This window comes from Sphingobium lignivorans, assembly GCF_014203955.1.
In the GTDB taxonomy this organism is placed as follows: domain Bacteria; phylum Pseudomonadota; class Alphaproteobacteria; order Sphingomonadales; family Sphingomonadaceae; genus Sphingobium; species Sphingobium lignivorans.
Genome location: NZ_JACHKA010000001.1, coordinates 3,825,031 through 3,872,500 on the forward strand (window position 1 = coordinate 3,825,031; position 47,470 = coordinate 3,872,500).

At 66.4% G+C, this 47,470-nt stretch carries 49 protein-coding genes (1 of these 49 cut by a window edge); 27 read left to right on the forward strand and 22 right to left on the reverse strand.

All coding sequences use genetic code 11. The features are described from left to right. Positions 1 to 116: 116 nt before the first annotated feature. A complete protein-coding gene (locus tag HNP60_RS17810) occupies positions 117 to 1,628 on the reverse strand; it encodes a YifB family Mg chelatase-like AAA ATPase (protein ID WP_184156241.1) in 1,512 nt (503 codons plus the stop codon). Between the two features lie 84 nt (positions 1,629 to 1,712). Then, positions 1,713 to 2,405, reverse strand: a complete 693-nt coding sequence (locus HNP60_RS17815) for a winged helix-turn-helix transcriptional regulator (protein WP_184157174.1) — start codon at positions 2,403 to 2,405, stop codon at positions 1,713 to 1,715. A 249-nt stretch (positions 2,406 to 2,654) separates the two neighbouring features. Here HNP60_RS17815 and HNP60_RS17820 point away from each other — a divergent pair, with 249 nt between their 5' ends. The 5 genes from HNP60_RS17820 to HNP60_RS17840 all read left to right on the forward strand — a co-directional run bounded on the left by HNP60_RS17820 (position 2,655) and on the right by HNP60_RS17840 (position 5,481). Beyond that, positions 2,655 to 3,035, forward strand: a complete 381-nt coding sequence (locus tag HNP60_RS17820) for a DUF1428 domain-containing protein (RefSeq protein WP_184156243.1) — start codon at positions 2,655 to 2,657, stop codon at positions 3,033 to 3,035. Then, entirely contained in the window at positions 3,032 to 3,811 is a 780-nt protein-coding gene (locus HNP60_RS17825) for a VOC family protein (protein WP_184156246.1), read from the forward strand. The genes HNP60_RS17820 and HNP60_RS17825 overlap by 4 nt, the downstream gene beginning before the upstream one ends. Further along, positions 3,808 to 4,305 carry a VOC family protein gene (locus HNP60_RS17830; protein WP_184156248.1) on the forward strand — a complete coding sequence of 166 codons (498 nt, stop codon included), beginning with the start codon at positions 3,808 to 3,810 and terminating at the stop codon, positions 4,303 to 4,305. Before HNP60_RS17825 ends, HNP60_RS17830 begins: the two co-directional genes overlap by 4 nt. Beyond that, positions 4,302 to 4,952 carry a glutathione S-transferase family protein gene (locus HNP60_RS17835; RefSeq protein ID WP_184156250.1) on the forward strand — a complete coding sequence of 217 codons (651 nt, stop codon included), beginning with the start codon at positions 4,302 to 4,304 and terminating at the stop codon, positions 4,950 to 4,952. The genes HNP60_RS17830 and HNP60_RS17835 overlap by 4 nt, the downstream gene beginning before the upstream one ends. Positions 4,953 to 5,025: 73 nt before the next feature. Next, positions 5,026 to 5,481, forward strand: a complete 456-nt coding sequence (locus HNP60_RS17840) for an SRPBCC family protein (protein WP_184156252.1) — start codon at positions 5,026 to 5,028, stop codon at positions 5,479 to 5,481. 185 nt (positions 5,482 to 5,666) lie between these two features. Here the strand turns inward: HNP60_RS17840 and HNP60_RS17845 are convergent, their stop codons facing one another. The 9 genes from HNP60_RS17845 to HNP60_RS17885 form a co-directional block, all read right to left on the reverse strand. Then, on the reverse strand, positions 5,667 to 5,927 hold the full coding sequence (locus HNP60_RS17845; protein ID WP_014077924.1) for a hypothetical protein: 261 nt from the start codon (positions 5,925 to 5,927) through the stop codon (positions 5,667 to 5,669). 36 nt (positions 5,928 to 5,963) lie between these two features. After that, positions 5,964 to 6,227, reverse strand: coding sequence for a hypothetical protein (locus HNP60_RS17850; protein WP_184156254.1), 264 nt, complete (start codon positions 6,225 to 6,227; stop codon positions 5,964 to 5,966). Between the two features lie 26 nt (positions 6,228 to 6,253). Beyond that, positions 6,254 to 6,547: a hypothetical protein gene (locus tag HNP60_RS17855; RefSeq protein ID WP_014077926.1), complete on the reverse strand. Its 294-nt coding sequence runs from the start codon at positions 6,545 to 6,547 to the stop codon at positions 6,254 to 6,256. Positions 6,548 to 6,557: 10 nt separating this feature from the next. Then, a complete protein-coding gene (locus tag HNP60_RS17860) occupies positions 6,558 to 6,890 on the reverse strand; it encodes a hypothetical protein (RefSeq protein ID WP_014077927.1) in 333 nt (110 codons plus the stop codon). Positions 6,891 to 6,903: 13 nt separating this feature from the next. Beyond that, positions 6,904 to 7,194, reverse strand: a complete 291-nt coding sequence (locus tag HNP60_RS17865; RefSeq protein WP_014077928.1) for a hypothetical protein — start codon at positions 7,192 to 7,194, stop codon at positions 6,904 to 6,906. 196 nt (positions 7,195 to 7,390) lie between these two features. Next, positions 7,391 to 7,771: an envelope stress response membrane protein PspC gene (gene pspC, locus HNP60_RS17870; protein ID WP_014077929.1), complete on the reverse strand. Its 381-nt coding sequence runs from the start codon at positions 7,769 to 7,771 to the stop codon at positions 7,391 to 7,393. A 1-nt stretch (position 7,772) separates the two neighbouring features. Beyond that, positions 7,773 to 8,039, reverse strand: coding sequence for an envelope stress response membrane protein PspB (gene pspB / locus HNP60_RS17875; RefSeq protein ID WP_014077930.1), 267 nt, complete (start codon positions 8,037 to 8,039; stop codon positions 7,773 to 7,775). Between the two features lie 3 nt (positions 8,040 to 8,042). Next, entirely contained in the window at positions 8,043 to 8,714 is a 672-nt protein-coding gene (gene pspA, locus HNP60_RS17880; RefSeq protein ID WP_014077931.1) for a phage shock protein PspA, read from the reverse strand. 89 nt (positions 8,715 to 8,803) lie between these two features. Continuing rightward, on the reverse strand, positions 8,804 to 8,974 hold the full coding sequence (locus HNP60_RS17885; RefSeq protein WP_014077932.1) for a hypothetical protein: 171 nt from the start codon (positions 8,972 to 8,974) through the stop codon (positions 8,804 to 8,806). A 183-nt stretch (positions 8,975 to 9,157) separates the two neighbouring features. On the opposite strand from HNP60_RS17885, the gene pspF reads away from it, so the two are divergent. Both pspF and HNP60_RS17895 read left to right on the forward strand, forming a co-directional pair. After that, a complete protein-coding gene (gene pspF / locus HNP60_RS17890; protein WP_184156256.1) occupies positions 9,158 to 10,210 on the forward strand; it encodes a phage shock protein operon transcriptional activator in 1,053 nt (350 codons plus the stop codon). 202 nt (positions 10,211 to 10,412) lie between these two features. After that, positions 10,413 to 11,024 carry a superoxide dismutase gene (locus tag HNP60_RS17895; protein ID WP_014077935.1) on the forward strand — a complete coding sequence of 204 codons (612 nt, stop codon included), beginning with the start codon at positions 10,413 to 10,415 and terminating at the stop codon, positions 11,022 to 11,024. 523 nt (positions 11,025 to 11,547) lie between these two features. Here the strand turns inward: HNP60_RS17895 and HNP60_RS17900 are convergent. Beyond that, the gene (locus HNP60_RS17900; RefSeq protein WP_041393676.1) at positions 11,548 to 12,003 is read right to left on the reverse strand and encodes a universal stress protein; all 456 of its coding nucleotides are present in this window, start codon (positions 12,001 to 12,003) and stop codon (positions 11,548 to 11,550) included. A gap of 143 nt (positions 12,004 to 12,146) precedes the next feature. Here HNP60_RS17900 and HNP60_RS17905 point away from each other — a divergent pair, with 143 nt between their 5' ends. From HNP60_RS17905 to HNP60_RS17930, 6 genes are all read left to right on the forward strand, one after another. Continuing rightward, positions 12,147 to 13,451, forward strand: coding sequence for a pyruvate dehydrogenase complex dihydrolipoamide acetyltransferase (locus HNP60_RS17905; RefSeq protein WP_184156258.1), 1,305 nt, complete (start codon positions 12,147 to 12,149; stop codon positions 13,449 to 13,451). Between the two features lie 68 nt (positions 13,452 to 13,519). Next, positions 13,520 to 13,915 carry an acyl-CoA thioesterase gene (locus tag HNP60_RS17910; protein WP_184156260.1) on the forward strand — a complete coding sequence of 132 codons (396 nt, stop codon included), beginning with the start codon at positions 13,520 to 13,522 and terminating at the stop codon, positions 13,913 to 13,915. Positions 13,916 to 13,975: 60 nt separating this feature from the next. After that, positions 13,976 to 15,391 (forward strand): dihydrolipoyl dehydrogenase, encoded by a 1,416-nt coding sequence (gene lpdA, locus HNP60_RS17915; RefSeq protein ID WP_184156262.1) that lies wholly within the window; start codon positions 13,976 to 13,978, stop codon positions 15,389 to 15,391. A gap of 85 nt (positions 15,392 to 15,476) precedes the next feature. After that, the gene (locus tag HNP60_RS17920) at positions 15,477 to 16,094 is read left to right on the forward strand and encodes a phosphatase PAP2 family protein (RefSeq protein WP_184156264.1); all 618 of its coding nucleotides are present in this window, start codon (positions 15,477 to 15,479) and stop codon (positions 16,092 to 16,094) included. Between the two features lie 76 nt (positions 16,095 to 16,170). Next, positions 16,171 to 17,481, forward strand: a complete 1,311-nt coding sequence (locus HNP60_RS17925; RefSeq protein ID WP_184156266.1) for a Xaa-Pro dipeptidase — start codon at positions 16,171 to 16,173, stop codon at positions 17,479 to 17,481. Between the two features lie 395 nt (positions 17,482 to 17,876). Then, positions 17,877 to 20,432, forward strand: coding sequence for a TonB-dependent receptor (locus HNP60_RS17930; RefSeq protein WP_184156267.1), 2,556 nt, complete (start codon positions 17,877 to 17,879; stop codon positions 20,430 to 20,432). Between the two features lie 553 nt (positions 20,433 to 20,985). Here the strand turns inward: HNP60_RS17930 and mtgA are convergent. Both mtgA and HNP60_RS17940 read right to left on the reverse strand, forming a co-directional pair. Next, positions 20,986 to 21,708 carry a monofunctional biosynthetic peptidoglycan transglycosylase gene (gene mtgA / locus HNP60_RS17935; RefSeq protein ID WP_184156268.1) on the reverse strand — a complete coding sequence of 241 codons (723 nt, stop codon included), beginning with the start codon at positions 21,706 to 21,708 and terminating at the stop codon, positions 20,986 to 20,988. Positions 21,709 to 21,720: 12 nt separating this feature from the next. After that, positions 21,721 to 23,058, reverse strand: a complete 1,338-nt coding sequence (locus HNP60_RS17940) for a dihydroorotase (RefSeq protein WP_184157176.1) — start codon at positions 23,056 to 23,058, stop codon at positions 21,721 to 21,723. A gap of 102 nt (positions 23,059 to 23,160) precedes the next feature. On the opposite strand from HNP60_RS17940, the gene ygfZ reads away from it, so the two are divergent. Then, positions 23,161 to 23,907 carry a CAF17-like 4Fe-4S cluster assembly/insertion protein YgfZ gene (gene ygfZ / locus HNP60_RS17945; protein WP_184156269.1) on the forward strand — a complete coding sequence of 249 codons (747 nt, stop codon included), beginning with the start codon at positions 23,161 to 23,163 and terminating at the stop codon, positions 23,905 to 23,907. A 23-nt stretch (positions 23,908 to 23,930) separates the two neighbouring features. After that, complete coding sequence (locus HNP60_RS17950; RefSeq protein WP_260394966.1) at positions 23,931 to 24,650, forward strand: glutaminyl-peptide cyclotransferase; 720 nt, start codon at positions 23,931 to 23,933, stop codon at positions 24,648 to 24,650. Between the two features lie 292 nt (positions 24,651 to 24,942). On the opposite strand, the gene HNP60_RS17955 is transcribed toward HNP60_RS17950, so the two are convergent. The 3 genes from HNP60_RS17955 to HNP60_RS17965 form a co-directional block, all read right to left on the reverse strand. After that, positions 24,943 to 25,731, reverse strand: coding sequence for a DsbA family protein (locus tag HNP60_RS17955; RefSeq protein WP_184157178.1), 789 nt, complete (start codon positions 25,729 to 25,731; stop codon positions 24,943 to 24,945). A 23-nt stretch (positions 25,732 to 25,754) separates the two neighbouring features. After that, positions 25,755 to 27,077 carry a M48 family metalloprotease gene (locus HNP60_RS17960; RefSeq protein WP_184156271.1) on the reverse strand — a complete coding sequence of 441 codons (1,323 nt, stop codon included), beginning with the start codon at positions 27,075 to 27,077 and terminating at the stop codon, positions 25,755 to 25,757. Positions 27,078 to 27,255: 178 nt separating this feature from the next. Further along, positions 27,256 to 30,021 carry an Rne/Rng family ribonuclease gene (locus tag HNP60_RS17965; RefSeq protein ID WP_184156272.1) on the reverse strand — a complete coding sequence of 922 codons (2,766 nt, stop codon included), beginning with the start codon at positions 30,019 to 30,021 and terminating at the stop codon, positions 27,256 to 27,258. A 507-nt stretch (positions 30,022 to 30,528) separates the two neighbouring features. Here HNP60_RS17965 and HNP60_RS17970 point away from each other — a divergent pair. Together HNP60_RS17970 and HNP60_RS17975 are read left to right on the forward strand one after the other, a co-directional pair. Then, the gene (locus HNP60_RS17970) at positions 30,529 to 31,419 is read left to right on the forward strand and encodes an N-acetylmuramoyl-L-alanine amidase family protein (RefSeq protein WP_014077950.1); all 891 of its coding nucleotides are present in this window, start codon (positions 30,529 to 30,531) and stop codon (positions 31,417 to 31,419) included. Between the two features lie 136 nt (positions 31,420 to 31,555). After that, positions 31,556 to 34,075 (forward strand): penicillin-binding protein 1A, encoded by a 2,520-nt coding sequence (locus HNP60_RS17975; RefSeq protein ID WP_260394967.1) that lies wholly within the window; start codon positions 31,556 to 31,558, stop codon positions 34,073 to 34,075. Between the two features lie 164 nt (positions 34,076 to 34,239). Here the strand turns inward: HNP60_RS17975 and HNP60_RS17980 are convergent, their stop codons facing one another. Next, positions 34,240 to 35,229 carry a GGDEF domain-containing protein gene (locus HNP60_RS17980; RefSeq protein ID WP_184156276.1) on the reverse strand — a complete coding sequence of 330 codons (990 nt, stop codon included), beginning with the start codon at positions 35,227 to 35,229 and terminating at the stop codon, positions 34,240 to 34,242. A 305-nt stretch (positions 35,230 to 35,534) separates the two neighbouring features. On the opposite strand from HNP60_RS17980, the gene HNP60_RS17985 reads away from it, so the two are divergent. The 5 genes from HNP60_RS17985 (at position 35,535) to HNP60_RS18005 (ending at position 40,221) form a co-directional block, all read left to right on the forward strand. Further along, positions 35,535 to 36,077, forward strand: coding sequence for a DUF2062 domain-containing protein (locus tag HNP60_RS17985; RefSeq protein WP_260394968.1), 543 nt, complete (start codon positions 35,535 to 35,537; stop codon positions 36,075 to 36,077). Between the two features lie 190 nt (positions 36,078 to 36,267). Beyond that, positions 36,268 to 37,395, forward strand: coding sequence for a peptide chain release factor 2 (gene prfB, locus HNP60_RS17990; protein WP_184156278.1), 1,128 nt, complete (start codon positions 36,268 to 36,270; stop codon positions 37,393 to 37,395). Beyond that, the gene (locus tag HNP60_RS17995; protein WP_184156280.1) at positions 37,395 to 38,144 is read left to right on the forward strand and encodes a class I SAM-dependent methyltransferase; all 750 of its coding nucleotides are present in this window, start codon (positions 37,395 to 37,397) and stop codon (positions 38,142 to 38,144) included. Before prfB ends, HNP60_RS17995 begins: the two co-directional genes overlap by 1 nt. 80 nt (positions 38,145 to 38,224) lie before the next feature. Further along, positions 38,225 to 39,376, forward strand: coding sequence for a GNAT family N-acetyltransferase (locus tag HNP60_RS18000; RefSeq protein ID WP_260394969.1), 1,152 nt, complete (start codon positions 38,225 to 38,227; stop codon positions 39,374 to 39,376). Then, positions 39,373 to 40,221 carry a cupin-like domain-containing protein gene (locus HNP60_RS18005; RefSeq protein ID WP_184156284.1) on the forward strand — a complete coding sequence of 283 codons (849 nt, stop codon included), beginning with the start codon at positions 39,373 to 39,375 and terminating at the stop codon, positions 40,219 to 40,221. The genes HNP60_RS18000 and HNP60_RS18005 overlap by 4 nt, the downstream gene beginning before the upstream one ends. Positions 40,222 to 40,269: 48 nt before the next feature. Here HNP60_RS18005 and HNP60_RS18010 read toward each other — a convergent pair whose 3' ends face one another. After that, positions 40,270 to 41,331: a GNAT family N-acetyltransferase gene (locus HNP60_RS18010; RefSeq protein ID WP_184156286.1), complete on the reverse strand. Its 1,062-nt coding sequence runs from the start codon at positions 41,329 to 41,331 to the stop codon at positions 40,270 to 40,272. Positions 41,332 to 41,368: 37 nt separating this feature from the next. Continuing rightward, positions 41,369 to 42,058 carry a S24 family peptidase gene (locus tag HNP60_RS18015; RefSeq protein ID WP_184156288.1) on the reverse strand — a complete coding sequence of 230 codons (690 nt, stop codon included), beginning with the start codon at positions 42,056 to 42,058 and terminating at the stop codon, positions 41,369 to 41,371. Between the two features lie 98 nt (positions 42,059 to 42,156). On the opposite strand from HNP60_RS18015, the gene HNP60_RS18020 reads away from it, so the two are divergent. Together HNP60_RS18020 and HNP60_RS18025 are read left to right on the forward strand one after the other, a co-directional pair. Next, positions 42,157 to 42,342, forward strand: coding sequence for a hypothetical protein (locus tag HNP60_RS18020; RefSeq protein WP_221413725.1), 186 nt, complete (start codon positions 42,157 to 42,159; stop codon positions 42,340 to 42,342). Then, on the forward strand, positions 42,339 to 42,743 hold the full coding sequence (locus tag HNP60_RS18025; RefSeq protein WP_184156289.1) for a hypothetical protein: 405 nt from the start codon (positions 42,339 to 42,341) through the stop codon (positions 42,741 to 42,743). The genes HNP60_RS18020 and HNP60_RS18025 overlap by 4 nt, the downstream gene beginning before the upstream one ends. Positions 42,744 to 42,764: 21 nt before the next feature. On the opposite strand, the gene HNP60_RS18030 is transcribed toward HNP60_RS18025, so the two are convergent. Next, positions 42,765 to 43,835, reverse strand: a complete 1,071-nt coding sequence (locus HNP60_RS18030) for a hypothetical protein (RefSeq protein ID WP_184156291.1) — start codon at positions 43,833 to 43,835, stop codon at positions 42,765 to 42,767. A gap of 41 nt (positions 43,836 to 43,876) precedes the next feature. Continuing rightward, positions 43,877 to 45,106 (reverse strand): TIGR04063 family PEP-CTERM/XrtA system glycosyltransferase, encoded by a 1,230-nt coding sequence (locus HNP60_RS18035; protein ID WP_184156293.1) that lies wholly within the window; start codon positions 45,104 to 45,106, stop codon positions 43,877 to 43,879. A 122-nt stretch (positions 45,107 to 45,228) separates the two neighbouring features. On the opposite strand from HNP60_RS18035, the gene HNP60_RS18040 reads away from it, so the two are divergent. The 3 genes from HNP60_RS18040 to HNP60_RS18050 all read left to right on the forward strand — a co-directional run. Beyond that, positions 45,229 to 45,384 (forward strand): hypothetical protein, encoded by a 156-nt coding sequence (locus tag HNP60_RS18040; RefSeq protein WP_184156295.1) that lies wholly within the window; start codon positions 45,229 to 45,231, stop codon positions 45,382 to 45,384. Further along, positions 45,377 to 46,729 carry a putative O-glycosylation ligase, exosortase A system-associated gene (locus HNP60_RS18045; protein WP_184156297.1) on the forward strand — a complete coding sequence of 451 codons (1,353 nt, stop codon included), beginning with the start codon at positions 45,377 to 45,379 and terminating at the stop codon, positions 46,727 to 46,729. Before HNP60_RS18040 ends, HNP60_RS18045 begins: the two co-directional genes overlap by 8 nt. A gap of 76 nt (positions 46,730 to 46,805) precedes the next feature. Then, positions 46,806 to 47,470, forward strand: the 5' portion of a protein-coding gene (locus HNP60_RS18050; protein WP_184156299.1) for an NAD(P)H-dependent flavin oxidoreductase. The gene runs 292 nt beyond the window's last position; 665 of the gene's 957 nt are visible here — the first part of the coding sequence; the start codon lies at positions 46,806 to 46,808; its stop codon lies beyond the right edge, outside the window.

Below are 47,470 nucleotides of genomic sequence, written 5' to 3' on the forward strand. Positions count from 1 at the left end.
TTTATGAGGCTCCGGACTTGGCTGTTTATCTTATCGGCTCGCCTCGCCTGCCTCAGGCAGCGCTGCATGGGCCTCGCCGAGCGTCACCAGCCAGTCCCTCATCGACTCTCCTTCCCTCAATTCACCGGCGCGCGCCGGCGATAGCTCAAGGCCTCGGCCACGTGCAGTCGCCCGACCCGGTCCGCACCGGCAAGATCGGCAATGGTGCGCGCCACGCGGAGCACGCGCGTATAGCCCCGCGCCGAGAGCTTCATCGCTGCGGCGGCCTGCGCGAGCAAGGCGCGGCCCGTCTCGTCGGGCATGGCGATCGTCTCGAGCGCATCGCCCTCCAACTCGGCATTGGTGCGCGCTCCGCCGGTGGCCGCCGAACGGGCGGTCTGGAGCCCCCGGGCTGCCGCGACCCGCGCCGCCACTTCCGCCGTTCCTTCCGCTGCCGGCGGCAGGACCAGATCGGCGGCCGTCACCGCGGCCACCTCGACATGCAGGTCGATGCGATCGAGCAGGGGGCCGGAGAGCTTCGCCTGATAGTCCGCAGCGCAGCGCGGCGCGCGCGAGCAGGCCAGCGCGGGATCGGCGATATGGCCGCAGCGACAGGGATTCATCGCCGCGACGAGCTGGACCCGCGCCGGAAAGGTCACATGCGCATTGGCCCGCGCGACGCTGACTTCCCCGGTCTCCAGGGGCTGGCGCAAACTGTCCAGCACGGCCCGCTGAAACTCGGGCAGCTCATCCAGGAACAGCACGCCCAGATGCGCAAGGCTGACCTCGCCCGGTTTCACGCGCAGGCCGCCCCCCACCAGTGCCGCCATGGACGCGCTGTGATGCGGCGCGCGATAGGGCCGCGACTGGCTGATCCGCCCGGCCGAGAGCGTGCCTGCGACCGAAGCGACCATGGAGACTTCGAGGGCCTCGGCGGGCGTGAGCGGCGGCAGGATGCCGGGAAGGCAGCTTGCCATCAGTGATTTGCCGGAGCCCGGCGGGCCGGACATCAGCAGATTGTGCCCGCCCGCCGCGGCGATCTCCAGCGCGCGCTTGGCGGTTTCCTGCCCCTTCACTTGCCGCAGGTCCGGCCCGTGACGCGGCGGCTCCGCTTCGCCCGGCGCCGGACGGGGCAGGATGGTGCCGCCCTTCAGGTGATTGATCAGGCCGAGCAGATCAGGCGCGGCAAGCACGCCGTCCGAGCCTGCCCAGGCCGCTTCCGTGCCCTGCGAAGCGGGGCATATGAGCGTAAGATCGCGTGCGGCGGCGTAGAGCGCGGCCAGCAGCACACCCGGCACCGGCGCGATGCGGCCATCCAGGCCCAGTTCGCCGACGACGAGATGTTCGCTCACATGCTCGGCATCGATCACCCCCATCGCGGCCAGCAGGGCCAGCGCGATCGGCAGATCATAATGCGACCCCTCCTTGGGAAGGTCGGCCGGCGACAGATTGACGGTGATCCGCTTGGGCGGCAACGACAGGCCGATGGCGGCAATGGCGTTGCGCACGCGCTCGCGGCTTTCCGCCACGGCCTTGTCAGCAAGCCCCACCACGATGAAATTCGGCAGGCCGGAAACGAGCTGGCATTGCACCTCGACCGGACGCGCTTCCAGCCCGAGAAAGGCGACCGTCGCCACCGTTGCGATCAACTTCGCCCCCCTTTTGTTCCCCCGCGCAGCTATGGAGCGGCGCGATGCGGAAGTCGAGGCTTTTCCGGTGGTCCCCGGCCGGCGCTATGACGCCTGCGACGGCACATAGCGCGGCGGCAGCGCGAAGAGATCGGCAAAACGCGTCTCCAGCCCCGGGTCGCCGCGCATGGTGAGCACGCCAGTGACGGCAAGCTGCTCCGGGGGGACCTTGCCATAGAAGCGGGCGGCAAGCCCCCGCGCCGTGCTGCGATAGGCAATATCCGGCACCAGAGCTTCCCCCGCCGCGACGCTGAGCACGCCATGCTCCAGCTGGCCGCGATAAGGCGTCCCTTCGATGTCGAAACCCAGCGTCAGGGCAAGAGCGCCCGCCCTGGCGACGTCCAGATTGATCCTGAGCGAAAGCAGCATGGCGACGCCGCTCAGCGGCAGCATGCGGTCATGCGCCGGCGAGCGATAGGCCCATTTCGCCATGGCCAGCACCATGGGCTCGGCCTCCCGCCCCCATTCGGTGAGGCCGTAGACCTGCACGCTCGCGGGCGGGGGCAGGCGCAGGCGCTCGATGACATGGCGCTGCTCCAGCTCGCCGAGGCGCTGGGTGAGCACGTTCGCGCTCAGCCCCGGCAGCGCGGAGCGCAGGTCCGAGAAGCGCCGGGGCCCCAGCAGCAGTTCCCGGATGATGATCAGCGCCCAGCGCTCCCCGACGAGATCGAGCCCGTGAGCAAGGCCGCAAGCGTCCTCGAAATGGCGCTTCTGCCGGGATGTGGACTTGCTAGTTATTTTTTCTAACTCCGTAGTTGCCTTACCTAATTACATGAGCGACACTCGTCAAGGTCGGACGATTCGGCGAATGGATGCGAGAAACAGGAAGCTGCCGCCATGGAGAGGATGTTGATTGTCGGTCTGCCATGCGTGGACAGCTCGCGATTCCCCCCGATCCAGCACGGTTGCCGCGGCCGATCCGCCTGACCACGCGGCGACACCCGTCCCGCCGCGTCCCCTTATGCCTGATGAGGAAGGAATGCCCGCATGACCTATGTCGATGGATTTCTCTGCCCCGTGAAGCCCGGCCGCAAGGCAGACTACGAGGAGATGGCGCGCATGGCCGCGCCGCTGTTCCTCGAATATGGCGCGCTCCGGGTGGTCGAGACATGGAACGACGACCTGATGGTCGGCAAGACCAACGATTTCCGCACCGCCGTCATCGCGGAAGAGGGCGAGGATATCGTCTTCTCGTGGATCGAATGGCCGGACAAGGCGACGCGCGATACAGGCTGGGAAAAGCTCATGAAGGACGAGCGGATGAAAGGGCCGGATGATAGTCCCATGGCTGGCGCCCGCATCATCTACGGCGGCTTTTCCACCATCCTCGATGCATCGGCCGAGGCGCCGGCGGGGGCCGGCGCGTGAGCAACCGGCAGGGCGAGTTCATCTGGTATGAGCTCATGACGACGGACATCGCCGCCGCGCGCGCCTTCTATGCCGCCGTGGTAGGCTGGACGATCAGCGAGAGCAGCGACATGCCCGGCATGGACTACCGCATGGTCGCCGCGCCGGATGGCACCGTTGCCGGCATGATGCCGCTCGATGCCGAAATGATTGCAGGTGGCGCACGGTCCATGTGGGTCGGCTACATCGCCGTCGACGATGTCGACGCAGCGGCGGCGCGCATCACGGCGACCGGCGGCCATGTCTTCGTGCCGCCGCGCGATATCCCGGAGGTCGGCCGTTTCGCGATGGCCGGCGATCCGCAGGGCGCGACATTCTACGTCATGCGCGGCTTCCCGGACCAACGCAGCGATGCGTTCCGGGCCGACGCGCCCGGCCATTGCGCTTGGAACGAGCTGACCACGCCCGACCAGCCCGGCGCCCACGCCTTCTATGAGGGCCTGTTCGGCTGGACGAGCCCGGACAGCATGCCGATGGGCGAACTGGGCGATTACCGGTTCCTGTGGGCCGGGGATCTCCGCCTCGGCGCCACCATGCCCGGCGAAGGCCCCGCGCACTGGCTGTTCTATTTCGCCGTCCCGTCGATCACCCGGGCGATGGACGCGATCACGGCGCATGGCGGCACCGTCACCAATGGCCCGCACGAGGTCCCGGGAGGCGGACACATCGTCACGGGCACCGATCCGCAGGGCGCGCGCTTCGCTCTCTTCGGCAGTCTTGAGGAGGCGGACACATGACGCAGCCGATCACGCCCTGCATGTGGATGGACGGCACCGCCGAGGAAGCCGCCACCTTCTACGTGTCGATCTTCGAGGATTCGCGGATCGACTCGATTTCGCGCTACGCTGCGGATTCGCCCTTCCCGCCGCACTTCAAGGCTGGCACGGCCATGCTGGTGACCTTCACTTTGAAAGGGCGCCCCTTCGCCGCGCTGAACGGAGGACCGCAGTTCCCGCAGACGGAAGCGGTTTCCTTCGTCATTCCGGTGGAGGATCAGGCCGAGCTGGATCGCCTCTGGGACGCACTCATCGCCGATGGCGGGGCGGAAAGCATGTGCGGCTGGTGCAAGGACCGCTTCGGCGTCTCCTGGCAGGTTGTCCCGCACAGGCTGCTGGAGATGCAGACACAAGGCGCCGCCGAACAGAACGCGCGGATGGGGAATGCGCTCATGACCATGCGCAAGCTCGATATCGCCGCCCTTGAAGCGGCCTTTGCCGGGGAGGCGGCATGACGTACCAGCTCTACGCTCACCCCTTCTCGTCCTATTGCTGGAAAGCGATGATCGCCTTCCACGAGAAGAATCTGCATTATGAGCTGGAGATGGTGGAGAATCCCGGCGTCATGGCGGCGCTGAAACGCCACTGGCCGCTCGGCAAATTTCCCGTCCTGGTGGACGACGGCGCGCCGGTGATCGAGGCGACCACCATTATCGAATATCTCGACCTGCGGCACTATGAGCGCGCGCCGCTGATCCCTGCCAACGCCATCGATGCGCTCGATGTGCGCTTCATGGACCGGCTGTTCGACAATCATGTGATGACGCCGATGCAGGCCATCGTGAACGAGGCGCTGCCCGGCATCACGCCCGATCCCGCCCGGGCGGCGCGCGGAGCCGAAGCGCTCGACACGATCTACGCCTGGCTGGACGTGCGGCTTGCCGGCCGGGAATGGGCATGCAGCCATGGTTTTTCGATGGCCGACTGCGCCGCCGCGCCCGCGCTTTTCTATGCGGATTGGGCGCGCCCTATTCCGGACACCTTTCCCGAACTGCGCGCCTATCGCGCGCGGCTCAACGCACGACCGTCCGTGGCGCGCTGCATCGAGGGAGCGCGGCCCTATCGCCATTATTTCCCGCTGGGCGCACCCGAGCGGGACTGAAGGCGCCTGCGGATCCAGTGAACCCGCAGGCGCCTGACGCCGTAGAGCCATCACTTGCCAGGAAGAGAAACCCATGACCGACCAGCCGGATCTTACGCTCAGCGTCTCCACTTATATCGACGCCCCGCCCGAACGGGTCTGGCAAGTGCTCACGCAGCGGCAGGAGGAATGGTGGTGCCCTGCCCCCTGGACGATCGAGATCATCGAGCAGGACTGGCGGCCGGGCGGTCGCTGCGCCATGCTCATGCGCGGCCCCGACGGCGAGGAAGTGCCGCAGGATGGCGTCTTCCTTGAGGTCGTGCCCGGCAAGCGCTTCATCTCGACAGACGCGTTTACCGCTGGCTGGCAGCCCGCCGGTCCCTTCATGGTGGGCGTCTGGGAAATCGAACCGGAAGGGGAAGGCACGCGTTACACTGGCTCGGCCCGGCACTGGAGCCAGGAAGCTCGCGACCAGCACAGCGACATGGGCTTCGAGGCCGGCTGGGGCGCCGTCGCCGCCCAGCTCAAGGCGTTGTGCGAAACAACCTGACAGGCGTGCGCGGCATGTAACGAACCATGGTCCGCGCTACCGGCAGAGAGAGCGGAAGGCGGCCCGGCATTGGAAACGGACTGTCGGGCCCCGCCTTCCTTGCCGGTCAGCCCGAAGCGCCATCCGCTGCGCTCCACTGGAGGGAATCGCGGACCTGATGGCAGGCCCGTACTGGCCTTCCCTTCTCAAAGATCGATGCCGGCCGCGATGGCTTCCAGCTTGCGGATACGTTCCTTGAGATCGGCGACGTCGATGCGCGTCGCCGCTGTCGCGCTGCCCATGGCATCCATGCCTGCGCCGCGCTGCCCGAGGGCCATTTCCAGTTCGGCGCGCTTGAAAGCCAGCCAGCCGTTCCAGCCCTTGAGCCCGGCATAAGCGAGGATGCCGATCCAGCCGGTGACGATCAGCGCCATGGCGCCATATTGAATGATGCTGAGGTCGGTCATGTTCCTGCCTCCTTCCCTGAACGGGGCCTCACGGCCTCACATTCTGTCGATCTGCTTCAGTTTCTCGAATTCCCGATCAAGGGCGGTCGAGCTGTCGGTCGCCAGACGCTCCAGCACCGCAACCCGCTCCTTGAGCTGTTTCACTTCCTCGCGCAGCCGCTCGGCCTCCGCGTCGGCCCGATGGTCACGTCGGACGATGTCCTCGCCCTTGCCGCGGCGCACGACGCCGTATTTCGCGCGGATGACGCTTGCGATGGCGGTGATCGCGACGATGGCGACGACCATTTCAAACCCATTCATATTTTACCCTCCTCCGGGAAATATTGTCAGTGCTCGATCGGGCGGGCGGGCACAGGCTCTTCGCGCAGCCCGTCGATCTCGGCGGCAAGGTCCAGGCCCTTGTCGGTGACGATCCGCTCGAGCACGCGCACCCGCTGTTCCAGGCGCTCCGTCCGGGCCGCATATTGAGCGGCTTTCTCCGCGGTTTGCGAACCCATGATCTCCAGCTCGCGCTCGCGCAGGGCGGTGTTGCGCTTGTGGATCTTGTTCAGCACGTCCGCGATCACCGGGATGCCCACCACGATCAGGAAAAAGCCGAGAACCAGTGACGTCTTGTCCATGACAGGCTCCTCAGTTGCTCGAGCCGCGGAGGCTCTCGATCTCGTGGTTGAGATGCAGCGCGCCGTCGGTCACGATGCGCTCGACATTGGCGAGGCGATCCTTCACCGCGCCCAGCTCGGCGCGAAGTTGCGCATTTTCCTGGCTGAGCAGCTTGATGCGCTCGACCATTTCCTCGTTCTTCTGCGGATAGATCGCCTTGCCCCAGCTGTTTTCCAGCGGATAGCCGTTGCGGATGCGCAGCCAGGTGGTGAAGATCCATCCCGCCACGGCGAGGGCGCCGATGCCAAGGCCGCCCATGGCAATGAAGGGCAGATAAGGGGCCAGTGCTTCGCTCGGTTCCATTGTGTCGTCTCCCTTATTTCAGCCGCTCGATCTCGGCGGACAAGCGCGCGGGCGCGTCGGTCGCGATGCGCTCCAGAACCGCGATCCGCTCCTCGAGCCGGCCGATCTTGTCCGTGAGCTTCGCATTCTCGTTCGTCAGAAGCTCGATCTTGCGCTCGGCCATGAGATCGCTCTTGCTGACCATGCCGCCCCATTCATTCTCGATGGGATAGCCATGCCGGCTTCTGATCCAGGTCGTCGCGATCCAGGCGCCGTATGACAAGGCGATGATCGCGATCACGAATGCCGGTCCACCCCAGCTCATCTCATTTCTCCCGTCCAGCGGCCGCGCTCAGCGCGAGCCCGCTCTTTCCCCGTGGGACCGGCCCCTTGCCGATCCCCTGTTCATCCTGTGTCGCCCATGGGCCTGGCCCAGAAGGATGCCGACGCTCCCGACCGCGAGACCCAGGACGAAGATTGGTACTGGATCCATGGTCTCCTCCCCTTCCGACAGACCGCGCTCAGCGCAGGCTGTCGATCTCGTCCGCGAGGCGCGTGTTGCGGCTCGTGTAGAAGGCCTCGATGTCGGAGAGGCGCCGGTCGATGTCGCGGAACTTGCTGCGCACGTCCCGGGTCGAGCGGGCGGGATTGGTCCGCACCCCTTGCCAGAACTTCTCGTCATCCCGGTCGTGGTAAAGGCCCGAGGGCTTCGGGTCCGCCATCCACGCGGCGAGGAAATAGGCGATCAGCGTCCAGGGGAAAGCGCCCATCAGGGTGATCAGCACGGCGCCGATGCGAACCCAGAGCACGTCGATCCCGGTATAGTCGGCGATCCCGGCGCAGACGCCCATCCACTTGGCATTCTGCTTGTCGAGGTAGAATTTGGTGCGACGAGCGGACATCTCAGTTCCTCCTCTCGAAGTGATAATCATCTGCCTCCACCGGGCGGGCGGGGCGGAAATCGGGGTTGTCGGCGGCGATGATGCGCTCCACGGTCTGGAGCCGCTCCTCGAGCCGGCGGGCAAGGATGTGCATCTCGTCGAGCAAGCGCTCATCCTCGTCCGTGATCTTCGGGGCCTGCTTCCACTTGGTCACATAGTGGAAGATCAGCCAGGGCATGCCGATGAAGAGCATGCCGCAGATGATGATCGGCAGAAGCACGTCTTCCATGGCTTAGCCTTCCTTGTTGTGCTGCGCGGCCTTCAGCGCCGCCAGCTCGGCCTCGACCTTGTCGCTCGACTGCAGATCCGCGATTTCCTGCTCCAGCGTCTTGGGCTGGTTGCCCAGTCCCATCGCGTCGGCATGACCTTCCGCCATGTCCACCCGGCGCTCGAGCATCTCGAAGCGCGAGAAGGCGTCCTGCACGCGCTCGCCATTGTACATCTCGCGGGCCCGCAGGCGGGTCTGTGCGCTTTCCATGCGGGTCACCAGGCTGTTCTGGCGAGCGCGTGCTTCGCGCAGCTTGCCCTGCAGCTTGGCGATGTCTTCCTCCGAGGCGGCGAGCGCATCGTCGAGCACGGCGATCTGGCCCTTGAGCTGCGCGGCCATGTCGGCGGCCTTCTGGCGCTCGACCAGCGCAGCCTTGGCGAGATCCTCGCGGTCCTTGGAAAGCGCCAGCTCGGCCTTTTCCTTCCAGCTGTCCTGGAGCGACTCGAGCTTCGCGATGTGGCGACGCATTTCCTTCTGGTCCGCAATCGTGCGGGCGGCAGACGCTCGCACCTCGACCAGGGTTTCCTCCATTTCGAGGATGATCATGCGGATCATCTTCGCCGGGTCCTCCGCCCGATCCAGCAGATCGGTGACGTTGGCGGCAATGATGTCGCGGGTGCGAGAGAAGATACCCATCTGTTCATTACTCCAATTCGAAAATTCAGGGTGCCGGGGCGGGTGAGGGGCATCCGCCCCGGCTATCAAGCAAGCCGTCAAGCAAGGGATTATGCCGACTTGCCGGAACCATTATCATGATTTGCCGCCGCAATCTGCTGGTCCGCCTGGGGACCGGTGTAAGCAGGGCCCACCGCGCCGAGCACCATGGTGGCGCTGAAGACGATGGTGAGGAGGGTGGCGAAAACACTGTTGCTGTAGTTGTTCACGAAACGGGTCATTGTCTGTCTTCCTGATCCTGTATTTGGCCTTCAAAGCCCGCCTTCTGGCGGATTGCCCATCATATTGCACAGGCCGTGCCAATTTCCGGAAATGGCTGAAATCCGCCACTTTCGTTCATCCGATATTCAGCGCTACCAGTTTCATCTTGCCAAGATGTAGGAATTATCACTAATCGTTGGCTCGTGGAAAAAACGACGCATTTCGTCGGCCAGTCGCTGGCCTTTCTGGACGCGGTCGAACAGGCGGGCCGCGCGGCCGAACTCATCCGCCCGGTGCTCGTCATCGGCGAGCGCGGCACCGGCAAGGAACTGATCGCCGAGCGCATTCACCGCCTGTCTCCCCGCTGGGACGGCCCCCTCATCACCATGAACTGCGCCGCGCTGCCCGAGACGCTGATCGAGGCCGAACTGTTCGGCCATGAGGCCGGCGCCTTCACCGGCGCCACCCGCGCCCGCGCCGGCCGGTTTGAGGAAGCGGATGGCGGCACCCTGTTCCTCGACGAGCTGGGCACCTTGTCCATGGCCGCGCAGGAGCGCCTGCTGCGCGCGGTGGAATATGGGGAAGTGACGCGCATCGGTAGCTCCCGCCCCCTCAATGTCGACGTGCGCATCGTCGCGGCCACCAATGAGCATCTGCCCGCCGCGGTGGAGGCCGGACGCTTTCGCGCAGACCTGCTCGATCGCCTCTCCTTCGAGGTCATCACCCTGCCGCCGCTGCGCGGACGCGAGGGCGATGCCGAGGTGCTTGCCGAGCATTTCGGCCGGCGCATGGCAACCGAGATGCGCTGGCCCGGCTGGCCCGGCTTCTCCGCGCGCGCGATGGCGGAGCTGGTCGCTTATGGCTGGCCGGGCAATGTGCGCGAACTGCGCAATGTGGTCGAGCGCGCCGTCTACCGCTGGCAGGACCCCGCCCATCCGATCGACGCAATTCAGCTCGATCCCTTTGCCTCGCCCTGGCAACCGGCGCCCATGCCCTCCAGCCTTCCCCGGCCGGACGATAGCGCCCGGACGGCCATCGCGCCCGCACCGGCCCCCAATGGCGACATGCGCGAGGACCAGTTGTCGATCGCGCTCGATGACATCACGGATTTCCGCGCCGCGGTCGATGTGCATGAAGCCACGATCCTTCGCCGCGCGCTCGAGCGACACCGCTTCAACCAGCGCGCCACGGCCAAGGCGCTGGGCCTTTCCTACGACCAGCTTCGCCACTGCCTCAAGAAACACGCGCTGCTGTAGCACGCGCCCCGGACGCCGGCCGGGCGGTGCGATGCGCGCGCCAGCTTCATGTCATATCGATTTTATCTTCGCGCCTCATCGCTATAGTCTGTTGGCAAGTCGCGCCCGTCCGCGCCAATGCTGGCGGGCCCACCCGAACGATTCGCATGATCCATGCGTTTCGCCACCCAGAACAGAAACCACTGCTTCAGGAGCTTCAATCATGGCATTCACCCTTCCCGACCTTCCCTATGCGAAAACGGCTTTCGGCGAAGACATGTCGGCCGAGACGTTCGACTATCATCACGGCAAGCATCACAATGCCTATGTGACGAAAGCGAACGAGCTGGTCGCCGCCGACCCGGCGCTGCAGGGCAAGTCGCTGGTCGAGCTGATCCGCACCGCCAAGGGCGGCCTGTTCAACCAGGTCGGCCAGATCTGGAACCACAGCTTCTTCTGGCAGTGCCTCTCGCCCGAGACGCAGGAGCCGACCGGCAAGCTCGCCGAGCTGATCCAGGAAGGCTTCGGCTCGACAGACGCGCTGATCGAGAAGCTGAAGGCAGAGGCAGTGGGCCATTTCGCCAGCGGCTGGGCAGCGCTCAACCTCACCGACGGCAAGCTGGAAGTGACCAGCTATCATGATGCCGACTGCCCCGTCGCGCATGGCGCCACGCCGCTGTTCATCCTCGATGTATGGGAACATGCCTATTATATCGACTATCGCAATGCGCGTCCCAACTTCGCCGACACGATCCTCAAGAAGCATGTGAACTGGGCCTTCGTGGCCGAGAATCTCGACGGCAACGGCGCCGAGCGCGCCAACCAGCCGGGCTGACCCCGGCCCGGCCCGATCGACGAAAAGGGAAAGGGCGCCTGCGGGGCGCCCTTTTTCTAGCAAGAGAGGCAAGGGGGCGCCCAGAGGCGCCGGAGGGGCTCGTCGTCTCGAGCCATATGCTTACTTTTCCCCTGTCCTACACACCCGCCACGATGGCAGACCAGCCGGCCCCCTCCTCCTGCCGACAGGAGGAAGCGAGGCAGGGCTCTTTCTCATCGCAGGCCTTCCATCGTCCGGTCGGGCTGCGCAGGCTTGTCGGAGCGGGTTCTCGCGCCTGCCTCATCGGATCTCCCGCAAAGTTCAGGGAAGCGGAAGATGACGGGGACTGCCGTCATCTTTGTAAACTTCCAGACCGCTGTGCAGTGTTGGAGCGGCATGGCGACGCTCTCCAGCCGTGAGGCGGCCCCACCCCGTTTCAACCGTCTCGGACTCCCGAAGACCCGGCGGTTACTCCGAACGCCACCTCGTCCACAGAGCCTCGGGCGGCTCCCCATCAGATGCCCGAGTCACCTCGTTAACTTCCTCAGCTCAGGCGCTCGATGTCCTCGTGGCTCAGCGAGCCGGGGATGATCATCACCGGGCAGGGCAGCGTGCCGGCGTCATGGCCCGCGAAATGCGTGACCAGAGGGCCCGGCGCGCCCTTGGGTGCCGCGCCGAGCACCAGGGCCGCCACCGGCTCGCCGGATGCCAGCATTTCCCGGACCGAGCCGACCGGATCGCCGATCTTCACGGTGATGGCCGGCTGGATTCCCGCTTCCGCCATCAGTGTGCCCGCCGCGCTCATGGCCAGCGCTTCCGCGCGGGCGCGGGCTTCCTCCTCCATGGTCGCCTGCACGGCGCCCCACTGGACGAACTCTGTCTTGGGCACGAGCGCGAGCATGTGGACGCCGCCGCCGGTCTTGGCCGCACGGCGCGCCGCGAAAAGCAGAGCGGATTCGGCCTCGGTGCTTTCGTCCACGACGACGAGATAAGTGCGCATCATCGGGCGGCTCTCCGGTTTTCTCTCACGCTTGGTGGGCGAAATTCGCGCCCGATGCAAGCGATGGCCTTGACCCGGCAAGGCAAAGCGTGAAGGTGACCGTTGATTGTCCAACCGCAAGCAAACAGGAAAGCCTGGCCCTCATGGCGATCAACATCCAGATGCCCGCCCTCTCGCCCACCATGGAAGAAGGCACGCTGGCCAAATGGCTGGTGAAGGAAGGCGACACCGTCAGCTCCGGCGATCTTCTCGCGGAAATCGAGACGGACAAGGCGACGATGGAATTCGAAGCCGTGGACGAAGGCGTGGTCGGCAAGATCCTCATTCCGGAAGGCACGGACAATGTGAAGGTCGGCACCGTGATCGCGGTGCTGGTCGAGGAGGGCGAGGAAGTGCCGGCGGATGCCGGTGCCGCCGCAGCGCCCGCCAAGACCGATGCGACGCCCGCCAAGGCCGAGCCGGCCAGCGCGCCGAAGCCCGAACCGGAAGTGGCCAGAGCCGCTACCGCGCCAGCGGCCGCGCCGGCCGCGGAGGGTGAGCGCATCAAGGCAAGCCCGCTGGCCCGTCGCATCGCCGAGCAATCCGGCATTGACCTGGCCGCAGTCGCGGGCACGGGGCCCAACGGGCGAATCGTCAAGGCCGACCTTGAAGGCGTGAAGCCCGGCGCAGCGGCCGCGCCGCGCCCCGCAGAAGCGCCTGCCGCCGCCGCACCGGCGCCTGCTCCTGCGCCCGCCCCGGTGGCGGCTCAGGACTTCGGCATCCCGCACGAAGTCGAGAAGCTCTCCAATATCCGCAAGACGATCGCGCGGCGCCTCACCGAATCGAAGCAGACCATCCCGCACATCTACCTCACCGTGGACGTGCGCCTCGATGCGCTGCTCAAGCTGCGCGGGGAGCTCAACACGGCGCTGGAGAAGAGCGGCGTCAAACTCTCCGTCAACGATCTGCTCATCAAGGCGCTGGCCAAGGCGCTGCTTGCCTGCCCGAAGTGCAACGTGCAGTTCGCGGGCGACCAGCTCCTCAAGTTCAGCCGCGCGGACGTCAGCGTCGCCGTTTCGATCCCCACCGGCCTCATCACGCCGATCATCGTCGATGCCGGCGCCAAGGCCGTGAGCGCGATCTCGACCGAGATGAAGGACCTCGCCAGCCGCGCCAAGGAAGGCAAGCTGCGCCCCGAGGAATATCAGGGCGGCACCGCCAGCCTCTCCAACATGGGCATGATGGGCATCAAGCAGTTCGAGGCCGTCATCAATCCGCCGCAGGCGATGATCATGGCCATCGGCGCGGGCGAGAAGCGCCCCTATGTGATCGACGACGCGCTCGGTATCGCCACGGTGATGTCGGCCACCGGCAGCTTCGACCATCGCGCCATTGACGGCGCGGACGGCGCGGAGTTGATGAAGGTCTTCAAGGAACTGGTGGAGGCGCCGCTGGGTCTGGTGGCGTAAATGCCCCGGACCGCAAAGCCGAGCCTCTCCCTCTCCCGGGAGGGGAGAAGGGCGGACAAGGCACGCTGATGCCCGACGCCGCTCCCACCGCCGCCCCGACCATCCGCGTCACCACCATGCCGGCGGACGCCAATCCCTATGGCGACATCTTCGGCGGCTGGCTGATGAGCCAGATGGACATGGCGGCCGGACTGGTCGCCGCGCGGCACAGCGCGGGGCGAGCCGTCACCATCGCCGTGGAAGGCATGCAGTTCCACCGCCCGGTATTCGTGGGTGACGAGGTTTCCGTCTTCGCGACGCTGGTGAAGGTCGGCAACACCTCCATGGCCATCGACGTCGAGACCTGGCGGCGGGACCGCCACGGCGAGGCCATGAACAAGGTGACGCAGGCCCGTTTCGTCTTTGTCGCCATCGACGAGCAACGCCATCCCCGCAAGGTGCCGCCGATGGTGGCCGCCGCATGAGCCGTCTCATATTCACTCGCCGCGCTGCTGGTCGCGGCGCGCAGTTCTGGAGAACATGACGTGTCCGAATCCTACGATCTCATCGTCCTCGGTTCCGGCCCCGGCGGCTATGTCGCGGCGATCCGCGCGGCGCAGCTCGGGCTCAAGACCGCGATCGTCGAGCGCGAGCTGCTGGGCGGCATCTGCCTCAACTGGGGCTGCATCCCCACCAAGGCGCTGCTGCGCTCGGCGGAGATCTTCCATTATATGAGCCATGCGAAGGACTATGGCCTCGCGGCGGAAAAGATCAGCGCCGACATCGAAGCCGTGGTGAAGCGCTCGCGCGGCGTGGCGAAGCAGCTCAATGCCGGCGTCACGCATCTCATGAAGAAGAACAAGATCGCCGTGCACATGGGCACCGGCGTGCTGACGGCCGCGAACAAGCTGACGGTGACGGACAAGGACGGCAATAAGACCGACCTCTCCGCGAAACACATCATCGTGGCGACGGGCGCACGCGCGCGCGACCTGCCCTTCGCCCCGGCGGACGGCAAGCGCATCTGGACCTATCGCACCGCCATGACCCCGCCGGAAATGCCGGGCAAGCTGCTGGTCATCGGGTCGGGCGCCATCGGCATCGAGTTCGCGAGCTTCTACAATGACATGGGTGCCGAGGTGACGGTCGTCGAAATGATGGACCGCATCGTGCCGGTGGAGGATGCCGACGTGTCGGCCTTCCTCGAGAAGCAGCTCGTGAAGCGCGGCATGAAGATCGTGACCGGCGCGGCGCTGGACTCCCTCAAGGCTTCCGACAAGGGCGTCACCGCCGCCATCAAGGGCAAGGACGGAAAGACGGAGACCAGCGAGTTCAGCCACTGCATCGTCGCCATCGGCATCGTCCCGAACACCGAGAATATCGGGTTGGAAGCGCTTGGCGTCACCATGGAGCGGGGACACATCAAGACCGATGGGCTCTGCCGTACCAACGTCGCCGGCCTGTGGGCGATCGGCGACGTCACCGCGCCGCCATGGCTCGCGCACAAGGCCAGCCACGAGGGCGTCACCGCCGCCGAAGCGATCGCGCAGGCGCTCGGCAACAAGGATGTTCATCCGCACGAGATGGACCCGCGCAACATCCCCGGCTGCACCTACTGCCAGCCGCAGGTCGCCAGCGTGGGGCTGACCGAAGCCAAAGCGAAGGAAGCCGGCTATACGGTGAAGGCAGGCACTTTCCCCTTCATCGGCAATGGCAAGGCCATTGCACTGGGCGAGGCGGAGGGCTTCGTGAAGACCGTGTTCGATGCCAAGACCGGCGAACTGCTCGGCGCGCACATGGTCGGCGCGGAAGTGACGGAAATGATCCAGGGCTATACGATCGGCAAGACCGCCGAGCTGGTCGAGGCCGACTTCATCCAGACCGTCTTCCCGCATCCCACGATCAGCGAAACCATGCATGAAGCGGTCCTCGCCGCGTTCGGACGGGCGCTGCATATTTGACCTGCGGCTTCCGGCAATGGCCGGTGCGCGGCGCCCGGCAAGGGCAGGCAGCAGCGGGGCGCAGGCCGGCGAACAAGGTGCGCAGATGAGCCCGCGCCGCCGCCTGGCGCTGGCCGCCATGCTGCTGGTGTCGCTGCTTCTGCTGGGCTTCGCCCGCGCGGCCGGCCTGCCCGCGCCGGCCGACGAGCTTGCCATGACCATCGTCGATGCGGTGCAGATCCATTATCCTGCGCAGGCCGCCGGGGTCACATCCGTGGCCAGCGTGCTGCATCGAGCCGGCGACACGGGCGCGCTGATCGCAACCATGCTCGTCCTTGGCCTGTTCCTCGCTTATGCCGGACGACCGCGCGAAGTGGGCTGGCTGCTTGCGGCGGTGATGACGGTCATCCTGTTCAACCCGGCGTTGAAGGCGCTCTTTGCCGAAGAGCGCCCAGACCTCATTCCCCGGGTCGTGGAGGTGACGGGACACAGCTTCCCGAGCGGTCATGCCGCCGGGACGATGGCGCTCTATGGTGCCGTGGCACTGCTCTTTCCCGGTCGCCTCATATGGATCGCCTGCGCTGCGATGATCCTCCTCACCGGCGCGAGCCGGGTCTGGCTCGGCGTGCACTGGCCGACAGACGTGGTCGCCGGGTGGCTCGAGGCGGCCGCCTGGCTCCTCGTCATGTCGATCTGGCTGCCACGCAGGGAGCGACGCGCCTGACGCCCCTCATGATGCCCTTGCATCATGGCGCTCTGCGCGACCAATCTGCCAGCGACAGGGATTCCGGGGGACAAGCATGACAGAACAAGGACCTTTACGCAGGCTGGTGTGGCTCATCGCGGGCATGGCCGCAGCCTTATCTGCGCCGGCCCATGCGGAGACCCAGGTCTTCACCGCTGCCCGGATGATCGATGTCGCGGCCGGCAAGGTCGTGGAGCATCCTGCCATCTTCGTCACCGACGGCAGGATCACCTCCGTCGCAGACGCACGCCTCGTACGCTGGGGCAGCGATGTGAAACATATCGACCTTGGGGACCGCACCATCCTGCCCGGCCTCATCGACATGCACGTCCATCTCGATGGCCTGGCGGAGATCGGCGGTTATCGCGGCCTGCAATATACGGACAGCTTCTGGGCCATGATCGCCGTGCGGAACGCGCGAGACATGCTGCATGCCGGCTTCACCACCGTGCGCAATCTTGGTTCCGAGAACTACAATGATGTCGGCCTCATGCAGGCGATAGACGAAGGCTGTGCCGAGGGGCCCCGCATCGTGCCGGCCGCCCATGCTCTCGGCGCGACCGGCGGACATTGCGATTCGACCTTCCTGCCGCCGTCTTTCGAGGCAAAGAGCCCCGGCGTCGGCGATGGCGAGCAGCAGTTGCGCCAGCGCGTGCGCGAGCAGCGCAAATATGGTGCCCAGGTCATCAAGGTGTGCGCCACGGGCGGCGTATTCTCCCGCAACACCGAGCCCGGCCAGCAGCAGCTCAGCGAACAGGAACTGCGCGCCATCGTGGAAGAAGCGCATCTGTGGGGCCTGCGCGTTGCCGCCCATGCCCACGGGGCAGCCGGCATCAAGGCCGCGATCCGCGCGGGCATCGACACTATCGAACATGTCAGCCTGCTGGATGATGAAGGCATCAGGCTGGCGCTGAAGCGCGAGCGACCTGTCTGGTTCTCGATGGATATCTTCAACACCGACTACACCCAGGCCAGCGGCCGGGAAAACGGCGTTCTGGAGGAGAATCTCCGCAAGGATCGGGAAATCGCCCAGATCCAGCGCGACAATTTTCGCAAGGCGCAACAGGCAGGCGTGCGCATGATCTTCGGCTCCGACGCGGGCGTCATGCCGCATGGTACGGCGGGCGGCCAGTTCCGCTACATGGTGGCCTATGGGATGACGCCGCTCCAGGCCATCCAGGCCGCCACCATCACGGCCGCGCAGGCGCTCGGCAAGGAAGAAGAGGTGGGGCAGATTGCGGCGGGACGCCATGCCGACCTGATCGCCGTGGATGGCGACCCCCTCTTGGATGTTCGCCTGCTCGAGCATGTGAGCGTGGTCATCAAGGGCGGCCAGGTTGTGAAGGATGGGACCGCCGTCCGGTGATTCTCGCCATTGAGACGCAGAGGTCACTGATCGGACCCGGCCCATGGCTCTTCGTCGCCCCGACCCAGATCGCACGATCGATTTTCTGAGGGAGCGTTGCATCCATGCCGCACCGCAATATATCGACTTGAAAATACGCGATTTTGCGCGCCTCTGCCCCCTGAAATGGGGTGTTTTTCAGGCATATCCCGCGATCCAGCCATTATTTCGCGATAGCGAGCCGGCACGGGCCGCCGATATAGGGCCGCCATCGTCATAAATCAGCAACATGCGGGCTCCACGGGGCCGCCAGCAAGTGAGAGGACGCATCGGTTCCTTCGGGCGCCGAGAAGGCCGTGGCACATATCTGCCACAGTCGAATGAACAGACCTGCATCGAATCCAAGGGGACCACCGATGACCAAATTCCGCATTATCCTCGCGGCGACTGTCGCCAGCGGGGCACTGGCGACGGGAGCGCATGCTCAGTCGACCGGCGCGATCGACTTCGAAGACGCCATCATCGTCACCGGCTCGCGCTCGAGCGACGTGGGTGGCATCCGGATCCCGGACACCACCAAGGCGACCGGCGTCATCACTGACGAGCTGATCAGCCGCCAGGGCACCAACACGATCCTCAACACGATCAACTTGCTTCCGGGCGTCAGCTTCCAGAACAACGACCCCTATGGATCGGCCGGCGGCACGCTGAACATTCGCGGCTTCGGCCCCGACCGCGTCTCGCTCACCTGGGACGGCATCCCGCTGAACGACACCGGCAACTACGCCATCTATTCCAACCAGCTGCTCGACATGGAGCTGATCGGCGAGGTGAACGTCAACCTCGGCAGCACGGACGTCGACAGCCCGACGGCGGCCGCGTCCGGCGGCACGGTGAACTATCGCACGCGCCTGCCCTATGAGGAATTCAATGTCACCGTCGTCGGTGCGATCGGCGAGTATGATTTCTACCGCATGTTCGGCGCGATCGACACGGGCGTCTTCACGCCCTTCGGAACGCGCGCTTTCTTCTCCGCCAGCCGCACGGGCAACGACAACGTCTTCAACAACTACGGCAAGATCGACAAGCAGCAGTATAACGGCCGCATCTATCAGCCGATCGGAAGCAACGGCGACTTCATCTCCATTGCCGGCCATTACAACGAGAACCGCAACAACTTCTTCGGTTCGCTGCCGCTGCGCACGGACGCCAACCGCGTCGTCGGCCCCAATGGCAACAACCGCTTCCCCACGAACCGCGATGAGCGCTTCTACACGCTCGAGCCTTGTGAGCTCGCCGCGGCACGGCCGGGCGTCGCCGACGCCGTCAACACCTGCGGCGCCGCGTTCGACTATCGCTTCAATCCCTCCAACACCGGCAACATTCGCGGTAGCTCGCGCTTCACCCTGTCCGACGGCCTCGTGCTGACGGTCGATCCGAGCTATCAGTATGTGAAGGCCAACGGCGGTGGCGTGACCACCAGCATCAGCAGCTCCACCGGCGCCGCTTCCGGCGGCACCTTCGAAAGCGGCCGCGTGATCGGTGGCAACACCTATTACGGGTTCATCGGCGGCAGCTATTATGCAGGCATCGACCTCAATGGTGACGGCGACCGCCTGGACCGGGTGACGACGCTCAACCCGAGCCAGACCCAGACGCACCGCTTCGGCGTGATCTCGTCGCTGCGTTACGACATCAACGAGTTCCACACCGTCCGCATCGCCTATACCTATGACCGCGGACGCCATCGCCAGACCGGCGAGCTGGGTTACCTCCAGCTCGGTGGTGCGCCCTTCGACGTCTTCCCGGTGAACGATCCGATCCGGGACGCGAATGGCAATGCCATCCAGAAGCGCGACCGTCTCTCTTATGCCATCCTGAACCAGGTTTCGGGTGAGTATCGCGGCCAGTTCCTGGATGAAGCGCTGACGGTACGGCTGGGCGTGCGCGCTCCCTTCTTCAAGCGCGACCTGACCCAGAACTGCTTCACCACGTCCGCTTCCGGCTTCGTGGACTGCGTCGCCGAGGGCCAGCAGGCGGCTTATGCCGCGGCGAACCCGAACTATTCGCGTCCGCAGAACCGTACGCTGAAGTATGACAAGGTGCTGCCGAACGTCGGTCTGAGCTATCGCATCACGCCGGCAGCCTCGATCTTCTTCAACTATGCGAAGGGTCTGCAGGTTCCGGGTACGGACCCCCTCTACAACAGCTTCTTCTTCGCCGAAGGAACGGCCGGATCGCAGCCGGCGCCGGAGACGACGGACAGCTTCGACGTGGGCGCGCGCTACACGACCTCGAAGATCCAGGCTCAGCTGACCGGTTGGTTCACCCGCTACAACAACCGGCTGGCCTCCGCCTATGATCCGGAAGTGAACGAGACCGTTTACCGGAACCTCGGAACAGTGGACAAATGGGGCATCGACGGCAGCATCGCCTACTCGCCCTTCCAGATGCTCACCCTCTATGCCTTCGGCTCGTACCTCAAGTCGGACATCAAGGACGATGTCGTTGGCGGCGTCTGCAGCGCCAGCCAGGCGAGCAGCGGTTTCCGTGGCTGCACCGCGGCGGGGCAGGTCTTCTATCTCCCCACCGCCGGCAAGCGTGAATCGGGTGCTCCGGTGTTCCAGCTGGGCGCGCGCGCCGAGCTGCATCTGGGCGACTTCGATCTCGGCGTCCAGGGCAAGCGCACCGGCAAGCGGTACATCTATGATACCAACGAGCCGATCGTGATCAGCGGCACGGAAGTCTATGGTGCCGTCGCTCCGGGCTACACCCTGTTCGATCTCGACGTCCGCTACTCGCTGGCATCGCTGGGTGCGCCGAACGTCTTCGCGCAGCTCAACGTCACCAACGTCTTCGACAAATTCTATGTCGGTGGCTTCGGTGGCAATCTGTCGCCGGGCAGCAGCCCGCCGTTCGTGCAAATCGGTGCACCGCGCGCGGCCATGTTCAGCGTCCACGTGCAGATGTAAGTCACGCCCGATCGGGATGAAACAGCAAGGGGCGGGGGCAGAAATGCCTCCGCCCTTTGGCATTGGTGTCCAGGGCGGATCGGCACGGGCCGGACGCCGGAAGTTGACGAAGATGACGATACGTCCGTGTCATCTTTCGCTTCCGTGAACTTGGCGGCAGCGCCCATGAGATGGGCACGAGAGCCTGTCCCGGCAGGCCTGCGCGGCCCGTCCGGATGATGGAACGCCCGCAACGCGAAAGAGCTGTGCCATTGCCTATACCTGTCGCCCGTTAAACAGGGCTGCCGGCCCGCCACGGCGGAAGGGGTGTAGGACAGGGGAAAAGCCAAGCTGATGGGGGATGGAGCGCGACCCCAGGCCTGTTCACCCCAAGACGACCATCTCTCCCGCCAGCAATGAAGACCTGACGATCGCAATCTGGATGTCGATCAGCCCCCGCCTCCACGAGATCGTGTCATGACCGCGAGGATCGACCGGTCTGCGCATGATGCAGGTCCCGCCCTTTCGTGGGGACCGCCGGCCGGCGACCCGGCGCGATCTCTCGATCTGTCTCTTACAGGTCGAGGCAGGCATCCAGCCCTTGCGTCCGCACCACGCCGATATAGCGCGCGATGCGATTGCCGTGGCGCAGCGTGAAGCCGGAGGGCGCGATCGCCGCGCGCTTCTTGGGGAGCGGCAGCACGGCAGCGATGCGCGCTGCTTCGGTGCGCGAGAGCTTGTCCGCTCCATGGCCGAAATAGCGCATCGCGCCAGCCTGCACCCCGTAGGTCCCGATGCCGGTCTCGGCCACGTTGAGATAGACTTCCATGATCCGGCGCTTGCCCCAGATCGCTTCGATCAGCACCGTATACCAGGCTTCGAGGCCCTTGCGGAAGAAACCGCCGCCTTGCCAGAGGAACACGTTCTTCGCGGTCTGCTGGCTGATGGTGGATCCGCCGCGAATGCGCCCGCCGCGGGCATTATATTCCATGGCCTGCTGGATCGCCTGAGTGTCGAAGCCATGATGCTGGCAGAATTTGGCATCTTCCCCGGCAATGGCGGCGCGCGCCATGTCGGGATCGATGCGCGAGAGCGGCGTCCAGTCCTTCGTGATGCCATTCTTGTCGAAGATCATGGTCAGCGTGACCGGCACAGGCACCCATTTGTAGACCAGCACCTGCAGCAACGAGAGGCCAACAAACGCCAGCACGGCGGTCAGCAGCCAACGCAGGACGCGCCCTATCGGGCCACGCTTCGACGGGGTTGCCTTGCGCCTGCCGGACGCCTTGTCTGCCATGCCCCTGCTCCCTCAGTGTCCCGGAAATTCCGTCGCCTCGAAACGGACCGGCTCGCCGACCGCCTCGTTGGCAAGCTGATTTTCCCACATCACGCGATGCCCGCGCACGATGGTTCCCACCGGTCGACCGGTGACCGTCATGTCCTCGAAGGGGCTCCAGCCGCAGCGCGACGCGAACCAGTCGGCCGTCATCGTCCAACGCGCGCGCAGGTCCACGATCGTGAAATCGGCATCATAGCCGACCGCGATGCGGCCCTTGCCCACGAGGCCGAAGACGCGCTGCGGGCCCGCACTGGTGAGATCGATGAAGCGCTGGAGCGTCAGGCGGCCATTCGCGACATGATCCAGCAGCAGCGGCACCAGTGTCTGCACGCCCGGCATCCCGCTCGGCGAGGCCGGATAGACTTTCGCCTTTTCCTCCAGCGTATGGGGGGCATGGTCCGACCCGAGCACATCGGGCACGCCCTGCCCGACCCAATGCCACAGGCCTTCGCGATGCGCGGTGCTGCGGATGGGCGGGTTCATCTGCGCATAAGTGCCGAGGCGCGGATAGGCCTCTTCGGCCGCGAGCGTCAGATGCTGTGGCGTGACCTCGCAGGTCGCGATATCCTTATGCTGCCCCAGAAACGCCAGTTCCGCAGGCGTGGTCACATGCAGCACATGGATGCGCCGCCCCGCCTCACGGGCGAGCTTCACGATACGGCGGGTCGCCAGCATCGCGCTCTCATCATCGCGCCAGACGGGATGGCTGGCGGGATCGCCCTCGATCCGCTCGCCGAGCCGGGCGTTCATGCGCGCTTCGTCCTCGGCGTGGATGGCGACGCGGCGGCGGCCATGCGCCAGGACGCGCGCGAGCGCCTCGTCTTCCGCGACGAGCAAGCTGCCGGTGGACGCGCCCATGAAGATCTTGACGCCGGCCGTGCCGGGCATGCGTTCCAGGTCGCCCAGCATCTCGGCATTGTCACCCGTCGCGCCGACATAGAAGGCATGGTCGCACCACATGCGATGACGGGCGCGGGCCAGCTTGTCCTCCACCCGGTCGGCACTGTCCGTGTTCGGGCTGGTGTTAGGCATCTCGAACACGGCGGTGACTCCGCCCAGCACGGCGGCGCGACTGCCCGATTCGAGATCCTCCTTGTGCTCCAGACCCGGCTCGCGGAAATGAACCTGACTGTCGATGACCCCGGGCAGGATATCCAGCCCCGTGCAGTCGATGATCTCGCCGGCGTCGCCAGGGCGGGCGCCGATGGCCGCGATCCGGCCCGCGACGATGCCGATATCCGCCGACACGGGCCCTCCCGGCAAATGCACGGTGCCATTGGCGAGAAGCAGGTCGAAGCTCTGGGTCATGGGATCGTTCATCTCCTGTCCGCCTCGCGGGCCATGTGACGCAAAGCCGTTGAAGGCATCGCTGGCCTTGGCTGCGAGGCTTCACTGTCCTACCTAAGAGCAATGGTTCCTACTACCCTTCGTGATCGATCGATCGTCCGCGTCGGCGGCCCGGAAGCGCGCCCCTTCCTGCAGGGATTGCTGACGCAGGATGTGCTGACGCTGGCGCAGGGCGCGCCGCGCTATGCCGGCCTCCTTTCGCCCCAGGGCAAGGCACTGTTCGACATGATCCTGTGGGCAGACTCCGCAGGGGGCGAGGACGTGCTGATCGATTGCGAGGCAGCCCGGGCCGACGCGCTGGTGAAGCGCCTGTCCCTCTACCGGTTGCGCCGCCCGGTCACGCTCACCATCGAGCCCGCGCTGGCCGTCCATTGGTCGGCGGACCCCCATGCCGACGCGGCGCCCGACCCCCGGCATCCGGCGCTTGGCTGGCGCTGGCTGGCACTGGCCGGCGAAGGCGACGCATCCGAAGCGTTCCGCGCCTGTCGTCTGGGCCAGGGCATCTCCGAAGGCGCGGCAGAGCTGGGCGAGGACAAGACGCTGTGGCTCGAATGCAATGCGGAGGAGCTGAACGGCGTCGATTATGCGAAGGGCTGCTACATCGGCCAGGAGAACACAGCCCGCATGCATTATCGCAACAAGGTGAACCGGCGGCTGGTGGTGGTGCCGCTCGACCAGTCCGACGAGGCGCGCAGGCGAATCGCATGGCCGGCGCTTGGCCTGGCGACGGACCACCGACCAGTCGATACGCTGGACAGTTTGTCGCTGCCGGACTGGCTCTCATCCGCGCTGTCACAGACGACCGATTGATGCGCCTTTTTGTTGTTTTTCTGATGTTTCTCGCCGGGGCCAGCGCGGCGCGGGCGGAGATCAAGTGGGACATTGTCCGGACACTTCAGCACAGCCAAGACGCGTTCACGCAGGGTCTCTTCATCGCGGACGGCGTGCTTTATGAGAGCACGGGGCTAGTCGGGCAATCGGAGTTGCGGGCGCTGCGCCTGAAGGACATGCGCCTGCTGAGACGCCAGCCCATCCGCGCCGACCTGTTCGGCGAGGGCATCGCGCCATGGGGCGACCGGATCATCAGCATCACCTGGCGCAGCGGCATCGGCTTCATCTGGAGACGCAAGGATTTCAAGGAGCTGGCAACCTTCTCCTATCCCGGAGAAGGCTGGGGACTGACCAGCAATGCCGACAGCCTCATCATGAGCGACGGCACGGCCGAGCTGCGTTTCCTGGACCCCGCCACGCAGCAGGAGACGCGGCGCGTCACCGTCACCTGGAACGACAAGCCGGTGCGGCACCTCAACGAACTCGAGTTCGTCGAGGGCATGATCTACGCGAATATCTGGTACTCGCCGCTGATCGCGAAGATCGATCCGGAGACCGGGAAGGTCGTGGACTGGCTCAATCTGGCCCCACTGGTGGCCGAGAATGTCGGAAATGACACCGATTCCGTGCTGAACGGCATCGCGTGGGATCCCAAGGCGCGGCTGCTCTACGTCACGGGCAAGAAGTGGCCGCGCATCTACGCCCTGCGCCTTTCCGACTGATCCGAAATTCCTCGCGCCGTTTGATCCCGGTCAAGGCGGCAGGAAGCCGCGCCAGCCAGATTGCTCTCAGACGGCACGAGCCGGAACCGCAAGGTTCAAGCCCGCCGGTCCCGCTTTGAGTACGCCACGTCCTTCCGTCCGGGCAGTCTTGGCGTGCGCAAGGGGAGGCCCTCTTCTGGCAGCGGAGAGGGCCTCCAACCTTCCTCATCATCCGTTCACTTCACCGCTCGGCTTGCCCTGCGCGGTCATCATATCGCCCAGCGGTAACTCGTCAGAAGTGGGGCTCGGCTGCTCAGCCGCTCTTGCGCGACTTCTCGATGGCTTCCTTCAAGGTCTCATAACCCACCGAGCCGTTGAACACCTGGTCGCCAACCACGAACAGGGGCGTGCCTTCCGCCCCGAGGGCCTGTGCCAGCCGGATATTCTGCATGATTGCTTCGTCGCCGCCGTCATCGCGGATCGCTGCCCGCGCCTTAGCGGCGTCGATGCCGGCTTTGCCCGCCGCCTTGACGACCGAATCGGGCTGGACATTCCCCGCCGCATACATCGCCTGATGGAAGGCAGGAAAGCGCCCCTCCTCCGCCGCGAGCAGGCTAACCTTGGCTGCGCCGACACTATCCTGTGTGATGACCGGAAGCTCGCGATAGACGATGCGCAGATCCGGATTTTCCTTCAGCAGCCGGGCGAGGTCCGGCAAGGAGGCCCGGCAATATCCGCAGGCATAATCCATGAAGGCGACCAGCGTTACGCGCGGGGCCTCGGCGCCTTCCCACGCGCCCTTGTACGGCGTTTCCAGCTCGCTGCGGTGCGCGGCCACCTTGCCGGCGACCTGCTTGGCCTTGAGCCGCTCGATGGCCTCGGGAATGATCTCCGGATGCTCGAGGATGTAGGAACGCACGATCGCCTCGATCGCCGCGCGATCGCTCGGCGCACCATCCGACTGCATCGCATAAGCGGTGACCGCGCCGCCGGAGACGAACATAGCGACGGCCGCCGCCGCAAGCAGGCCGCGCCTGCGCGCGCGCCTGTCGCCCGTCCGCGCCGCCAGCGCCGATCCCACCCGAGATGCCGCACGCCACATCGTTCCGAAACCTGCGTTAGAACTCACCTTTTCCGTTCCTTTTCCATGGCGGCGCGACTGACCATAGCGATGTCCTGCGCGCGCAGATAGTCGGGGCTGGCCTGCTGGATGCCACCCATGGCGATCTCCGCATGGCGCAGCGCCAGCGCATTCTGCCCGGACATGGAATAGCGCTCCGCCGTGGCAAGGGCGGCCCGTGCCGTGTCCCCCTTGCGCTGATAGACATTGCCGAGCGCATACCAGCCGAACGGATTGTCATTGTCCCGTGAGAGCGCATTGCGCAGCACCCGCTCGGCTTCCTCCAGATGCGCATCGTCGTCCGTCGCGACCAGCGCATGGCCAAGCAGCGTGGCGATCAGCGGCTGTCCGCCGGTCCGCTCGACCGCTTCGCGCAGCGGGGCAATGGCGTCCGCAGGCTTGCCCGATTCGAGCAGGATCTGCCCCCGCAGTTCCAGAAAATAGGGATCGTGCGGCGCCGATGCGAGCAAGGCATCGATCTCCCGCAGTGCCTGATCGGTATAGGCGCCCTTGTGATAGGCATAAGCCCGCGCATAATGAGCGGGGATCGACTGATCCGAGAGCGGATAGAGCTGCAAGGTGCGCGGCGGATCGTTCACGAAGCCGGTGAGCTTCGCCTTCACCCTTTGGAAGCGGGCCTCCAGCGCCGGATCGGTCTTAACGTCCCAGGCGGGATCATGCTGGTAGAGGTTGGTCAGCACGGCGACGCGCTCGCTGGAGAGCGGGTGCGTACGCACATAGCTGTCCTGCGGCACATAGAGTCGGTATTCGAGATTCTGCAGCTTCTTGAAGAACTCAATGCTGCCCTTGCCGCTGATCCCCGCTTGATGGAGATAGCGCGCGCCGGCGGCATCCGCGCTGGATTCCTGTGCGCGGCTGAACGACAGGAAGCGCCCCATGGCTGCCTGCTGGCCGGCCGCCATGATGCCCATGCCCGCCTCGCCGCCCCCGGCGGCGAGCGCCGCCGCGCCGAGCAGCAGGGTCACCAGCTGGATGCCCGTCGCTTCCTTGATGCCTTCCATCGAGCGTATGATGTGCCCGCCCTCGATATGGCCAAGCTCATGGGCAATGACGCCCTGAACCTCATTGAGATTGTCGGCGGCGCCGAGCAGCCCGCTGTGGATCCATACGATCTGCCCGCCCGCAACGAACGCGTTGATGCTGGGATCATTGATGAGGATGATCTGCGCATTGCGCTCGTCGAGCCCGGCTGCGCGCACCAGAGGCGCCGATGCATCCCGCATCAGCGCCTCGGTCTCGGCATCCCGCAGGATCATCTGCGCCAGCGCCGGCCGCGCGCTCACCAGACCGAGCAGCGCGGCGAACATCAGGAAGCGCGCGAGCAGCCGGATGCCGCCCGGCCTCCGGCGCCGGCCTGACAGCGTGTCGGAAGATGGGCATCGCGCGCTTACCATCCGGCGCCCTATGCCGGGGCCAGCCTGAACACCCGCTGACAGGCGCGCCATCATCCCGGCCATTGCTAGGACCCGGAGAACCCGGCGGCCATCACGCTCCGAACGTGCGCTGCCACCATCCGCGGCGGGGCGGCTCCTCCGAAGCGCCATCCTCTAGCGCCACATCGTCCTGCGCGCTCATCGCCGGCCCGGCTTCCTGGGGGGCCTCCGAGGCCGGCGCGTCGGCGGCAGGCGCCTCGGCGGTCGGTTCGGGTGCTGCCTCGGCAGGCGCCTCCGTCGCAACGCTTTCGCTCACCGCTTCGGCAGGTGCTGCCTGCGCGGCAGCCGCCTTGCTGCGCGTCCGACGCCTGGGCGCGGGCTTCTCCGCCTCCGGAGCGGCCTCTTCGACCGGCGCTTCGGTCACGGCCGGCGTCTCGGTTGCGGCAGGAACGGCCTTCTTGCGCGAGCGACGCTTGGGCTTCTCGGCCACTTCGGGCGTTTCCGCCGCTTCGACCAGCTCCGGCGATACCTCGACAGCGACCACCTCACCCTCGCCTTCCGGCGCGGTTTCGGCAACCTCCTCAGCAGGCGCCGCATCGGCGGCGGGTGCGGCGGCGCGGCTGCGGCGACGGCGACGCGGTGCCACGGGCTCTTCTGCTTCCGCCGGCGTCTCGACCGGCTCGGCAGCGGGTACTTCGCTCTCGGCGGCGGCTTCGGGCGCTACTGCCTCGGCGGGCTCATGCGCCTCCTCCGAAACCGTGGCATCGCTGCCCTGGTCGGCCATATTGCCACGACGGCGACGACCGCCCCGACGACCCCGGCGGCTGCGACGCGGTGCATCTTCCCCGCCTTCGGCCGTTTCGGCAGGCGAGTCGGTGACCTCGCGATCCCCTTCCTCGCCGGCATCCTCGGACGCTTCGCCCTCGGCCTCATTCTCGCCTGCGGCGCCGGGCGTGCCTTCCTCGCCATCGCGACGGCCGCGCCGGCCGCGGCGACGACGCTTGCGCTTGCCGCGTCCCTCGCCCTGGTCGCCATTGGTGGGCCGGGTCGACTCATCCGACTCCTCGGCCTCTTCTTCCTCGGCCTCTTCCTCCTCGACGAAGTCGTCCTCTTCCTCGACGTCCTCGACGATCGGCGCGTAGCTGATCTGCATCGTCGGACGGGGGCCGCTGGCCTCCACCGACATGCGGGCGCCTTCGACCTCGCCATCCGGCAGGATCACGATGGTCACGCCATAGCGGTTCTCGATCTCACCCAGCTCGCGACGCTTGTTGTTGAGGACGTAGAAGGCCGCCTCCTGGCTCGCCCGCAGCGTGATGATGCTGCCGCGACCGCGCGCGGCTTCTTCCTCAAGCATGCGCAGCGCGGAAAGGCCGGCCGACGAGGCCGTGCGCACAAGGCCCGTGCCCTCGCAATGCGGACAGGCGCGCGTGGAGGCTTCCAGCACGCCGGTGCGCAGCCGCTGGCGGCTCATTTCCATCAGGCCGAAGCCCGAGATGCGCCCCACCTGAATGCGCGCCCGATCGTCCTTGAGCGCTTCCTTCATCGCCTTCTCGACTTTGCGGATATTGGAGTTGTGCTCCATATCGATGAAGTCGATGACGACGAGGCCGGCCATGTCGCGCAGGCGCAGCTGCCGAGCGATCTCGCGGGCCGCCTCCAGATTGGTCGCCGTCGCGGTCTGCTCGATATTGTGTTCGCGCGTCGAACGGCCCGAGTTGATGTCGATCGACACCAGCGCCTCGGTCGGGTTGATGACCAGATAGCCGCCCGACTTCAGCTGGACGACCGGATTGTACATGGCGGCCAGCTGATCCTCGACGCCGAAGCGCTGGAACAGCGAGACGACATCGGCATATTGCTTCACCCGCCGGGCATGGCTGGGCATCAGCAGCTTCATGAAGTCCTTCGCCGCGCGATAGCCTTCCTCGCCCTCGACGATCACTTCCTCGATGTCGCGATGATAGATGTCACGGATGGCGCGCTTGATGAGATCGCTGTCGTTGTGAATCAGCGCGGGTGCCGCCGATTTCAGCGTCTTGTCGCGGATCTCGTCCCACAGGCGGGCAAGATAGTCGAAGTCGCGCCGGATCTCGGTCTTGGTGCGCGAGAGACCCGCCGTCCGCACGATGCAGCCCATGGTCGAGGGCAGGTTCATGTCGGCGATGATGGACTTGAGGCGCTTGCGATCGGCCGAATTGCTGATCTTGCGCGAAATGCCGCCGCCATGGCTGGTGTTGGGCATCAGCACGCAATAGCGGCCCGCGAGGCTGAGATAAGTGGTCAGCGCCGCACCCTTGTTGCCGCGCTCCTCCTTCACGACCTGGACGAGCAGCACCTGGCGGCGCCGGATGACGTCCTGGATCTTGTAGCGGCGGCGCAGCGCCATGCGCTTGCGGCGAATCTCTTCGGCGGCCTGGCTGTCCACCTTGCCGCCCTGCCCGCCCGACGCGGATTCGGAAGGCTCGCCATCCTCGTCCTCGTCGTCGCCCAGGTCCGGCCGCTCGACCACCTCGACGTCGCCCGAGTCGTGCGAACCGCCCTCATGCTCATCGTCTTCCTCGGCGCGAAGAGCGGCTTCCTCGGCGGCATGCGCCGCTTCCTCGGCGAGCAGCGCCTCGCGATCCTCGCGCGGGATCTGGTAGTAATCGGGATGAATTTCCGAGAAGGCGAGGAAGCCGTGGCGATTGCCCCCATAATCCACGAACGCCGCCTGGAGCGACGGCTCGACGCGAGTCACCTTGGCGAGATAGATATTACCCTTGAGCTGCTTGTGCTCGGCTGACTCGAAATCAAACTCCTCGATCCGGTTCCCCGTTACGACCGCGACCCGGGTTTCTTCCCGGTGGCGCGCATCGATCAACATACGCATTGTCATTCAAACTTCTCCGGCCGGCCATCGCAGCTCTCCGCAAGGGAGCAGCGCGATCCGGCGTAATGAGGGACTGCGCGGCCCGGCGCGTCAGACAGACGCGGCGACGGCGGAGCGAATCCCGGTTCTCAACGAAAAACTCTGTGCCTTTCGGCCGTGGATCCGTTGCGCAAGCAGGCCTGACCGTAGCGCCAGGAAGCTCGGAGGGCGCCCGCAGCCCGATAATCGCTTGCGCGCTATCCGAGCCTGTCAAGCCATGCCCCATGCAACATCAACCTATCAGATCGCCTTTGAGGGCGATGATTATCCCGTATTCGGACCAGACCTTGCGGCAATCAGCCAGCCGGATCCGGAAGGCCAAAGCGCTAGCAGGGCTTTGGCCGCAGAGCAACGACGAAAAGGCCCGCAAGCATCCGTAGCGCCCGGAGAATCCCCGCCGGCGACCCGCGGAAAAGGCCACACATCAAATTCGGCTGGACGAGAGGCGACGGCACGCGGCAAAAGGGCCGGGCCATGGCCCTGCTGGCTGCCCTTTTCGCTCTCCCCTTCGTTGTGCCCGCGACCGACCTTCCCCTCCGGGAAGCGGTGAGCCGGCCCGCGACGCTGCGCATGAGCAAGCCCTCCAACCCCGCGCGGATCACCGTGCGCATCCCGGACCCGGCGCCGAGCATTGCCCTGCCCCCGATCGCCGGGCCCAGGGACCCGCGCCGCCCGCTGGTCGTGATCGACGCGGGCCATGGCGGCCACGATCCCGGCGCGTACAACCAGAAGCTCGACCTGCGCGAGAAGGACCTCACGCTCGCGATCGCACAGGCGACACGGGACGAGCTGCTCAAGACCGGGCGAATCCGCGTCGCCCTCACGCGGGGCGACGACCGCTTCCTGGTGCTGCAGGAACGCTATGGCATCGCCCGCAAGCTGGGCGCGGACCTGTTCATCTCCATCCATGCGGACGCCGCAGAAACGCCCACCGCGCGCGGCGCCACCGTCTACACCCTGTCTGATGTCGCCTCCGACCGGGAAGCCGCTCGCCTCGCCGCGCGCGAGAACCGGGCGGACGTCATCAACGGCATCGATCTTTCGGACAAGACCTCGGCGGTGAGCTCGATCCTCATCGACCTGACGCAGCGCGAGACAATGGAAGCCTCCACGCGCTTTGCCGAACTGCTCCACCGCGAAGCGCTGCCGCATTTCCCCTTCCGCTCGCCCTATCATCGCTTCGCCTCGCTGATCGTCCTCAAGTCGCCCGATACGCCGTCGGTCCTGTTCGAGGCAGGCTATGTCAGCAATGACGAGGATGCCGCCTGGATGGCCGGCAAGGACGGGCGATTGCAGCTCGCCAAGGGCCTCGCGGCCGCGATCTCGGTGCACTTCGCCCGCGCGATGTCCACGGCGAAGCCTTGACCGGCGTCATCCCAAGGGCGGATGGGCGCAGGGCTGCCCGGCCTCACCGCTCCCCCTGCCGGGGCAAAAGCGGACCAACTGCGCGCCGCCGCAAAAGCGGTTCCCTCGCACGGTGAAAATGGTCTAGGTGGCGCCCATGGACGACGCAGCCAGCGAGGCGACAAAATTCCGGTTCAGGCGCCGGGAAGGCGGAGAACCGGGCTGGGCGCGAGGCCTGCTCGGGAGGATCCGTGGCCTTCACATGCGTCGCCGCTGGCGCTGGCTGACCTATGCCGCGCTGGCGCTGCTGGCCGCCCTGCTGCTGTTCTGGCTCCTCTTCGCGCGGGGCCTGCCCGACGCCAAGAGCCTGCTGGACTATGAGCCGCCGCTTCCGACCGTGGTGCGGGACATTGCCGGCGAGCCCATCTACAGCTTTGCCCGCGAGCGGCGCGTCCAGCTGCAATATTCCGATTTCCCGCCCGTCCTCATCAACGCCTATCTCTCGGCCGAGGACAAGACCTTCTTCAGCCATCATGGCCTGGACTTCCCCGGCCTCTTCCGGGCCGCGGCGCAGGGCATCATGAGCGGCCAGACGCCGCGCGGCACTTCCACCATCACCCAGCAGGTGGCCAAGAACCTGCTGGTCGGCAATGAAGTGAGCTACAGCCGCAAGCTCAAGGAAGCGATCCTCGCCTGGCGCATGGAAAGCGTGCTGACCAAGCAGCAGATCCTCGAACTCTATCTCAACCAGATCTTCCTCGGCCGGAACGCCTATGGCGTGCAGGCGGCAGCACGGGCCTATTATGACAAGGACGTCGCCGACCTGACGCTGCCCGAAGCGGCCTACCTCGCTATCCTCCCCAAGGGCCCGGCCAACTACCGGCCCGAGGTCCACATGGAGCGAGCACTCGAACGGCGCAACTGGGTGCTGGGCGAGATGCTCAAGAACGGGTTCATCAACCGCGCGCAACATGACGCCGCCGTCCGTGAGCCGCTCGGCACGGTGCAGCAGCGTGGCAGCGGATACAGCAATGTCGGGGGCTATTATATCGAGGAAATCCGGCGGCGGCTGATCGCCGAGTTCGGCGAAAGCGCGGAAGACGGGCCGAACAGCGTCTATGCCGGCGGCCTGTGGGTGCGCTCGCCGATCTCGCCCTTCATGCAGGACCATGCCGCGCGCGCACTGCGCGAAGGGCTGCTGCGCTACGATTCGGGCAAGGGATGGTCCGGGCCGATCGCCAAGGTCGACGTGGACCGCTGGCAGAGCGAACTCGCCGTCTCCAATATCGATGTCGACTATGCCGACTGGACGGTCGCGGTGGTGCTGAGCAAATCCGGAACCAGCGCCGAGATCGGCCTGCGCGACGGCAGCACCTCGACCCTGTCGCGCAGCCTCGCGATGCTGGTGGACCGGCGCACCGGCCAGCCGACCTTCGATTCGCTGAAGCCCGGCGACATCATTGCGGTGAAGCCGGAAGGCAATGGCTATGCACTGCGCAACATTCCCGGCGTCTCGGGTGGCATGATGATCGAGGACGTCCACACCGGCCGGGTCTATGCGATGCAGGGCGGCTTCGATGCGCGCCTCTCCTCCTACAACCGGGTGACGCAGGCGATGCGCCAGCCCGGATCGACCATCAAGCCCTTCGTCTATGCCTCGGCGCTCGACAACGGCATGACGCCTGCGACCATCATCGTCGATGGGCCCTTCTGCGTCTGGCAGGGCGGCAATCTGGGGCAGAAATGCTTCCGCAACTTCTCCGGCGGCGGCGGCGGCGCACAGACGATGCGCTGGGGCATCGAGCAATCGCGCAACCTCATGACGGTCCGCACCGCATCGCAGACCGGCATGGAACGCGTCGTGCGGACCATCAAGAACATGGGGATCGGCGACTATCAGCCCTATCTGGCCTTCGCGCTCGGCGCCGGGGAGACCACCGTCGAGAGGATGGTCAATGCCTATGCCATGCTCGCCAATCACGGCCGCCAGCTCACGCCCAAGGTCATGGATTATGTCCAGGACCGCAGCGGCAAGGTGATCTGGCCGCTCAACTGGCGCCCCTGCCAGGACTGCAACCGCGCCGACTGGGACGGCAAGCCCATGCCGCGCTTCCCGCAGGCCGGCCGTCCGGTGATGAACCCCATGACCGCCTATCAGATGGTCCACATCACCGAGGGCGTCATCCAGCGCGGCACGGCAACCTCTCTGCGTGACCTCGATCGCCCCCTGTTCGGCAAGACCGGCACGACGAATGGCCCGACCAATGTGTGGTTCGTCGGCGGATCGCCCGACATCGTGGCCGGCGTCTATCTGGGCTACGACCAGCCGCGCAACATGGGCGGCTACGCACAGGGCGGAACGCTGGCGGCGCCGATCTGGAAAGCGGCGATGGCACCCATCCTCAAGGACATGCCGAAAACCCCCTTCGTCGCGCCAACCGGCGTGCGGATGGTGCGGATCGATCGCCGCAGCGGCCGCCGGGTCTATGGCGGCTGGCCATCCGACGACCCGCGCAGTGCCATCATCTGGGAAGCATTCAAGCCCGAAACGGAACCGCGCATCTCGATGCGCCGCGACGAACTGGCCGAGCGCGCCAAGGAAGACAGCCGCACCGGCGGAAATGCCCGGCGCGACGTGAGCCGTGACTTCGCGGGCGAGCAGGGCGGGATCTACTGAGCGCGGCGAGGCGGCGCGCCCCGTCTCCGGCGATCCGGCCGGGCAGGCCTGGACCAGACGCACGAGACCAGAAAGACGAGCGGCCGGACATCATCCGGCCTGAAGGGACCCTGCCCCAGCGGACCGCTGGGCGGCCCGGATGTGCTTCGCTGTCAGCGATCGCCTTACGCAGCGACCTTGTAGATCGTCCGGTTGCGGCCGCTGTTCTTGGCTTCGTAGAGAAGATCATCGGCCTGCCGCAGTGCGGCTTCGGGATCGTTGCGGCACAGGGCGATGCCCGCAGAGAATGTCACCTGGCCAAGCGGCTCGTCAGTATCGCGAACGCGCATGTTGCGGGAGCTGACGGCCGCGCGCGCCTTCTCGACCAGCGCGAAGGCCGTTTCCGCATCGACCTGGGGCAGGACGACGACGAACTCCTCGCCGCCGAAGCGACCAACGATATGGGGATCCATGGTCGCGGACAGCGTCTCGGCCACAACCTTGAGCACGCGATCCCCGACCGCATGGCCGAAGCGATCATTGATCGACTTGAAATGATCGATGTCGCAAAATGCCAGCGCAATCTGCGTGCCCTGCTCCGCGAAGAGGCGAAGCTGCCGGTCGATGGCGCGGCGATTGGGCAGATTGGTGAGCGCGTCGCGGGTCGCATCGTCGCGCGCGGCATCAAGGTCCTGCCGCAGGCGCTCGGTCTCGAGCCGCGTCTCGGCGAGACGCCTCTCCATCTCGGCCGTCCGCTCGAGCATGGCAGCGACGAGTCCGCCAAGATCGGACGCGCCCCCGATCATGTCGGCCCTTTGCGCGAGATCGCGGCCGAACGAACCGGCGCTGCTGATGGCTTGCGCCGTAAGATCGCTGAAGGACAGCATCTGGAGCCGCAGCCTGGCGCGATGCTCTTCCTCCGTGGCCATCGAGGATGCGGCAGCCCCATGGCCCGTTTCGCCCGGCGCAAGCTCCATGAGCCCGTCGACTTCCTTCTGTGCAAGCCGCACGCCGCCCTCGATGATGCCATCGACCGCCTTGCGGAGCCAGCCATTGGCCCCGGTCAGATAGAGATAGGCGAACGTGTAGTTGGTCGGCGTCGCATCCAGCATATGCGCATCGAGGAAGCGTATCGCCTCCTGCGCCATTTGCCGGTTTATGTTCTTTCTTTCCATCGATCACCCCCCACGAGCGCTGCGATGCAACGCTGGATAGTTCGCAGTTGATGAAAAGCCGGTTAAGGCCGTTCAGCCCCTGTTCTGCGCGTTCGCAATTCCTATCTTGGAAAGACGCTGCGAAGCGTGGTCCTAAGAACAGGGCGCGACTGCAGCATCCGCCTGTCGATGGGCGGATTGTCGCGGCAAAAAAGGCCTTGAAGGAGATGAATGCTTTCCATGGCAGAGCAAATTCTCGAGCGATTCACGCTCTGCTCACGATTGATGAGTCATCTCTGACGAACACACGAACAGGAACGGGCACGTTGAAACGCTGGATCATGGACAGGCTACCGACGCGCGAGCAGTTGCTCGCGAACCGTTGGCTGCAGCCGATGGCACATCGCCTGACGCATCCGCTGCTATGGCATTTCAACCGGCGCTCGATCGCCCGGGGCGTCGCGCTCGGCCTGCTGGCCGGCTTCCTGATCCCGCTGGGGCAGACGCCGGCGGCGGCCATGCTCGCGCTCACCGCGCGCGCCAATCTCATCATCGCGGCCTTCGCGACGCTGGTGACCAATCCACTCACCTTTCCGCCGATCTATTTCGCCGCCTTCAAGCTGGGGCACAGACTGCTCGGCGAGGGCCGGGTGGCGGACAGCGGCGACTGGCTGGGTCAGTCCGCGCAATGGATATACAATATTGTCGCGCCGACCGCGCTGGGCCTCCTTCTCTTCGGCACCGTCGCCGCGGCGCTCGGCTATCAGCTGGTCAATCTCCTGTGGCGGTGGCACGTGGCGCGCCGCTGGCGGCAGCGCTCGCTGGCCCGGCAGGACGACGGCCCCTGCCTCATCACCGGCAATCCCTGAGACCTGCTCCGGCGCCCATGCATGCGCAGGGCATGGATCACGCGGTGGCGCATGCGGCCAGAATCGCGCCGTCCTCTCCGCGCCATCGACCGCAACCACCGCGCCTCCCCCTTGACCTGCGCGGCTCCCCGTCGCATCCGGCGGCGCTCGGCCCTATATAGGGCGCTGGAAATTCCACGGAGACCTTCTCATGCGCGCCGAAGCAGAGGCCCATGTCGACCATATCAAGGCAGCGCTCGACTTGCTCCGCCGCTCGCTGGACTGGGACCGGGCGCTGCGCCGGCTCGATGAGCTGAACGCGCGGGTCGAGGATCCCACCCTCTGGGACAACCAGAAGATGGCGCAGGACGTCATGCGCGAGCGCACGCGGCTGGACAGCTCCATCGGCGCGACGCGCGCCATCGAGCAGGAAATGACCGACACGGTCGAGCTCATCGAGATGGCCGAAGCGGAAGGCGACGACGCGCTGGTCGACGAGGGAATCGCCAACCTGCAGGCTCTCGCCGCCCGGGCGGACCGGGACAAGGTGGCCGCGCTGCTGGCGGGCGAAGCGGACGGCAACGACACCTATCTCGAAATCCACGCCGGCGCCGGCGGCACCGAGAGCCAGGACTGGGCCGAAATGCTGCTGCGCATGTACCAGCGCTGGGCCGAGAAGCACGGCTACAAGGTGGAGATGATCGAGTATCAGGCCGGGGAACAGGCCGGCATCAAGTCCGCCACGCTGCTCATCAAGGGCGAGAATGCCTATGGCTACGCCAAGACCGAGAGCGGCGTGCACCGGCTAGTGCGCATCAGTCCCTATGACAGCTCGGCGCGGCGGCACACGAGCTTCTCCTCGGTGTGGGTCTATCCGGTCATCGACGACAATATCGAGATCGAGATCAAGGAAAGCGACCTCAAGATCGACACTTACCGCGCGTCCGGCGCGGGCGGGCAGCACGTCAACACGACGGACTCGGCCGTGCGCATCACCCACGTGCCGTCCGGGATCATCGTGGCCAGCCAGAATGACCGGTCCCAGCACAAGAACCGCGCGACGGCCATGAACATGCTCAAGGCGCGGCTCTACGAGGCCGAGCTGCGGCGGCGCGAGGAGGAAGCCTCCAGCGACTACCAGGCCAAGACAGAGATCGGCTGGGGCCACCAGATCCGTTCCTATGTGCTCCAGCCCTATCAGCTGGTGAAGGACCTGCGCACCGGCGTCACCTCGACGGCCCCGGGCGACGTGCTCGATGGCGATCTCGACCCGTTCATGGCAGCGGCGCTCAGCCAGAAAGTGACGGGCGAGACAGTCGAGGTGGAGGACGTCGACTGATGATGACGGGCCGGGGAGCATGGCTCGTCGCGGCCTTGCTGCCGGCATCCCTTGCTCTTGCCGCCTGCGACCTACTCCCGTCGAGAAGCGCGGAACGATCCGCCTCGGCGCAGGATTTTCCGCGCGCGGACCGGCCCGTCGCGCCGATCATCTCGACCCGCTGGTCCACCGAGGAAGCGCGCGACCGGGTCAACGAAGCCAAGGAAATCATGGACCGCGCCGGCATCCGCCCGGGCATGACGGTGGCGGACATCGGCGCGGGCGAAGGCTATTACACCGTGCGCCTGGCCAGCCGCGTGGGGCCGGAAGGCCGCGTGCTGGGCCAGGACATCATTGCCGAGGTCATCGACGCGCTGGGCCGCCGCGTGACGCGCGAGGACTGGTCCAATGTGAGCGTCAAGCTGGGTACGCCCGACGACCCGCGCCTGCCCGACGCGAGCTTCGACCGTGTCTTCATGATCCACATGTACCACGAGATCGCCGAGCCCTACGCCTTCCTGTGGCGCCTCTACCCCGCTCTCAAGCCGGACGGGCAAGTCATCGTCGTGGACATCGAACGGCCGACCGACCAGCACGGCACCCCCTCCGCACTGCTGCGCTGCGAGTTCGAGGCGGTCGGCTTCCGCTTCGTCGGCATGGAAGAACATACGGCGGCGGGCGGCTATCTCGCGCGGTTCCAGCCGGGCCCGCGGCGTGCCGAGCCCGGCGACATCGCAACCTGCAGGCTGGCCCGCCGGCAAGCGCCCTGAACCGGGCCGGATCGCGCCCGCGCGAAAGGCGCGCGCATCGCTTAGTCTTATGATAATCAGTGCGCGCTATGGGCTCTGCCATGAACGTGGGACATGCGCCGATCCAACCCCGCACACCACCCGCGCAGGACGCGGGGGCGAGCGGTGGCGAGGACACAACATGCCCGCTGGAGCAGGACGCCGCCGAGCCCAATCCCTTCTACCTCCCGCAACTGCTGGAGCCCGCCCGCCGCAGCCTCGATCCGCACGGCACGGTGCGGCTGATCGAAGCGCGCGATGAAGGTGGCGAACTGATCGCCCGCCTGCCGGTGACCGGTGCGCGCCGGCATGGCCGCTTTCCGCTGCGCCACACGACGAACTGGCTGCATCGCCACTGCTTCTATGGCGCGCCGCTGCTGCGCAAGGGGCGGGAAGAGGAAGGCTGGCGACTGCTGCTCGCACAGCTCGACGCCGCGCTATGGTCTGGCCCGCTGCTGCACCTGAGAGCGCTCGACCCCGATGGCCCCGCCGCCACCGCGCTGCGCCTGGTCTGCGCCCGGGACGGGCGGCGCTGCGAGGAACTCAATCGCCACGAACGCGCCCTGCTGCGCAGCGAGGCGGGGGCACAGGATTACTGGACCGCCAATGTCCGCGCCAAGAAGCGCAAGGAGCTTCGCCGCCTGCAGTCCCGGCTCGCGGAGATGGGCACCATCGTCCACCGGCATCTCACCAGTGGCGATGCGCTGGAGACGTGGATCGACGATTTCCTGCAGCTTGAGGCGCGGGGCTGGAAAGGCGCGGAAGGTACCGCGCTTGCTTCCTGCGCCGAGGACGCGCTGTTCCTCCGTGAGATCTGCCGGAATGCCCATGCCGCCGGCATGCTGGACATGCTGCGGATCGATTGCGACGGCCAGCCGATCGCCATGCTGGTCAATTTCGTGGGACCGCAGGGCGGCTTCTCGTTCAAGATCGCCATCGATCCGGACTTCGCCCGCTATTCGCCGGGGGTGCTCATCGAGCAGGACAATCTCGCGCGGGTGCTGGACGACCATGTCACGCCATGGATGGACAGCTGCGCCGCGCCGGACCATCCGATGATCGACAGCCTGTGGGGCGAGCGCCGCGCCATCGCCCAATATCGCATCGGCCTGCGCAAGCGCGGCCTTGCCGGCCTTGCCGGCGCCCTTTCGCTGCCTGCCATGACGCTGCTGGAAACCGCTTATGCCCGGATGAAATCTGGAGCCCGCTCATGATCGACACGCACACCGCCTTTCCGCCGGACGCCATCAAGGCCTTCGCCGACGCCTATCCCGACCGCCATCGCAAGCTGAGGCACGCACTGGTGGGGCATCCCCTGCTCACGCGCGACGCCATCGCCGCTCTCGCGGAACGGCATCCCGAGGACCGCATGGAATATAACCGGGGCACGCTGCCGATCGGCATCCGCCCCGAGGACACGCCCGCCAATGGTCTCTCGGCGGCCGAGACGATCCGCACCATCGACGAGAACCAGAGCTGGATCGTCTTCAAGAATGTCGAGCGCGACCCGGCCTATGGCAAGCTGCTGGACGCCCTGCTCGCGGAGCTGGAACCCGCGGTGCTGAAGAGAACGGGCCCCATGGAGCATCGGGAAGCCTTCATCTTCTTCACTTCGCCCGGCAGCATCACGCCCTTCCACATGGACCCCGAGCACAACATCCTCATGCAGATCGAGGGGGAGAAAGTGATGAACGTCTTCCCCACCGCCGATCCGGCGCTCGTGCCGGCCGAGCAGAGCGAGGCCTTCCATGCCGGCGCCCATCGCAACCTCCAGTGGGACGAGAGCTTCCTCGCAAAGGCCGACCCAGTGCGCCTGCAGCCGGGCGACGCGATCCTCATGCCGGTGAAGGCGCCCCACTTCGTGCGCAACGGCAACGCGGTGTCGATCAGCCTCTCCATCACCTGGCGCTCCGAACGCTCCGTGGCGGAAGGCGAGCTCCACAGCTTCAACCGCCTGCTGCGCGCGAGGAAACTGCCACTGGTGCCCGTGAGCACGCAACCCGAGCGCCAGACGCTGGCCCGCCTCGGCTACCGGGTGATGCGCCGCCTCGCTTCCTAGGCGGGGTGGCCAGATTCGATGGCTTTGAGGAAGCCAGGAGGGCGCTCTTCATCGCCGCAGCAATCGGCGGAGCCAGTATTCCGCTTCCAGCGCTGGCGAGAAGCGTTCGATCTGCCACCATTGCAGCTCCTCCGCGCCCGTCGCGAGGCTCTGCTTGTAGCGATCCTTGCCCGCGAGCAGCGAATAGAGCGACAGGCCGCGCCCGGTATAATGCGCGATGGCGGCCATGTGCGTGAGCAGGCCGGGCTTGTCCTTTGGACCGACCGGCTCGGCGAATGCAGACTGGTAGTTCATCGCGCGATCGCCATGGACGAAATTGAGGAGATAGCCGATGACCGCGCCGCCGATGGTGACGCGCAGCAGATCGACCGCGCCGGCCGCACGGCCGGCCAGCGCGATCTCGCGGGCGAAAGCGCGAAACATCGGCGCATCCCATGCATTGTCCGCATGCCGGCCGGCATTGAGCCGAGCCATCTCGCCGAGCCAGTCCGCGATCATGACTTCGTCGGCGGCCCGCTCCACGCCGAAATCGCCATCGCCATGATCGCGCAGTGCACGACGGATCTGACTGCGCGTGTTCGCCGAGAGGAGGGAGAGATAATCGCCCACCGCGCCGCGCACCGCCGCCAGCGAGACGCCATAGGCAGGCGACACGTCCGTGAGGATGCGGCGCCGCGCGGGCACGGCGCCGACCAGCAGGTTATCGTCCGCCACGCCCGAGAGACGCAGCACGCACCAGTCCCGGCGCCGGGCGAGGTGATGAGCAAGGGCCTGCGTCACGTCCACCTCATGGTCGCGCGCGGCAAGCGGCGCATTATACTCGATGAAGGGCCGATCCATCAGCGGATCGCCGCTCTCGTTGAGGCGCAGCGTGCGGACGCGGCCGAGCTTGCGCGGCTCGCGCGCGGCGCCCAGCAGTGCCAGCCCGATCTCGTCCCCCGCGCCGTCCCGGACGCTCACCAGATCGGGGCGGGCACCGGTCGCGCGCAGCCAGCTGCCCATCCATGTCCAGCCGAGAAAGAAGCTCGCGTCCGCCCGGTCCGCCAGTGCGCACCAGCGCGGCTCGAGCGCGTCGAGCGACGGCAGCGGCTCCTGAGTGACAGTCAGCATCGCTCTTCCCCCTGTTGCCTGGCGGCCCCACCCGGCTTCATCCGAGTCGCCGCCCCGCCCAGATCACCCGGCCGACAATCGATACGGCATCCGCATCCACATCGTCCCACGCCGGATAGAGCGGATTGTCGCTGCGCACCGAGAAGCCGCCGCGCCGGGGCGCCAGGGCCACTCGCTTGACCATCAGCACGTCGTCCATGCGCAGCACGTAGATGCCGTCGCGCAACCGATCGATCCCGTCGCTGCGATCGACCATGATCTCGTCGCCATCGCTGAGCGTGGGCGCCATCGATTCCCCATCCACCCGGATCATGCTCAGCATGTCCGGCCGCCCGCCGATGGCGCGCAGCCAGCGGGGATCGAAGCCCAGGACCCCGGCCGCCCTTTCCTCCTCGACCAATGCGCCGGGGCCAGCCGATGCGCCCAGCGCGAAACGCGGCACGATCACCAGATCGCCCGTGCGCTTGCGGGCGGGCGCGGCAGGGGAGGTCGGGACAACGGGCGCATCCGAGGCACCAAGCATCCGCTCATCGACGCCGAAATAGCGGGCCAGCACGCGCCGGTCCGCCTCGTCCAGCTTGCGCGGCGTGCCCCGCTTCACGAACTGCTGCACATAGGCGGGATTGCGGCCGAGCAGCCGCGAGAGCGCTTCATAGCTCACGCCCCGCTCCCGTATCAGCCGATCGAGAGTCTCCCGCACAGTGCCCGTGTCCATAGGCGTCATCATACTATAGGATTTTTCCTAGACAAGTAGGATTTGGCGCGAAAGATAGGATTATTCCTGTTTCGACTCGTTTACACAGCACCAGAAGGAGAGCCGGCTTCATGATCAGCCTGTCCACCATCGAGCGCTTCCTGCGCCATACCGGCATGGCCGCCACGCGGTTCGGCCGTGAAGCCGTCCGCGACCCCCGGCTTGTCCACGACATGCGGCGGGGCCGCGAACTCACCGACAGAACCCGGCGTCGTGTAGAACATTTCATGAACAAATTCCAGGAGCGCGCACAATGACGGTTGTCACGAGACCCCATGCGCAGGCCCGGCGATGGCATTGCCGCCGGGCGCCCACCCTGCCGATCCGCCCCGCCACGCCGCGCGCGCATAGGCGGGATTGCCAGGGCCAGCTCATCGCCGCGCTGGAAGCGATGCTCGCTCCCGCCCGGGTGCAGGATGCGCAGATGAGCCCCTGGTGCAGCGCTACCTTCGTCGGCACGCGCCACGCCATCACGCTCGGCCTCGCGGGCGAGGACGCGGTCGAGGAAGCGCGGCGACTGACCAACGGGCTCGGCGAGGCCGCGTTCGCGCTGCGCGGCCACATCGTCGTCGACCTGGCGATCGATGACATCTCGGGCGCGCCGGTACTGGGAAAGGCGCTGATCAGGCTCGCGGTCCTGACCATCGAGGAATGGTGAGATCGCGAGCGGGGCGCCGACTCAGGCGCGGCGCGCGCCGGCAAGCTGCCTCAAGGTGGCAAGCGCATCGTTGAGCGCGCTCTCCACGTCGCTCTCGACGCGCAGGCTTGAGAGGCCCGGCGCGTCGGCGGCGGCGAAAACCTCGCCTTGCGGAGGCGCAGCGACCGCAGCCGAGGGCAGATGCTTGCCGAGGGCGTGCTGCGCCTGGCGCGCGTTGACGATCGCTTCCCGGCGCGCGACGCCCTGCTCGAAACGGACGGCAAGCGTGCCGAGATCGGCATTCTCGATCAGCGGGAGACCGAGATCGGCAATCTTCCAGGATGATGCACGATCCGCCTGCGGGGCGGGCGCCGGCCTGGCCGCAAGCGGTGGCAGCGTCGCGACGGCAGTCGCGATCTCGGCGTCGCTGAGCGGCGCCGGAGAACGGGGCAGTGCGATATCCGGGGCGGCGGGTGCGGGCGGCGCGCTCGGCAGGTCGGCCGGAGCCGGCGCAAGGATGCGAGGGGCGGGCGCCGCGAAGCGCACCGCGTCTGCTGGGACCGGGGCCGCGATAGGATCGCTCTTCGGCGCGGGCGACTCCTGCGGATCGATCAGATCGGGCGGGGGAAGATCGCGGCTCGCAAACAACGGCGGGCGAGGCGGCGCGTCCGGGTGCCGGTCCCGCCGGCGGCGCTTCCTGAGCGGCACGTCGTCCCGGACGGCGGCCGGCTGCGCGCCGCCGCGGACGAATCGCTTGAATGCATCCCAGGGCGAAATCGAACTCTGCACGCGCGCGTTCATCATCTCGTTTTCATCCTCCTCGGGCAGCCCGATGTCGTCCCCGCTGCGCCCCTGCATGTCCTGTGCCGGCCCGGAACCCGGCGTGCGCCAGATGATCCAGACCGCGAGCACCGGAACGAGAGCGAAGGCCCCGGTGAGGACCATCCGCCCCGTCAGTCCCACGGGCGCCACGAAAAGATCGCTCGCGCCGCTCAGGCCTGCCGTCGCCACCAGCTGATCGAGCAAGGGGCCCGGCACGGCCAGCCCCACCCCGATCATGCCCCCGGCCGTCAGCAGCAACCGGGCGCCACGGACACCGAGGGTTCGCTCCATCCATGTCCCGGGGGCCGGGACCCTGACCATTGCTCGGGAATTCATGACCCAGCTCGCGATGACGTTGCCCTGCTCGCTATCAGCTCTTGGTAAACAGGTTCGTAACGCACGACATTGCGCGCCCAGCTGCGCTCCTGCTCGACGAAGAGCCGCGCCCGATGCCGGCGCTCGTCCCAATGCGCGCGATCCGAGAGGAGCGCAGCGAGCGCGCCGGCGAGCGCAGCCGGGTCGTCCGGCGGGAACAGGGTGCCGGTGACGCCATCCTCGATCAGCTCGCGATGCCCGCCCACCGAAGATGCCGCGACAAGGCGCCCCTGCGCCATGGCTTCCAGCGGCTTCAAAGGCGTGACGAGCTCGGTCAGGCGCATCGCCTTGCGCGGATAGACGAGGATGTCGATGAGGCCATAATAACGCTCGACCTCCTGATGCGGCACGCGCCCCACGAAATGGATGTGCGCGGCCGCGGGAGACGCCTGCGCCTGCCCGCGCAGCGACTCGGCGCAGGGGCCGCCGCCCACGAGCACCAGATGCACGTCCGGGCGCCGGGCGACCAGCGCCGGCATGGCCGCGATGAGATCGTCCAGCCCTTCATAATCGTAGAAGCTGCCGATGAAGCCGATGACTTCGGCCCCCTCCAGCCCGAGCTGCGCGCGGAGCCGTTCGTCGGGCGGCGGCGGCGCGCCGAACAGATCGAGATCCACGCCGTTGGGCGACACCGTGATCTTGCCGGGCGGTACACCGCGCGCGACGAGATCCTGCCGCAGCCCCTCGCAGATGACGATCACCGCATCCGCGCGGGCAATTGCGCGGTCCTCCAGGAAGCGAGTCGCACGATAACGCAGATCGCCCTCGCGGCCGGTGCCATTGCCGACTGCGGCGTCTTCCCAGAAGGCGCGAATCTCGTAGACGAAAGGCAGGCCATGCCGCCGTGCGACCGGGGCAGCGGCAAGCGCGCCGAGCACGGGCGAATGGGCATGAACGAGCGTCGGCCGCCAGTCGCGCACCAGCGACTCGATGCCGTGGGAGAAACGGCGCACGTCCAGCCATTCGGCGACCGGACCAAGCGGAAAGCGCGACCGGCCGGGCACGCGATGGAAGCACAGCCCGTCCACCGTCTCCACCGCCGGCCCCGCCGCTATGTGCCGGCTGCCGGTGATGCCACGCACTTCCCAGCCCCGTCCCTGCTGCGCCTTGAGCAAAGCGCGCGTCCGGAAAGTGTAGCCGCTCTGCAGCGGCAGGCTGTGATCGAGGACATGCAGAATTCGCGTCATGACCCCCTCCTGCCTGCAAAGGTTTAACGCCGCCTCAACCACCCGCCACTAGGATCACGCGGCAAATCAGGCGCACGACATCGTCCCTGATACTGTCAGCGAATTCTCGGGACACGCGCCGGATGGTCGATACATTCTCATTGTTGCTGACGCACGGCCTGATCCTGCTTGCCTGCTGGCGCCTGCTCGGCCGCGACGACCTCGACGATGAGAGCGGCGGCGAGACGCAGGACCTGCTCGGCCGCCCGCGCGAGGCAAGAGACCGCCACGATGCGTGACGTGTTCTTCATCGCCTTTCTCGCGGCCATGTTCGCGCTCGGCCTGAAGCGGCCGTTCATCCTCGTGCTGGTCTATGCCTATATCGACATCGTCTCGCCCCAGCGCCTTTCATATTATCTGCTGAACGCCATCCCGATCTCGCTCATTGCCTTCGCCGCGGCGGTGGGCGGATGGCTGGTCTTCGACGACAAGAAGGACTGCCGCCTCTCGCGCCGGCAGCTGCTGCTGGTCGCGCTCCTGCTCTACTGCGGCTACACGACGCTCCATGCCGACTTCCCCATCGAGGCCCGGACCAAGTGGGACTGGGTCTGGAAGGCGCTGCTCTTCGCCATTTTCCTGCCACTGACGCTGCGCACGAAGCTGCGGCTGGAAGCGCTCGCGCTCGTCATGGTGCTCTGCGCGGGCACGATCATCATCACCGGCGGCATCAAGACCGTGCTGGGCGGCGGGGGCTACGGCACGCTGCGCCTGATGGTGGACAACAATAGCGGCCTCTTCGAAGGCAGCATCATCTCCACCGTGGCGATCGCGATCATTCCGCTCATCCTATATCTTTCCCGGCACGGCACCGTGTTTCCGCCGGACTGGCGCGTGCGTAGCTTCGCTTATTGTTTCTGCGGCGCCTGCCTGCTGATGCCGATCGGCACCGAGGCGCGCACCGGCCTCGTCTGCGCCGCCGTGCTCGCCATCATGATGTGGTGGCAGACGAAAAGGCGGATGCTCTATGCGGCGGCGGGCGTCCTCGCGATGATCTGCGCCATTCCCTTCCTGCCCAGCAGCTTCACCCAGCGCATGGACACCATCTCGCAATATCAGGCCGACGAAAGCGCCTCGACGCGGCTGCAGGTCTGGAAATGGACGCTGGACTATGTTGCACGCAATCCGCTCGGCGGCGGCTTCGACAATTATCTCCAGAACAGCTTCACTTACCACACCGTCCAGAAGAGCGGCACGCCGGACAACCAGCGCGTCGAGCATGTCGTGGTGACGGACCGGGGCCGGGCTTATCATTCAAGCTATTTCGAGATGCTCGGCGAACAGGGCTTTCCCGGCCTGCTGCTCTGGCTCGCGCTGAATCTGGGCACGCTGGTGCAGAGCGAACGCCTGCGCCGCCGCTACAAGGACAGCGACAATCCGGATTATCAATGGGTCGCCCCCTTCGCGCGGGCGATGGTCCAGGGCCACATCATCTATCTGGTCGGCTCGCTGTTCGTCGGCATCGCCTACCAGCCTTTCGTCTTCATGCTGATCGCGCTGCAGATCGGCGCGACCACCTACACGCGGCGGCGCTGGCAGGCCGAGAGCTGGCGTCCGATGAGGGCACCAGTCGCGGCGACCGAATGATGTCACCGGCCCGATAGCGGCCGATTGACGCTCGCCCCGGCGCGTGCGACCAGTCCTCTCCTGAGAGGAACCTGCCTTGCCGATACCAAAGCCACTTGATCGGGGCATCCGCCTGCCGGTGATCGGCGCGCCATTGTTCATCATCTCCAATCCCGATCTGGTGATCGCGCAATGCAAGGCGGGGATCATCGGCGCGATGCCTTCGCTCAATGCGCGCGAGCCGGAGCGGCTGGAGGACTGGCTCGCCAGGATCCACGAGGCGCTGGCGGCGCACGACGCGGCGAACCCGGAGAGCCCGGCGGCGCCCTATGCCGTCAATCTCATCGTCCACCGCTCCAATCCGCGCCTCATGGAGGATCTCGCGATCTGCGCGCGGTTCAAGGTGCCGCTGGTCATCACGTCGCTCGGCGCCAATACGGACGTGAACGCGGCCGTCCATGAGTGGGGCGGGCTCGTCTTCCACGACGTCATCAACCAGCGTTTCGCCCACAAGGCCGTGGAAAAAGGTGCCGACGGGCTGATCCTGGTGGGCGCCGGGGCGGGCGGCCATGCCGGCGCGCAATCGCCCTTCGCGCTGATGGCCGAAACGCGGTCATGGTTCGATGGGCCGATTGCCCTCTCCGGCGCCATTTCCACCGGCGCAGGCATTCTCGCCGCGCAGGCGATGGGCGCGGACTTCGCCTATATCGGCTCGGCCTTCATCGCCACGGACGAGGCGCGCGCGGCACCTGCCTACAAGCA

What these genes read in the sequence shown, in the direction of transcription:
- HNP60_RS17820 (WP_184156243.1), top strand. Translation starts at nt 2,655, where the DNA reads ATGACCTATGTCGATGGATTTCTCTGCCCCGTGAAGCCCGGCCGCAAG.
- HNP60_RS17830 (WP_184156248.1), top strand. Translation starts at nt 3,808, where the DNA reads ATGACGCAGCCGATCACGCCCTGCATGTGGATGGACGGCACCGCCGAG.
- HNP60_RS17835 (WP_184156250.1), top strand. Translation starts at nt 4,302, where the DNA reads ATGACGTACCAGCTCTACGCTCACCCCTTCTCGTCCTATTGCTGGAAA.
- HNP60_RS17840 (WP_184156252.1), top strand. Translation starts at nt 5,026, where the DNA reads ATGACCGACCAGCCGGATCTTACGCTCAGCGTCTCCACTTATATCGAC.
- HNP60_RS17845 (WP_014077924.1), bottom strand. Translation starts at nt 5,927, where the DNA reads ATGACCGACCTCAGCATCATTCAATATGGCGCCATGGCGCTGATCGTC.
- HNP60_RS17850 (WP_184156254.1), bottom strand. Translation starts at nt 6,227, where the DNA reads ATGAATGGGTTTGAAATGGTCGTCGCCATCGTCGCGATCACCGCCATC.
- HNP60_RS17855 (WP_014077926.1), bottom strand. Translation starts at nt 6,547, where the DNA reads ATGGACAAGACGTCACTGGTTCTCGGCTTTTTCCTGATCGTGGTGGGC.
- HNP60_RS17860 (WP_014077927.1), bottom strand. Translation starts at nt 6,890, where the DNA reads ATGGAACCGAGCGAAGCACTGGCCCCTTATCTGCCCTTCATTGCCATG.
- HNP60_RS17865 (WP_014077928.1), bottom strand. Translation starts at nt 7,194, where the DNA reads ATGAGCTGGGGTGGACCGGCATTCGTGATCGCGATCATCGCCTTGTCA.
- pspC (WP_014077929.1), bottom strand. Translation starts at nt 7,771, where the DNA reads ATGTCCGCTCGTCGCACCAAATTCTACCTCGACAAGCAGAATGCCAAG.
- pspB (WP_014077930.1), bottom strand. Translation starts at nt 8,039, where the DNA reads ATGGAAGACGTGCTTCTGCCGATCATCATCTGCGGCATGCTCTTCATC.
- pspA (WP_014077931.1), bottom strand. Translation starts at nt 8,714, where the DNA reads ATGGGTATCTTCTCTCGCACCCGCGACATCATTGCCGCCAACGTCACC.
- HNP60_RS17885 (WP_014077932.1), bottom strand. Translation starts at nt 8,974, where the DNA reads ATGACCCGTTTCGTGAACAACTACAGCAACAGTGTTTTCGCCACCCTC.
- HNP60_RS17895 (WP_014077935.1), top strand. Translation starts at nt 10,413, where the DNA reads ATGGCATTCACCCTTCCCGACCTTCCCTATGCGAAAACGGCTTTCGGC.
- HNP60_RS17900 (WP_041393676.1), bottom strand. Translation starts at nt 12,003, where the DNA reads ATGCGCACTTATCTCGTCGTCGTGGACGAAAGCACCGAGGCCGAATCC.
- HNP60_RS17905 (WP_184156258.1), top strand. Translation starts at nt 12,147, where the DNA reads ATGGCGATCAACATCCAGATGCCCGCCCTCTCGCCCACCATGGAAGAA.
- HNP60_RS17910 (WP_184156260.1), top strand. Translation starts at nt 13,520, where the DNA reads ATGCCCGACGCCGCTCCCACCGCCGCCCCGACCATCCGCGTCACCACC.
- HNP60_RS17920 (WP_184156264.1), top strand. Translation starts at nt 15,477, where the DNA reads ATGAGCCCGCGCCGCCGCCTGGCGCTGGCCGCCATGCTGCTGGTGTCG.
- HNP60_RS17925 (WP_184156266.1), top strand. Translation starts at nt 16,171, where the DNA reads ATGACAGAACAAGGACCTTTACGCAGGCTGGTGTGGCTCATCGCGGGC.
- HNP60_RS17930 (WP_184156267.1), top strand. Translation starts at nt 17,877, where the DNA reads ATGACCAAATTCCGCATTATCCTCGCGGCGACTGTCGCCAGCGGGGCA.
- mtgA (WP_184156268.1), bottom strand. Translation starts at nt 21,708, where the DNA reads ATGGCAGACAAGGCGTCCGGCAGGCGCAAGGCAACCCCGTCGAAGCGT.
- HNP60_RS17940 (WP_184157176.1), bottom strand. Translation starts at nt 23,058, where the DNA reads ATGACCCAGAGCTTCGACCTGCTTCTCGCCAATGGCACCGTGCATTTG.
- ygfZ (WP_184156269.1), top strand. Translation starts at nt 23,161, where the DNA reads ATGGTTCCTACTACCCTTCGTGATCGATCGATCGTCCGCGTCGGCGGC.
- HNP60_RS17950 (WP_260394966.1), top strand. Translation starts at nt 23,931, where the DNA reads ATGTTTCTCGCCGGGGCCAGCGCGGCGCGGGCGGAGATCAAGTGGGAC.
- HNP60_RS17955 (WP_184157178.1), bottom strand. Translation starts at nt 25,731, where the DNA reads ATGTGGCGTGCGGCATCTCGGGTGGGATCGGCGCTGGCGGCGCGGACG.
- HNP60_RS17960 (WP_184156271.1), bottom strand. Translation starts at nt 27,077, where the DNA reads ATGTTCGCCGCGCTGCTCGGTCTGGTGAGCGCGCGGCCGGCGCTGGCG.
- HNP60_RS17965 (WP_184156272.1), bottom strand. Translation starts at nt 30,021, where the DNA reads ATGACAATGCGTATGTTGATCGATGCGCGCCACCGGGAAGAAACCCGG.
- HNP60_RS17970 (WP_014077950.1), top strand. Translation starts at nt 30,529, where the DNA reads ATGGCCCTGCTGGCTGCCCTTTTCGCTCTCCCCTTCGTTGTGCCCGCG.
- HNP60_RS17975 (WP_260394967.1), top strand. Translation starts at nt 31,556, where the DNA reads ATGGACGACGCAGCCAGCGAGGCGACAAAATTCCGGTTCAGGCGCCGG.
- HNP60_RS17980 (WP_184156276.1), bottom strand. Translation starts at nt 35,229, where the DNA reads ATGGAAAGAAAGAACATAAACCGGCAAATGGCGCAGGAGGCGATACGC.
- prfB (WP_184156278.1), top strand. Translation starts at nt 36,268, where the DNA reads ATGCGCGCCGAAGCAGAGGCCCATGTCGACCATATCAAGGCAGCGCTC.
- HNP60_RS17995 (WP_184156280.1), top strand. Translation starts at nt 37,395, where the DNA reads ATGATGACGGGCCGGGGAGCATGGCTCGTCGCGGCCTTGCTGCCGGCA.
- HNP60_RS18000 (WP_260394969.1), top strand. Translation starts at nt 38,225, where the DNA reads ATGAACGTGGGACATGCGCCGATCCAACCCCGCACACCACCCGCGCAG.
- HNP60_RS18005 (WP_184156284.1), top strand. Translation starts at nt 39,373, where the DNA reads ATGATCGACACGCACACCGCCTTTCCGCCGGACGCCATCAAGGCCTTC.
- HNP60_RS18010 (WP_184156286.1), bottom strand. Translation starts at nt 41,331, where the DNA reads ATGCTGACTGTCACTCAGGAGCCGCTGCCGTCGCTCGACGCGCTCGAG.
- HNP60_RS18015 (WP_184156288.1), bottom strand. Translation starts at nt 42,058, where the DNA reads ATGATGACGCCTATGGACACGGGCACTGTGCGGGAGACTCTCGATCGG.
- HNP60_RS18020 (WP_221413725.1), top strand. Translation starts at nt 42,157, where the DNA reads ATGATCAGCCTGTCCACCATCGAGCGCTTCCTGCGCCATACCGGCATG.
- HNP60_RS18025 (WP_184156289.1), top strand. Translation starts at nt 42,339, where the DNA reads ATGACGGTTGTCACGAGACCCCATGCGCAGGCCCGGCGATGGCATTGC.
- HNP60_RS18030 (WP_184156291.1), bottom strand. Translation starts at nt 43,835, where the DNA reads ATGGAGCGAACCCTCGGTGTCCGTGGCGCCCGGTTGCTGCTGACGGCC.
- HNP60_RS18035 (WP_184156293.1), bottom strand. Translation starts at nt 45,106, where the DNA reads ATGACGCGAATTCTGCATGTCCTCGATCACAGCCTGCCGCTGCAGAGC.
- HNP60_RS18040 (WP_184156295.1), top strand. Translation starts at nt 45,229, where the DNA reads ATGGTCGATACATTCTCATTGTTGCTGACGCACGGCCTGATCCTGCTT.
- HNP60_RS18045 (WP_184156297.1), top strand. Translation starts at nt 45,377, where the DNA reads ATGCGTGACGTGTTCTTCATCGCCTTTCTCGCGGCCATGTTCGCGCTC.